Annotated in this window: 41 protein-coding genes, 2 tRNA genes and 2 pseudogenes; 21 read left to right on the top strand and 24 right to left on the bottom strand. The window is 56.1% G+C overall.

All coding sequences use genetic code 11. The annotated features are described in order from the left end of the window. Positions 1-263 precede the first annotated feature (263 nt). The 5 genes from AC2FJB_RS21220 to AC2FJB_RS21200 form a co-directional block, all read right to left on the bottom strand. Entirely contained in the window at positions 264-713 is a 450-nt protein-coding gene (locus tag AC2FJB_RS21220; RefSeq protein ID WP_496720681.1) for a MarR family winged helix-turn-helix transcriptional regulator, read from the bottom strand. Beyond that, positions 703-1,803 (bottom strand): Acg family FMN-binding oxidoreductase, encoded by a 1,101-nt coding sequence (locus tag AC2FJB_RS21215; RefSeq protein WP_496720679.1) that lies wholly within the window; start codon positions 1,801-1,803, stop codon positions 703-705. Before AC2FJB_RS21215 ends, AC2FJB_RS21220 begins: the two co-directional genes overlap by 11 nt. A gap of 213 nt (positions 1,804-2,016) precedes the next feature. Beyond that, a complete protein-coding gene (locus AC2FJB_RS21210; RefSeq protein WP_170756439.1) occupies positions 2,017-2,694 on the bottom strand; it encodes a GntR family transcriptional regulator in 678 nt (225 codons plus the stop codon). Continuing rightward, positions 2,691-3,722: a Gfo/Idh/MocA family protein gene (locus AC2FJB_RS21205; RefSeq protein WP_496720677.1), complete on the bottom strand. Its 1,032-nt coding sequence runs from the start codon at positions 3,720-3,722 to the stop codon at positions 2,691-2,693. The genes AC2FJB_RS21210 and AC2FJB_RS21205 overlap by 4 nt, the downstream gene beginning before the upstream one ends. Continuing rightward, the gene (locus AC2FJB_RS21200; protein ID WP_496720675.1) at positions 3,719-4,807 is read right to left on the bottom strand and encodes an isocitrate/isopropylmalate dehydrogenase family protein; all 1,089 of its coding nucleotides are present in this window, start codon (positions 4,805-4,807) and stop codon (positions 3,719-3,721) included. Before AC2FJB_RS21200 ends, AC2FJB_RS21205 begins: the two co-directional genes overlap by 4 nt. Before the next feature lie 135 nt (positions 4,808-4,942). On the opposite strand from AC2FJB_RS21200, the gene AC2FJB_RS21195 reads away from it, so the two are divergent. The 9 genes from AC2FJB_RS21195 (at position 4,943) to AC2FJB_RS21155 (ending at position 12,640) form a co-directional block, all read left to right on the top strand. Further along, on the top strand, positions 4,943-5,950 hold the full coding sequence (locus AC2FJB_RS21195) for a Bug family tripartite tricarboxylate transporter substrate binding protein (RefSeq protein ID WP_496720673.1): 1,008 nt from the start codon (positions 4,943-4,945) through the stop codon (positions 5,948-5,950). A 57-nt stretch (positions 5,951-6,007) separates the two neighbouring features. Beyond that, positions 6,008-6,757 (top strand): hypothetical protein, encoded by a 750-nt coding sequence (locus AC2FJB_RS21190; protein WP_496720671.1) that lies wholly within the window; start codon positions 6,008-6,010, stop codon positions 6,755-6,757. A 4-nt stretch (positions 6,758-6,761) separates the two neighbouring features. Continuing rightward, positions 6,762-8,273 (top strand): tripartite tricarboxylate transporter permease, encoded by a 1,512-nt coding sequence (locus AC2FJB_RS21185; protein WP_496677114.1) that lies wholly within the window; start codon positions 6,762-6,764, stop codon positions 8,271-8,273. Beyond that, positions 8,273-8,560 carry a putative quinol monooxygenase gene (locus AC2FJB_RS21180; RefSeq protein WP_496677111.1) on the top strand — a complete coding sequence of 96 codons (288 nt, stop codon included), beginning with the start codon at positions 8,273-8,275 and terminating at the stop codon, positions 8,558-8,560. Before AC2FJB_RS21185 ends, AC2FJB_RS21180 begins: the two co-directional genes overlap by 1 nt. Next, positions 8,557-9,354 (top strand): N-acyl homoserine lactonase family protein, encoded by a 798-nt coding sequence (locus tag AC2FJB_RS21175; RefSeq protein ID WP_496720669.1) that lies wholly within the window; start codon positions 8,557-8,559, stop codon positions 9,352-9,354. The genes AC2FJB_RS21180 and AC2FJB_RS21175 overlap by 4 nt, the downstream gene beginning before the upstream one ends. Continuing rightward, complete coding sequence (otnK, locus tag AC2FJB_RS21170) at positions 9,351-10,628, top strand: 3-oxo-tetronate kinase (RefSeq protein WP_496720667.1); 1,278 nt, start codon at positions 9,351-9,353, stop codon at positions 10,626-10,628. Before AC2FJB_RS21175 ends, otnK begins: the two co-directional genes overlap by 4 nt. Beyond that, positions 10,625-11,266, top strand: a complete 642-nt coding sequence (otnC, locus tag AC2FJB_RS21165) for a 3-oxo-tetronate 4-phosphate decarboxylase (protein ID WP_496720665.1) — start codon at positions 10,625-10,627, stop codon at positions 11,264-11,266. The genes otnK and otnC overlap by 4 nt, the downstream gene beginning before the upstream one ends. A gap of 237 nt (positions 11,267-11,503) precedes the next feature. After that, the gene (locus AC2FJB_RS21160) at positions 11,504-11,854 is read left to right on the top strand and encodes a hypothetical protein (RefSeq protein WP_496720663.1); all 351 of its coding nucleotides are present in this window, start codon (positions 11,504-11,506) and stop codon (positions 11,852-11,854) included. Positions 11,855-12,019: 165 nt separating this feature from the next. Continuing rightward, positions 12,020-12,640: a class I SAM-dependent methyltransferase gene (locus AC2FJB_RS21155; RefSeq protein WP_496720661.1), complete on the top strand. Its 621-nt coding sequence runs from the start codon at positions 12,020-12,022 to the stop codon at positions 12,638-12,640. A 101-nt stretch (positions 12,641-12,741) separates the two neighbouring features. Here the strand turns inward: AC2FJB_RS21155 and AC2FJB_RS21150 are convergent. The 4 genes and pseudogenes from AC2FJB_RS21150 to AC2FJB_RS21135 form a co-directional block, all read right to left on the bottom strand. Then, positions 12,742-13,362, bottom strand: a pseudogene (locus AC2FJB_RS21150) (cysteine hydrolase family protein). A gap of 94 nt (positions 13,363-13,456) precedes the next feature. Continuing rightward, positions 13,457-14,214, bottom strand: a pseudogene (locus AC2FJB_RS21145) (IS5 family transposase). A 28-nt stretch (positions 14,215-14,242) separates the two neighbouring features. Next, positions 14,243-15,169 (bottom strand): DUF6538 domain-containing protein, encoded by a 927-nt coding sequence (locus AC2FJB_RS21140; RefSeq protein ID WP_496720659.1) that lies wholly within the window; start codon positions 15,167-15,169, stop codon positions 14,243-14,245. Between the two features lie 61 nt (positions 15,170-15,230). Next, a tRNA-Thr gene (locus AC2FJB_RS21135) sits at positions 15,231-15,306 on the bottom strand. A gap of 175 nt (positions 15,307-15,481) precedes the next feature. Here AC2FJB_RS21135 and AC2FJB_RS21130 point away from each other — a divergent pair. Further along, a complete protein-coding gene (locus tag AC2FJB_RS21130) occupies positions 15,482-16,357 on the top strand; it encodes a hypothetical protein (RefSeq protein WP_496720657.1) in 876 nt (291 codons plus the stop codon). Positions 16,358-16,624: 267 nt separating this feature from the next. Here the strand turns inward: AC2FJB_RS21130 and AC2FJB_RS21125 are convergent, their stop codons facing one another. The 4 genes from AC2FJB_RS21125 to AC2FJB_RS21110 all read right to left on the bottom strand — a co-directional run bounded on the left by AC2FJB_RS21125 (position 16,625) and on the right by AC2FJB_RS21110 (position 20,967). Beyond that, positions 16,625-17,344, bottom strand: coding sequence for an alpha/beta fold hydrolase (locus AC2FJB_RS21125; RefSeq protein WP_117870741.1), 720 nt, complete (start codon positions 17,342-17,344; stop codon positions 16,625-16,627). After that, entirely contained in the window at positions 17,341-18,882 is a 1,542-nt protein-coding gene (locus tag AC2FJB_RS21120; RefSeq protein ID WP_299902034.1) for an ABC transporter permease, read from the bottom strand. The genes AC2FJB_RS21125 and AC2FJB_RS21120 overlap by 4 nt, the downstream gene beginning before the upstream one ends. Beyond that, the gene (locus AC2FJB_RS21115) at positions 18,879-19,934 is read right to left on the bottom strand and encodes a quaternary amine ABC transporter ATP-binding protein (RefSeq protein WP_299902031.1); all 1,056 of its coding nucleotides are present in this window, start codon (positions 19,932-19,934) and stop codon (positions 18,879-18,881) included. The genes AC2FJB_RS21120 and AC2FJB_RS21115 overlap by 4 nt, the downstream gene beginning before the upstream one ends. A gap of 67 nt (positions 19,935-20,001) precedes the next feature. After that, positions 20,002-20,967 (bottom strand): ABC transporter substrate-binding protein, encoded by a 966-nt coding sequence (locus AC2FJB_RS21110; protein ID WP_496720655.1) that lies wholly within the window; start codon positions 20,965-20,967, stop codon positions 20,002-20,004. Positions 20,968-21,235: 268 nt separating this feature from the next. On the opposite strand from AC2FJB_RS21110, the gene AC2FJB_RS21105 reads away from it, so the two are divergent. Beyond that, positions 21,236-22,120 carry a LysR family transcriptional regulator gene (locus AC2FJB_RS21105; RefSeq protein ID WP_496720653.1) on the top strand — a complete coding sequence of 295 codons (885 nt, stop codon included), beginning with the start codon at positions 21,236-21,238 and terminating at the stop codon, positions 22,118-22,120. Positions 22,121-22,171: 51 nt separating this feature from the next. Here AC2FJB_RS21105 and cuyB read toward each other — a convergent pair whose 3' ends face one another. Continuing rightward, positions 22,172-22,879, bottom strand: a complete 708-nt coding sequence (gene cuyB / locus AC2FJB_RS21100; RefSeq protein WP_496720651.1) for a cysteate racemase — start codon at positions 22,877-22,879, stop codon at positions 22,172-22,174. A gap of 3 nt (positions 22,880-22,882) precedes the next feature. Further along, entirely contained in the window at positions 22,883-23,896 is a 1,014-nt protein-coding gene (gene cuyA, locus AC2FJB_RS21095) for a D-cysteate sulfo-lyase (RefSeq protein WP_299902020.1), read from the bottom strand. Positions 23,897-24,018: 122 nt separating this feature from the next. On the opposite strand from cuyA, the gene AC2FJB_RS21090 reads away from it, so the two are divergent. The 3 genes from AC2FJB_RS21090 to AC2FJB_RS21080 all read left to right on the top strand — a co-directional run bounded on the left by AC2FJB_RS21090 (position 24,019) and on the right by AC2FJB_RS21080 (position 29,381). Further along, positions 24,019-24,912, top strand: coding sequence for a LysR family transcriptional regulator (locus AC2FJB_RS21090; protein ID WP_299902018.1), 894 nt, complete (start codon positions 24,019-24,021; stop codon positions 24,910-24,912). Between the two features lie 157 nt (positions 24,913-25,069). After that, a complete protein-coding gene (locus AC2FJB_RS21085) occupies positions 25,070-26,407 on the top strand; it encodes a serine hydrolase domain-containing protein (protein WP_496685987.1) in 1,338 nt (445 codons plus the stop codon). Between the two features lie 181 nt (positions 26,408-26,588). Then, a complete protein-coding gene (locus AC2FJB_RS21080) occupies positions 26,589-29,381 on the top strand; it encodes a bifunctional aconitate hydratase 2/2-methylisocitrate dehydratase (RefSeq protein ID WP_496720649.1) in 2,793 nt (930 codons plus the stop codon). 207 nt (positions 29,382-29,588) lie between these two features. Here the strand turns inward: AC2FJB_RS21080 and AC2FJB_RS21075 are convergent, their stop codons facing one another. From AC2FJB_RS21075 to AC2FJB_RS21065, 3 genes are all read right to left on the bottom strand, one after another. Beyond that, on the bottom strand, positions 29,589-30,110 hold the full coding sequence (locus tag AC2FJB_RS21075) for a GNAT family N-acetyltransferase (RefSeq protein ID WP_496720647.1): 522 nt from the start codon (positions 30,108-30,110) through the stop codon (positions 29,589-29,591). Then, entirely contained in the window at positions 30,107-30,661 is a 555-nt protein-coding gene (locus AC2FJB_RS21070; RefSeq protein WP_496720645.1) for a helix-turn-helix domain-containing protein, read from the bottom strand. The genes AC2FJB_RS21075 and AC2FJB_RS21070 overlap by 4 nt, the downstream gene beginning before the upstream one ends. 118 nt (positions 30,662-30,779) lie before the next feature. After that, on the bottom strand, positions 30,780-31,796 hold the full coding sequence (locus tag AC2FJB_RS21065; RefSeq protein ID WP_496720644.1) for a Fe(3+) ABC transporter substrate-binding protein: 1,017 nt from the start codon (positions 31,794-31,796) through the stop codon (positions 30,780-30,782). Positions 31,797-32,038: 242 nt separating this feature from the next. On the opposite strand from AC2FJB_RS21065, the gene AC2FJB_RS21060 reads away from it, so the two are divergent. Further along, positions 32,039-32,491, top strand: coding sequence for a hypothetical protein (locus AC2FJB_RS21060; RefSeq protein ID WP_496720642.1), 453 nt, complete (start codon positions 32,039-32,041; stop codon positions 32,489-32,491). 18 nt (positions 32,492-32,509) lie between these two features. Here AC2FJB_RS21060 and ykgO read toward each other — a convergent pair whose 3' ends face one another. Both ykgO and AC2FJB_RS21050 read right to left on the bottom strand, forming a co-directional pair. After that, positions 32,510-32,635 carry a type B 50S ribosomal protein L36 gene (gene ykgO / locus AC2FJB_RS21055; RefSeq protein ID WP_008755722.1) on the bottom strand — a complete coding sequence of 42 codons (126 nt, stop codon included), beginning with the start codon at positions 32,633-32,635 and terminating at the stop codon, positions 32,510-32,512. 90 nt (positions 32,636-32,725) lie between these two features. Next, positions 32,726-32,800, bottom strand: a tRNA-Val gene (locus AC2FJB_RS21050). Between the two features lie 148 nt (positions 32,801-32,948). Between AC2FJB_RS21050 and AC2FJB_RS21045 the strand changes: the two genes are divergently transcribed. Continuing rightward, positions 32,949-33,809 (top strand): N-formylglutamate amidohydrolase, encoded by an 861-nt coding sequence (locus AC2FJB_RS21045; protein WP_496720641.1) that lies wholly within the window; start codon positions 32,949-32,951, stop codon positions 33,807-33,809. A 2-nt stretch (positions 33,810-33,811) separates the two neighbouring features. Here the strand turns inward: AC2FJB_RS21045 and AC2FJB_RS21040 are convergent, their stop codons facing one another. Continuing rightward, complete coding sequence (locus AC2FJB_RS21040; RefSeq protein WP_496720639.1) at positions 33,812-35,065, bottom strand: DNA polymerase IV; 1,254 nt, start codon at positions 35,063-35,065, stop codon at positions 33,812-33,814. A 341-nt stretch (positions 35,066-35,406) separates the two neighbouring features. Beyond that, positions 35,407-36,117, bottom strand: coding sequence for an orotidine-5'-phosphate decarboxylase (gene pyrF / locus AC2FJB_RS21035; RefSeq protein ID WP_117870706.1), 711 nt, complete (start codon positions 36,115-36,117; stop codon positions 35,407-35,409). A 122-nt stretch (positions 36,118-36,239) separates the two neighbouring features. Here pyrF and AC2FJB_RS21030 point away from each other — a divergent pair, with 122 nt between their 5' ends. The 3 genes from AC2FJB_RS21030 (at position 36,240) to clpB (ending at position 40,461) form a co-directional block, all read left to right on the top strand. Further along, entirely contained in the window at positions 36,240-37,304 is a 1,065-nt protein-coding gene (locus tag AC2FJB_RS21030) for a tetratricopeptide repeat protein (RefSeq protein ID WP_496720637.1), read from the top strand. A gap of 93 nt (positions 37,305-37,397) precedes the next feature. Continuing rightward, positions 37,398-37,715, top strand: coding sequence for a hypothetical protein (locus AC2FJB_RS21025; RefSeq protein WP_117870702.1), 318 nt, complete (start codon positions 37,398-37,400; stop codon positions 37,713-37,715). Positions 37,716-37,842: 127 nt separating this feature from the next. Further along, positions 37,843-40,461, top strand: coding sequence for an ATP-dependent chaperone ClpB (gene clpB, locus AC2FJB_RS21020; protein ID WP_496720635.1), 2,619 nt, complete (start codon positions 37,843-37,845; stop codon positions 40,459-40,461). A gap of 47 nt (positions 40,462-40,508) precedes the next feature. Here clpB and AC2FJB_RS21015 read toward each other — a convergent pair whose 3' ends face one another. Beyond that, complete coding sequence (locus AC2FJB_RS21015; protein WP_496720633.1) at positions 40,509-41,045, bottom strand: hypothetical protein; 537 nt, start codon at positions 41,043-41,045, stop codon at positions 40,509-40,511. A 120-nt stretch (positions 41,046-41,165) separates the two neighbouring features. Then, complete coding sequence (locus AC2FJB_RS21010) at positions 41,166-41,981, bottom strand: cyclase family protein (RefSeq protein WP_496720631.1); 816 nt, start codon at positions 41,979-41,981, stop codon at positions 41,166-41,168. 330 nt (positions 41,982-42,311) lie between these two features. Here AC2FJB_RS21010 and msrP point away from each other — a divergent pair, with 330 nt between their 5' ends. Both msrP and msrQ read left to right on the top strand, forming a co-directional pair. Next, positions 42,312-43,214: a protein-methionine-sulfoxide reductase catalytic subunit MsrP gene (msrP, locus tag AC2FJB_RS21005; protein ID WP_299641373.1), complete on the top strand. Its 903-nt coding sequence runs from the start codon at positions 42,312-42,314 to the stop codon at positions 43,212-43,214. A 4-nt stretch (positions 43,215-43,218) separates the two neighbouring features. Then, the gene (gene msrQ, locus AC2FJB_RS21000) at positions 43,219-43,833 is read left to right on the top strand and encodes a protein-methionine-sulfoxide reductase heme-binding subunit MsrQ (RefSeq protein WP_496720629.1); all 615 of its coding nucleotides are present in this window, start codon (positions 43,219-43,221) and stop codon (positions 43,831-43,833) included. Positions 43,834-44,111: the final 278 nt, after the last annotated feature.

Raw genomic sequence — 44,111 nt, 5'->3', positions numbered from 1 at the left:
AAAATCAGTTTACCCCTGTCAGACTTTAAGGCTTCAGGTGCCATGTTGCGCGCTATTCCCGTCGCCGACGAAATCACCACAGTTGGGGTCGTAGCGTAGGCCGGGATCTAACCAACTGTTCGTGGCGTTCGACGGCGGCGCGAAGATTGTGACATTTAACTACACGCCCACTTTGCCTGAAGGATCACCGCCGCTTCCCCCGGGCGGAGATTGCATGATGTTTAAGAATTTGGCTTCGTATTCTAGCTAACACCGGTTTTTGCCTAGTCCCGTTCGCTGTCCAAAGCTTCGCGTATGAGCGTCAGATTCGGCAGCGAATTGTGAAACGGATCGAACCCGAGTTCGAACAAAACTGGAACCAGGGCTTCCGAAATCCGCTCCATACAAGCTTCCAAAAACTCCGCGCCTTGCGGCGTGGACCGGGCAATTTTCGAACGCTTGTCATTGGGGTTGGCTTCAAGGGTAATCAGAGCATGATTTTCAAGACTGGAGAGCATGTGCGTCATCGACGTCTTGGGCACTTGAAAAGCGTTCGATAGCTGTAGTGGAGTTTCTCCCTCGGGACGCCGGACCAGGTGGCCCAATATGCCAAATTGGGTTGCGGTCATTCTACCAGGTAAGAACGCTTCAAGCTTGGCCGAGATCAGCTGATTGATGATCCCGACCTCGGTGAAGAACCGGTAAACTTCGTTGGTCTCATCTTCAGGCTTCATTCAGAATTCGTGTCTCCAGCGGCCAGCGGGGGGTGGCAATTGGCTCGGGTCCATACCCCAAACGCAGCAACATTTGCACCGTGTGGCCCGGTGACGCAAGAAGCTCATGCGCCAGAGCGTATTCATCGGCCATCTCGGGATACTCCTGAAGTGCCTGACTGACGGGGTGAACGCCCAAGCCCATTTCGGTTGTCTTTAGGTAGAAACGCATCAACTGACGTCCGGCATCGAGTTGATCGCTTCGCGTATTTGTGGCCGTCGTGAGGACTGCGTATTGTGGCGTCGCGTCTAGCATGGCGAAGTAGCCTCGCATGTGTGACTGAGTGCCTGGGTGGTCAACATTCATAAGGGTTTCATTGTCCAATAGGCCGGTAAGTCGCAGCGTTTCCAGCATGGGATCGCGTAATTCTATCCCGTCTGGGTTGGCGTTGATTTCAGCTTTCCCGATCCGCATCAGGTCGACGGATTCTTTCAGGGTCTGCGGCGTTCGCATTTCGATTTCAAAAGCGCGTTTCGTAAGGTCTCGAACACGGGCCACCAGATTCTCGTCGGAAATCAGAGTGGCATAGTTTTCAAGGACCGACGATTCCGTCTCGGACAGCCGCTGTTCAGTGTACGGTTCTTTGTTTGAATGTCGGTTAAGGATTTGATCTGAGAGTGGATCGGATGACCCGCCAGGAACAAACAGTGCTTCTGCGATAGATCCTTCATTCCCATCTGGCAGTAACTTGACCTCGGTATCAAATCCCTGTGCACCTGCCGCCAGGACCATGGTCTCAACAAATGCGCCGAGGCCAATAAAGAGTTGGCGGTGGTAAGGATCGGTTTCTGGGAGCTCGCGATCAGTATCACGGTGGATGCGCACTTTGTCTTGTCCAACCAACTCGACCAGCCAAGGTTGCAAGTTGTGTGGATTGGGGGCGAGAATTGCGTAGGACAAAGCGGTTTTGCGCGGGTCGTCATACGGTTTTGGCGTCCACGGAGCCAGCGCGTCATGCGGCGTGCGTGTAGCGAGGAACCCAACCGCACCAGTTGCCGCCAAAATCGTGCCTCCGCCTAGAACTTTTAGAAAATGTCTTCTGTTTGGCATTTTGACTCTCCAATAGTACGATATCGAACCAAATAATACGAAATCGTACCACTTCAACCCCAGTCGATGCAGTGATTGGATGAGTGATTTGAAAAAAGTAAATCAGAACAGCCGGAGGCAACCGTGGACTACCGTGGGAGACAAGTATTCGGAGCGCCCTTAATGCCGGAAATAGGCAGTTATTTTAGTTGATTAACGACCGGCACGAGAAGATCAGAGGCTGTTGAGCCGATGTTTTTCGAGTATCCCGCAAAGCATAGCCTGTGCTTGCAGCCTGTGTTCTCGATGACGTTCACGGGCAGCATCCGGTCGGCCTTCACTAATTGCTTGGAAAACAACCCGGTGATCTTCATTGGATTTGACGGGCAGTGGCCTGATGAACAACGTCGTCGCGCGCGCGCGACGTACCTGGTCGCTCATCATGGCGACAATCGCTTCGACCCGTTTGTTGCCGCCCAACCGAACGAGCTCCTGGTGAAACAATTCGTCGGCCTCGGCCCAGGCTTCAAGGTCTTCGGCTTCGATGGCTTGGTCCATCTTTGCAATTGATCCAGCAAGTACCGCCAGTTCATCTTCTGAATAGCCCGCTTCGGCAGCGCGCTGTGCTGCGAGACTCTCGAGTTCCGTCAGTATGTCATAAATTTCACGCATATCGTCTGATGAAACAGGCAGTATCCGCACGCCTTTGCGGGGCCGCATTTCCAGCAACCCCTTGCTTTCCAACATAAGCGCAGCTTCCCGTATCGGGGTGCGGGACATGCCAAGGGTCTCGGCGAGTTCCGATTCCAGATGGTCAGTTCCGGCTGCAAGTTCGCCGGACAGGATCATCCGCCGCAAATCTCTTACAGCGCGTTGCGTATTGGAAAGAGTTTTTGCGTCCTGATCCTTCACGGAGTCTCCAGGTTGATCTTTCGTCCCTCCGCAGCCGAGAGATAGATGTTCTCTTCGATGCGGATCACGTCCAAATAGTCTCGAGCCGTGTTTTCCAGCGGCGTGCCCTTTACAAGGCCTGAAATGACGTGACTTTGCAAGGCGTGTACGCAGTCTCCTCCAAACCCATCACGATCGCTCGGAGGTAAAATCTGCTGTCGCTCCTGTTTTCCGAAAGCGCGGAGGTCAACTGAACCGTCGCCGCTAAGAACCAGTGATCCTTCCGTTCCTTCGATGAGAGCTTCGCCCATGGTCTGACGCAGGTTTTCGGCGCTGTGGTCAAGGCACCTGTTCCCATCGAACAGAGCTTTCAAACCTTTGGGGTGGTCAAACAAGATGTAGCCTGCGTCCTCGCCCGCGATTACGGAGTTAACTTGGCGCAAGTCCGCGTAAACAGCACTGGGCGCATCGAACAGAAACCGGAACGTGTCTACCCAGTGAACCGCTGTTTCATGAACAAGGAAACGAGGCATGTCCTGAAAGTACGGCTGCCGGTCAAGGTAGGCGTGTAGACCCTGTCCGTCACCGGGTCGAAGTCGGAAAGTCGCTTGTAGAGGAGTTCCAATTCGACCCTTGGCCATCGCCTCTTTGATTGCTCGATACCAAGGCTGGAAGCGAAAGTTTTCGTGTATAACAATAGTTGCCCCAACCGCTTCAGCCTCTGAAACAATCATCTCAGCTTCATCCAAAGACATGCAGAAAGGTTTTTGGCAGATCACCCACTTTATCCCAGAGCGCAGTGCCGTCCGGATGGTGTCGGCCTGCGCCACAGGTGGAAGGATGATGTCCACGAGATCTGGCTTTTCCGCCTCCAGCATTTTTGACAGATCATCGTAAGCCGCCAGTCCTGTTTCTTTCGCCTTGTTGATATCACGGTTGCAGGATGCAATCGGAACCGCTCCGGGCATTCGGGACCAGCTTTCGTAGTGGAACCTACTGAAATACCCCGCACCCACACACGCGACCCTGATGGCTTGTTGAGTATTCATGCCCGCAATTCTTCCAATACCGATGAGGCTGCGTCCTGCGTTCCGGCGGTGCCACCTAGGTCACGCGTCAGGTTCTGTCCGTTCGCAGTCACCTTTTCCACGGCTTCACGCAATCGTTCGCCGTCGTTGGACAGGCCTGGGTGATCATGGGTCAAACCTAACCATTCAAGCATCATTGCTGCGGACAGGATCATCGCAAAAGGGTTAGCAATACCCCGTCCCGCAATGTCCGGAGCGGAACCATGGCAGGGTTGGAAAACAGCGTGGTTCAACCCGATATCCGCTGATGGCGCCAGTCCAAGACCGCCCATGAGACCCGCACCAAGGTCGGAGAGGATATCTCCGAACATGTTCTCAGTCACCAAAACATCGAATTCCCAAGGCTTTTGGACCATCCATAGAGCGGTGGCATCAACATAGGCATGGTCAGCTTTCAAATCGGGATGGCGTGCAGCCTCCACGTCAAAGATAGATCTGAAGTATGCAAAGGCCCTGAAAACATTGGCTTTGTCGATACATGTAACCCGTCCTTGGCCGCGACCGGATGCCTTGCGGTTCTTGGCGAGTTCAAACGCGAAACGGAACAGTTTTTCGGATACCTCACGAGTGATCAGCAGAGTTTCACGTGCTTCGTGTTCGGAAACTTCGCCAGCGCCTTGGGTGAAGAACAGTCCTTCTGTGCTTTCGCGTATCAAGACAAAGTCGATCTCTTTTCCGGGAGGCAGCGCCAAAGGGGTCATTTGTCCGCTGCTTACTTTTACAGGACGCACACCAGCAAAAAGTCCCAGTTGCTTTCGCAGATCAATTTGCGGTGAAATCTCGGTTCCGTCAGGATATCGAACATCTGGCAAGCCCATTGCAGACAGCAGAATTGCGTCCGCATTGCGTGCAGTTTCGAGTGATCCAGCCGGAAATGATTCTCCAGTTTTGGCGTAGTGGCCTGCGCCAGCTGGTGCGTCTGTAAACGCCAGCTCGTAGGTTGGATTGCTTAGCGAGAGTTGGTGCAGAATTTCAAGCGTAGGGGCCATAATTTCCGGGCCGATCCCGTCCCCGTGGAACACCGCAACATCGTAAATCATTTTCATTCTGGCCCGCTTCCTTCCCGTTTCGCATTCATAGCGCGATAGCAGCTTCCACTACAGTCCGTTGACAATGCATTCTGTAATGTATACGCAATTAAATGCAACAATAAACGCAAAGTTGTTTGGGAGGACTTGGAAATGAAACTAAAGCTAGGGCGGTTGGCCGCCGCAGCCGTGATGGCGACCGGGATTGCAGGGGCAGCTGCTGCGCAGGATTACCCTTATCGTGACATCACCACAGCTGTGGTCTGGGGGGCCGGTGGCGGCACGGACACGATCAACCGAATGATCATGGCCGAGATGGAAAAACACCTTCCGGTCTCGATCAATGTGATCAATCAAACTGGTGGCGTCGCAGGTTCCAATGGCATGGTCTACGTCATGAACCAACCAGACGATGGCTATACATTGGTTGGTTTGTCAGAGTCTAACGTTACCGCCGCTGTGCAGGGTGGTTGGGATAAGAAATTTGATTTTTGGTATCCGTTCATTGTTGGTGGATCACCTGATCTGATCTCGGTCCCGGCGGACAGCCCTTACAACACGCTGGAAGAACTGGTCGACGCTGCGAAAGCAGCTCCTGGCACTATTCCGGCAGCGGCTTCCGGCGCAGGGTCTATCCACCACTTGAACCTTCTCGCCATCGAAAAAGGGTCCGGGGCGGAATTCAAGTTTGTTCCATACAAAGGCTCGGCGCCAGGGCAAGAAGCAGCGATAGCGGGCGAGGTCGCATTGGTCGTAACCTCTCTGGCTGAGCAGGCGCCTTTGATCGAGGGCGGTCAGTTGAAACCGCTCGCGATGCTGACGCCCGAGGACGCGCAAATCGCAGGAGCTACGGTGCCATCTGCCTTCGGCATCTATGACGGTCTCGATCAGTATCTTCCACTCAAACAGGCCATTGGTTTTGCAGTTCACAGCTCAGCTGGTGACGACGTAAAGGCCGCGCTTGGCGATGCCTTTGAGCAGGCGATTGCGTCTGACACCGTCGCCGAATGGGCTGCGGCAAACAATTACGACGTCGGTGGTCAGCACGGTGAAGCGGCTCAAGAACTGTTTGCGAACCTCGAGGCTACTTTTGCCTTTACCTTGCAGGACCTTGGCGCTGCCACCGTCGATCCGGCCTCGCTGGGTATCGAGAAGCCCTAATCCGATCAATTTTGAAAGGGCGCGCTTGATTGCGCCCTTTCCCTCAGGAGGCAGGCAATGGACAAACCTGACGAAACACTGGTCATGCGGTCGCGCGACTTTTGGGCAGCAATTGTTCTTATAACAGTGTCCGTCTTTTTTCTTTGGAAGACGTCGGACATTCCACTTTGGGGTGAAAACCGCGCAGGAGTAAGTGGGTCGGATTGGTACAACTCGGCTGCAATTGTACCGTTGTTCATCTTCGGTGGATTGCTTGGCTTGTCCTTCGTTTTGCTGGCAATTTCGATCCGCTCTGGTGGGGCCCAAAACGCGCTCACGGCTTTGGGGATCGGATGGGATAAGTCGGAAGCCTATCGAGCTTCAACAATAGGCCTGATCCTTCTTGCATATGTCGTCGGACTGGTTCCCAGAGTGGACTTCATTTTGTGCTCGGGGTTACTGATTACAGCTTTGACTTACGGGTACTACGGCGGCCATGCGCGGCGTTCTTTGGTGGCCTGTATCGCAGTTGCCTCTGCCGGACTTTTTGCGTTCGCCATATTTCCCGCGCAGGCGGAGTGGAATGCACACGGAGATGATTGGTTTACACTGGTCCTATGGGTCTCGCTAACACTTGTGGTGTTGACCAAAGCGGCTTCAGAACGGCTTTTGCGGTTCGTACCACTGGTCGCGATACTGGCCCCTTTGATTCTCGTTTGCGCGATGGCCTTTATCTTCCGACAGAACGTGCCCGCGCGCGGTGGGCTGATCTTCAAGCAAATCGAATACCACTACTACGTGACGCTTCGTCCGCTATGGAAAGATTGACCGGATGGATTTTATCCTTTCGCAACTGGCTGGATTTGGGACCGCATTCGTGGGCCTGGCAGTAGACCCGCTGACCTATCTGTATTTGATCGCTTCCGTGTTCCTAGGCATCACGTTTGGCGCATTGCCCGGCTTGACGGCAACCCTGGCAGTGACGATCCTGACGGGGTTCTTCGGCAACAAAATCCCGCTGGACTATTCGCTCATCGCTTTGCTCGGGGCCTACGTCGGCGCGATTTACGGCGGCTCCTACCCATCTATTCTGCTGAACATACCTGGCACAGCAGCCAGCGCCGCGACGGCCATGGATGGCTACCCTCTGGCCAAAGCAGGTCGAGGCGGCGAAGCCCTAGGGCTGACCACAACGGCCAGTTTCATTGGCACAGTTATCGGGACCATCACGCTTTTGATATTTGTCTGGGCACTGCTTTTGGTTTCAAAAAACATCGCAAGCCCGGAGAAAGCACTGCTGGCCCTCTTCGGCATTCTGCTTTCTGGCACTTTGATGAGCGAAGATTTGGTGATTAAGGGATGGATCGCCGGTTTGATCGGGCTCGCGATGTCCATGGTGGGTCTCGACCCTCTGTTGTCCGAGCCGCGCTATACCTTCGGCTGGTCTTACCTGATGAGCGGATTTCAGGTCGTGCCAGTTTTAATGGGGGCCTTTGCCATTCCCCAAATCATCGACGGTTTAAGGCACGTTGAGGCTGGGAAAGTTCTGGCCCTTAAAGGCCGTATTCTTCCAAACCTTCGCTCTATTCGACGTTACTTGCCGACCATTGGCCGTTCAGGAGTGATCGGGACCGGGGTAGGAGCGCTTCCCGGCGTGGGCGAAGATGTCGCCGGTTGGGTCAGTTACGGTGTCGGCAAGACCGTATCTGCCGAGGGCGACAAGTTTGGAAAAGGCTCTTTGGAAGGTCTGCTGTGTTCTGAAACAGCAAACAACGCCTGTATTGGTGGCGCGCTGATCCCACTTTTAGTGTTAGGCATTCCCGGTTCACCACCCGCCGCGGCTTTGATGGGGGCCTTCAAGATCAACAACGTGATCCCGGGCCCCACGATAGACCCCGAGATCATTCTGCGCGTGGTTGCAATCCTGGTGCTGGCATCCCTGACAATGTTCTTGATGGGCCTGTTCACTGCTCGGGTTTTTATCAAGATACTCGCCATACCGCAGACCATCTTCTTGCCAGTCGTGATGGTTCTGACAACAATCGGGTCTTTCAGCGTCGGTGGTGGCATCAATGATCTCTACCTGATGCTTGGTGTCGGCGCCGTCGCCTATTTTATGAACCTGATGAAGTACCCAATCGCGCCGTTGGTTATTGGAGTTATTTTAGGCAGCTTGTTTGATGAAACCTTCCGCCGGTCGCTGTTCTTGTCGGATGGGGATCTTTCGGTCTTCTTTTCGCGGCCCGGTGCGGCCATTCTGATGGTGCTCAACATTGGTTTGATCCTCAGCCAATTGCCTGTCGCAAAGCGCGCTTTCTCGCGTCTGAAAGGACTTTCCGTCTGATGTTTGTGGTTACTGTCACCTTCACTCTCATGCCCGGTACGATAGACACCTTTTTGCCGCTGATGGTCGAAAACGCTTCAACCTCTTTACGTGAAGAATTCGGATGCCAGCAGTTTGACGTTTGCCTCGGCGACGATCCCGAGACGGTGTTCCTCTATGAGGTATACGATGACGCTGCCGCGTTTGGCGCTCACCTCGAAAGCGCGCATTTCAAGACTTTCGATGCGGCGGTTGCTGATGTGATAAAAGCCAAAGCTATTCACCAGTATACCGAGGTCATCCGATGAACATTTGGGAGATTCACGCCGTCAAGTATGCGGATCGCAATGCCCGCACTCGACGCGACAGCTTCATCTTGGATGACAATCACGACGCACCTCACGCGATGGACTATTTCGTTTGGGTATTGAAGCGCGGCAACGAAGTCATTCTGGTCGATACTGGTTACGATTCCGAAGAGGCAGCCGCCCGTGGTCGTCCAATTGCGATGGACCCACGTGAGGCTCTGCGCCCCTTGGACATTGCGCCGGAAGCGGTGACAGACATCATCGTGACCCATCTTCACTATGACCACGCAGGGGGGCTGCATATGTTCCCGAACGCCAAGTTGCATATTCAATCGGTGGAAATGGCCTTCGCCACGGGTCCCTGCATGTGCCATGACCACCTGCGTGCGCCTTTCACGGCCGGCCATATCTGCGAGGTCGTAAAGCGTCTCTATTCAGGGAAGGTCGTGTTCTACGATGGAGAAGCCGAGATAGCAGATGGGGTGACCGTGCACTGTATCGGCGGGCATTCGCGTGGGTTGCAATGTGTTCGTGTAAGAACAGCAGCCGGGTGGATGGTTCTGGCATCGGATGCCTCGCATTACTACGAGAATTTCATGGAGCGCAAAGCCTTTCCCATCGTCGTCGACCTGCAGGACATGATGGATGGTTTCGAGACACTCGAGAGGTTGGCCTCGCATCCTCGACTTATCGTGCCCGGCCATGATCCACTTGTGCGTGAGGTTTTTCCCGTCGGTGCGGCGCCGCATATCCATAGGTTGGATCCTGGGCCAAACAGGGACATCGAACTATGAAAATCGGTGTCATAGCCGATGACTTTACCGGTGCGAGTGATATCGCGAACACCTTAGCGAAAGGCGTAGAGCCGGAAGGTGGGTTACGAACGGCTCAATTTCCAGGTATTCCGACGACCCCGGCTGAGAAGGAGATCGAAGCGGGTGTAATCTCGCTCAAAAGCCGCACAGCACCTATCGAGGAAGCTGTAGCGGACAGCCTGCGGGCCCTGCGGTGGCTCGCGGACCAAGGATGCCGCCAGTTCATCTTCAAATATTGCTCGACCTTCGATTCCACGGCAGAAGGGAATATCGGCCCCGTTGCAGAAGCACTGGCCCAAGAACTGGGTGCGCAAAAGGTGGTTTTCTGCCCGGCCTTTCCGGCAACGGGGCGTACTATCTATTACGGTCATCTCTTTGTGCTTTGTAAGCTGTTGCACGAATCCGGGATGGAAAATCACCCTCTTACACCGATGACGGATGCCAACATCCGGCGATGGTTGCAGTATCAGACTGAAGAAGCGGTTGGGTTGGTGCCAATTGACACTGTGAAGCAAGGTTCAGAGGCAATTGCTGCTGCTTTGCGGAACGTCGACGAACGCTTTGTGATCGGTGATGCGATTTCGGACGAGGATTTGTTGGCTTGGGGCGAAGCTCTAAAGGATGCCAAGCTCATTTCAGGGGGATCCGGGATAGCGCTGGGGCTACCCAGAAACTTCTTAAGAGAGGCTTCATCAAAAAGTACTGGCAGTTTGTTCACCGGTGCTGCAGGGTCTGCCGCGATCCTTGCTGGGTCGTGTTCCGGTGCGACCCGTGGGCAGATACATGTACATGCCGAATCCCATCCGAGCTTCGCCATTGATGTTCCGGGTGTCATGTCCGGGGATGTGACCACGCAAACGCTTTTGGATTTCTTTAAAGCGCATCCGGGTCAGGCGCCGCTCGCGTATTCATCGGGAAGCCCGGATGATGTGCGAGCGATCCAAAATCAATTTGGTCAGGAAGCTGTAGCAAACAGGCTGGATAATCTCTTTGCAGAAACTGCACGGGAACTTGTCCAAACGGGTTATAAGCGCCTTGTCGTGGCCGGAGGGGAGACATCGGGAGCTGTTGCCAAGGCCGTCTCTGAGGCACTGGGGTCACCGGCTATGTCAATCGGGCCAGAGATTGACCCGGGCGTGCCAGTCCTGAGCGTTGGGAAAACAGAACCCATTGCAATGGCTCTAAAGTCTGGGAACTTTGGCGCTCAGGATTTCTTCGCTAAAGCGCTCAGAATGATGGAGGCAGGCAGATGAGTTCTGAAGAATTGGCGCTGCGGCAGCAGATGTCGGAGCTGTGCGCCTCGCTGTTTACGCGTGGCTTTTCCGTTGGCACTGCGGGCAATGTCTCTGCGCGTTTACCGGACGGGATTCTCATGACGCCAACGAATTCGACTTTGGGCAATGTTGACCCCGAGCGAATTGCCAAGATTGATTTGGATGGCAACCACGTCTCCGGAGACAAGCCAACCAAGGAGGTCTTTCTGCACCAAGCCTTCTATGAGACGCGGCCGGAAGCCGGTGCAGTGGTGCATCTGCATTCGACCTGGGCCACCGCACTGTCGTGTCTGGAAGACACCGATCCCAATGACTGTATTCCGCCGCTTACACCATACGTGGTCATGCGCGTAGGCACGGTTAAACTGGTTCCATACGTTAAGCCGGGTGATCCAAAATCCGGTGATTTGATCCGCGAACTGGGCGGCAAGTATAGTGCTGTTCTGCTGGCTAATCACGGTCCCGTCGTATCAGGAAAGGATCTCTTTTCAGCGGTCTGTGCAGCGGAAGAGTTGGAAGAAACAGCCAAGCTGCTCGTGGCACTGCGGGGTATGCCAATCCGGATGTTGGATGCAGAACAAGTCGCAGAACTCAAAGAGACTTTCGGAAGGATGTAGTTGGACACCGATAGGGACAGTGTGCAAACTTTTTGGCAAATCCTGCAAATTTGTGCACAAATACCACGCAAAGCTATGGGCAAGTTCACCTGAATTTAATGAATGAAATCAATAGCAGGAATGCAGCGCTATGAGCGCGCCTACATCAGGTGTAGGCGTCGCCTCCGACGATGCCTTCAGTGGCATTGTCGAGATAGACGAAACTCATCAACGGGAGAGCCGCAAAGGTTCACGGGAATGGCTCTGCACCTGAGGAACCCGCTCCAGTATCCGCGTCCGCCCCGTCACCAGTGGTATGTCTTCAAGAGCGGAAGGGTGAAGATGCAGAGAGGGTTGTCGCGGTGGCAACTTCCGCTTCTCACAATCACCAGCCGCTCCGGCAAACAATATCTGGAGCGGATCAAAAACCGCAGTATTCCCGTCATCGACGCGGCGCTTTCGCCTGTGGTTGCGACAGATGCGATTCTTTGCACCGACGGTGCGGCGACCTATGCCCGCTTCACCAAGAAAACACCTTGGACCATCATGTTCTCAGCAACAAGCCAGGCAAACGGATCACGCAGAAAGCCTTTCACATCCAGAATGTGAACGCATTACACTCCCGCTACAAAGACTTCATGGGGCCCTTCAAAGGCCCGGCGTCGAAGTATCTGGGGCGTTACCTGCGTTGGTTTCTACTCCGGTCGAAGATGGACGGCGGAGCAGTCTTTCGAAGGGTGCTTTCGCTACAATAAGTTGGGAGGGTGTAGAGACATGACGGTCGACAGAAAGGCACACTGGGACACCGTCTATGGCGAGAAGTCCGAGGCCCAGTTGAGTTGGCATCAGGATGATCCACGGGTCTCGCTCGAACTAATCGAGATGGCTGGCGCAACTGCGAATTCATCAGTCATCGACATTGGCGGGGGAACCTCCCGTCTTGCGGGCGCTCTGCTCGCGATGGGACTTCACGATATCACAGTCCTCGACCTATCGCAGGTCGCCCTGGTTGTTGCCCGGGACCGGCTGGGACAAGCCGGTGAAACAGTGAAATGGATTTCGGCAGACATCACCACTTGGGCTCCTGATCGTCATTACGACCTGTGGCACGATAGGGCAGTGTTCCATTTCCTCGTCGATGCGGCGGAGCGGGCGGCCTATCTGGAAAGCCTCGCGCGCGGGGTGAGCATCGGCGGCAATGCGATCATTGCCACCTTTGCGCCAGACGGGCCGGAGAAGTGCAGTGGTTTCCCGGTCGCCCGATATAGTCCAAGCGACCTCGCCGAGCTACTTGGAGAAAGCTTCGAACTCGTGGCGCATCGCCACCACCTGCATCAAACTCCCTCAGGCAAAAGTCAGTCCTTCCAGTTCAGTCTTTTCCGCCGCTTCCGCTGAAGCCGCAGATGAAACTTGTCGTGAACCGGCTTGCCCAACACGCTTTCGTGACATGGCTAAAAATTATGCACTCCAACTGGTACTAACAGTCCGATTGCAATTTAGAGCGACGAGATGGCATTGATCACTGCTTCTCGGCTCTGAACAGCGCCGGTTTGTAGATATTCCATAGCATTGAGAGCTGCTTCATGGGCTGGGACAGATGACCCACCAACGCAATCTTCTACAACGCGGCAGAAGTAGTCTGATTGGTGCCCATCGACGAATGTGTAGTGCACACAAACATCTGTCAGCCCGCCGCACAATAAAAGTGTGTCTACTTTTAAACCGCGCAGTAAGATTTCGAAAACGGTTCCAAAAAACGCAGAATACCGTCGCTTCGGGACGATGTAGTCACCTTTGCGATAACCCATCTCATCTTTTGCAACTTCCGTCCGTGGATCACCTTCGAGACAGTGTGTGTCTTCGTCATCATCCAGTTTCCTGCCGAAGTCGAACTGATCGGGACGTTAGACTTCCTGAACGAAGATGACGGGCACATTGTTCCCATGCGCGGCGTCAACCAAATCGCGCGCAGCGATCATGCGCTCTTTGTAGTCCGGCATGTTGTCAATGGAGCGCACTTCGCTGTCATCAATAAATGTGCTCTTTTGAATGTCGATTACGATCAGGGCAGGTCTACCCTCGATCAGTTTCCTGGCTTGTTTGGTTTTAGTTGTCATGTTCGACCTCTAATCTGCCAGGTCGTCCTGAAGAAACGCCCGTGCTTGGCCGGGTCGTCCCAGCGGGCAGATCAATTTTGCCTAGGGTCAGGCTTCATAACCAATAGATGACGATAGCCGCGAGCGCGATGGCAGATAGGAACACCTTGGGACAGCGGTCATAGCGGGTTGCGACGCGTCTCCAGTCTTTGAGCCTGCCGAACATGATCTCGATCCGGTTGCGGCGTTTGTACCTGCGCTTATCGTATTTGACCGGGGTCTTTCATTGCTTGCGGCCTGGGATGCAGGCGCTTATCCCTTTGTCTTTTAACGCTTCTCGGAACCAGTCGGCGTCATAGCCGCGATCCCCGAGCAGCCAGTCGACTTTTAGGAGGCTGCTGAGCAACGCCCGCGCGCCGATGTAGTCGCTGACCTGACCTGCGGTGACGAACAGGTCGAGCGGGCACCCCTGGCTGTCACAGATGGCGTGCAGTTTGGTGTTCATGCCGCCTTTGGTTCGGCCGATCAGACGCCCGCGCCCCCTTTTTTGGCGGCCATGCTGGTCGCCGTTCGATGTGCCTTCAGGTAGGTCGCGTCGATCATCACAGTCTTCTGTTCGCCGTGCTCAGCGGCCAGACCAGCCATCATCCGTGCGAAGTTGCCTTTCTCGCTCCAGTGTTTCCAGCAGCTGTAGAGTGTTTTGTGCGGACCATAGACTGCAGGGGTATCGCGCCACCTTAACCCATTGCGGTTGATGAAGATAATCCCGCTTAGCACCCGCTTGTCATCAACCCGAGGCTTGCCATGCGACTTCGGGAAAAAGGGTTTGAGACGCGCAATCTGCGCGTCAGTCAACCAGAAAAGATCGCTCATGTGACCGCTCCATTTTCGGAGCCGTGAATCACGTGGCGCGGCGGAAATCAATGCATCCTGACCCTAGGATGCGTTCAGCAGCCCATCGTGCTTGACCTTCGAGAGGAACATCGCGTTCGCTTCCTTTGGTCTTCAGGCGACGCCACGGATGGGGACGAACCCGAGCCGTCAGCACTCCGTCCTCTCCACGAACAAAGTCCGCTCTTGTCATCCCTGCGGCTTCGGCCAAGCGCATTCCTGTATCTGACACCAACGCCACGAGCCAGCGAAGATCGTCATCCAGCTCTCTGCACTTCTCTTGAACTACAACCAAGACGTCAGCAGGAACAGAAGTGCGATCGGAGACGCCAGCCGATCTGTCGTAGTAGACGCCTGCAAAGGGGTTGTTCAGGTTGAGGCCCTGTTCGCTTGCAGCGAAGTTCGTTACGGCCCTGACGGTACCGAAGACCCGCGTCATGCTGCTGCCAGCAAGACCACGAGCAATCAGAGCATCTCGGAATGCGTTGGCGTCTGCTTTGGTGTAGGCATCGAGGTGCTTGTCTCCACAGGCGTCAATGACGTAGCCAAAGGCCCTCTCAGCAGCTCGACGAAAGGTCACGGGGCGACCATTCCCCTTCAGCTGAAGATAAATCCCCACCGCCTCCGACAAAAGAACAGATGACGAGGAGAAAGAAAGCGGCTGGTCAACGACTGATGCGTCAGTTGTGCGTTGTAGCCTCAGCATGTGCTTGCCGGGTAGGTTTGCGTCACGACAACGCAGGTGATACCAGTACTCGTCCAGCTGATCAGCTGCTCTTCTGGCTCTGGCTTCAGCGATCTTGGGCGACTTTGTCCGCAGCGAATACGCGATCCGAGGCGACGTGTAGTGGTTTCTCAATTCTTTCGGGATGCGGCGGCTGAAGTAGAAAACACCGTCTTTTACGAAGGTGAAAGGGCGCGAAACGGTCTCCGACATGGTTTACGGCTCCTGGCAGTGGCTAAAAGCTGGAGCGATACCAATAAGTTAGAAGATGCTATGGTGCCCCCACACGGACTCGAACCGCGGACCTACTGATTACAAATCAGTTGCTCTACCAGCTGAGCTATAGGGGCACTGGCTGTCGATTACTTCCTCTGGCGGTGGACTGCAAGTCTGAATTTTACCCCTAACTTTGACATTGCCCGATTTCCTGAGAACGTGCAAAAACGCCGGGCTCATTCGCAGCAGAGATCTCGCGAGAGGTGGCGAACGCGGCTATACAGAAAAGCCAGGGTTAAGGGAAACAAGATGCAGGTTGCTATCCACGCTGGTGTTGCCTTTTCGGATGAAGGGCTGGTGATGTCCTCGCTTGGCGCGAACAGGCGGATATTGGCGGATTACCGAACGGCTGTTCTGGGGCCGCGTCGGTCCCGGCAATTCGTCAAAGTTGTGTCTGACTCGATCTTGCAAGGTCAACCTGATGCAGAAACACCAAACAGCTTGGCGGAGCTTGTAACCGGCAATCCCAACCTGGACCGCGTGATTTTGTCGAGCGACAAATTCTTTGGCCCCAGACGCACCGCGCTGCAACACGGGCAGATCTATCCGTTTGCGGGGAAAAGAACGGCTTACACAGAATCTCTGCTGGACAGCGCGCAGGTTGAAGTATTTGCAGGGCTGGTAAATCCCGTGGTTTTTATTCCAAAGATCCTTGCGTCGATCCATGAAGATCATCGTCAGGACATACTGGCCAGCACCGATTTAAGCTGCCTCAGTTGGCTTGGTATGGTCGAAGACCTGCTGGATCTTGCCCCGCAGGTTCAACTCACCTTGTGGGAACACGAGAATTCCCCGCTTATTTGGGGAGATATCATCCGCACTATATCCGGATTGCCTGATGAGGCTCCAATTCATGAAGAATATGCATTCCTGTCTTCACTTTTGACGGAGGCCGGTCAACGACATGTATTGGACATCGTGAGAAAAGGGGACGCCCTTGACCGGACCAGCCGACGTGAAGAGATGGCAAATATTTTGGACGAATACGCCCGTCTGGAGCAGATCGAAGAAGAGCTCGATATGCCGGGTTGGAATGCCGATATAGTTGAAGCGTTTACAGATCTTTACGAGCAGGATCTGGCCACGATCCGGTCCATGCAGGACGTTCGTGTATTGCAAATCTGATCGCCTGCGCAATGCTGTCGGCTTTGTTGCACAAATGGCGCGAAGGAAACTCTTTCCACCAACCCTGCGTGACGGCAGGAACGCATGCGTATTTGGGCCTTGCTGAATACAGGGTCGCGAACTGGTGGTCTTGCTGCGACGCGCTGATACGGAAAAGCCTGCCGATCAATGGATTGATCTGGCAGACCATGGCGTTCGACCATATAAATCAATCGGTTATCCGCAGGATGGCGTCAACTGTCCGGTTCATTTGATTGGCGCAATTCATCAGGCATCAAGGAAATCCCGCAATACCCCGTTAAACAGTTCGACTTTCTCCAGATGCGTCGCATGTGCAGAGTTCGGAATCACCGCGAGATTTGCATTCGGGATAGATTGCCACAACTGTTCTGTCTGACTCCATGGGTAGGTACGATCCCGATCCCCCCACATAACCAGTGTCGGGGTCTTGATTGCTGACAGGTTTTCAGCGCCGCTCCAGGAATTCATCGCGTCCAAACCAGTGAGCATGGCTTTCAGATTGCTTTTCTGCGCTATCGTGGCGCAAAGTTCATATTCCATCGCCTTTTCGCGCTCTAGAAACCAGGTTGCCGCAATTCGCCGCGCCGTCACTTTCGGTCCGTCTGCACAGGCACGGGTTTTCGAGGTATCAATGGTCTCAAACCGCCCGGGCAGCACTCCTACGGACCCGGTGCCATAAAGAACCAAACGGTCAACACGCTTGGGCGCACGGGCAACCATTTCCTGCGCGACCATTCCACCCATCGAGTGACCAACCAGATGGAATTTCTCGATGTTGCGCAACTTCAATTCATTCAACGCCCAGTCCGCGAAGCCCGAGATACTGCAGAATGCATCGCGGTGAGTATTTTCACCAAAACCCGGCAAATCCAGCGTGATCACATCGTAACCTTCCAGGGCCTCGACCTGCCGCTGCCATTGCCGACTGCCGCCCAGAAACCCATGGACAAATACTATGGGTGTCATTTCCGGCCGCCCTGCACAATCCGATCCAGAATCATCGCACAGAACAGAATTGAGAACCCTGCAAGGATACCCTGGCCAACATTCGCGTACTGCAACGCCTCCAGAACGTCTTCGCCCAGCCCTTTGGCACCGATCAGCGACGCGACCACAACCATTGCCAATGACAGCATGATTGTCTGGTTGATCCCCGCCCGGATCGACGGGCTTGCCAGCGGCAAGTCGACCTTGGTGAGCAGATACCATTTGTTGGCGCCAAAACTGATCGCTGCTTCACGCACACTTTCGGGTACTCCGCGCAAGCCCAGAACGGTCAGGCGCACCACTGGTGTGCCGCCGAAAATCATCGTGACCACGACCGCCGCTGGTTTGCCAACACCAAAAAACGCGATCACGGGGACCATGAAAACAAAGGCGGGCATGGTTTGCATGAAGTCCATGATCGGCTGGATGAAAGCGTAAAACCGTGGCCGACGCGCCGCGAACATGCCCAATGGAATTCCGATGACAATCGACAGGCACGCCGCTGTCCCCAACAAGGCCAGTGTGGTCATTGCGCCCTCCCAGAAGCCCAACAGCCCCATATAGGCCAGAAATGCGCCCGAGTAGATTGCCGTGCTGACGCCCGCAGTCAGCCATGTCAGCAGAATGATGAGACTGGCGATCACGATCCACGGAGTCTGTACCAATATGACCTCAAGCGCGTCCAGCAGGGTACGGATACCGAATGTCAGCCCGTCAAAGAACGCTTCGCTGTTGCGCACGCACCAGGCGATGAAGTCTTCCACCCAAGTGATGCTGGTCAGGCGGATGTTGGGGTCCGTCGGGAAATGGCTGAGCAACGAGAAACGCCCCGGAAAGCTGTAATGCATCATCGCCGCAGCAACGATCAGCGCCATGAATACCGCGCTGAACACGATCTGCGATACCGGCATTGCTGATCGGATTGAGCGATCTGACAACCATTCCGAGAAACGCGCCTCGAGCGCCCAGTTTGCCACCTGTGACTGAACAAGCTTGACGATGATTAGAATGATCAGGCCGGTCAAAACAATGTACGGGCCCTCGGCGGCCATCGCCTCGGCTTCAGCGCGGATGCCGCCTATGTTTTCCTCAAGCGAATCCACCGTTCGCTGATAGACATCGATCTTGTCCGAATTGTTTTCAATGGCAGCGGCCAACTGCTGACGGCGCAGTTCAAGCGTCCCTTCAATAGAAGCGATGCGTTCCATAGCCTCGGCCGCCAGATCGCCGAACATCCCTCGCGCGATCTGCACATAGGCTATTGTTTCGAGGATCAGAAATGGAAGCGCCCATGACCACAAGCCCCGGGCACCGAACCAGACCGGACCAAATAATCCGGCCATCAGATTGAAGGTTGGTGTAAAGCGGGACGACGCGCCGATCTTGTCGAAGTTGCGGATGTAGTAGTCGGGGCTGGTGCGTACAAATGCCCGAATGTTCTTGCGCCGCTCTTCGGCATACGCCAAAGCAGCTTCGCTTTCGGTATCTTCCAGCGGGTTCACATCAGATGTGCTCATGACACTTCGGTCCCTTCGATCACGGTGCGCAACAGATCGGCACGGGTTATGACGCCAACATCCACGCCGCCGTCCTCCACTAGGATTGCGCTGTCGTTGTCGATTGCCAGATTGATCAGCGTGCTCAGGTTCTCACTCTCATTTACACGTGGTGCATCTGCCGATAGCGGCCCATGGGTCGCAACATGCTCTGGTATGGGCCGCATGACCGCATGGGCGCGCACCACTTTGAGCCGCGATATGCCCGCAACGAAATCGGCCACATAGTCGTCGGCGGGGTTCATGACGATGTCTTCGGCCGTCCCGATCTGCACCACCTTGCCGTCGCGCATGATCGCGATCCGGTTCCCGATGCGAACTGCTTCATCCAGGTCGTGGGTGATGAAGATCGTCGTCTTTTTCAGGATTTTGCTCAGTCGGATGAACTCATCCTGCAACTGCCGCCGGATCAACGGGTCCAGCGCCGAGAACGGTTCGTCCATTAACAACACATCCGGGTTCGCCGCCAGTGCCCGGGCAAGGCCCACACGTTGCTGCATACCACCGGACAGCTCGTGTGCGAATTTCGATCCCCAGGCTCCGAGTTCGACGATATCCAGAATAGCGGCGGCCTGACGCATGCGTTCATTCTTGCTGACCTGCCGGATTTCCAGCGGCATCGCGACATTGTCCAGCACAGATCGATGCGGCATCAGCGCAAAGTTCTGAAAAACCATACCGATCTTGTTGTTGCGAAACTGCTGGAGCTCTTTCGGACCCAGAGCCATCACGTCAGTGCCCTCGATCTCGATCTTGCCGGCGGTAGGCTCCAACAACCGGTTGAAGTGGCGGACCAGAGTGGATTTTCCGCTGCCTGACAGGCCCATGATGCAGAATATCTCGCCCCGATTGACCGACAGACTGACATCCGCCACGCCGACAACGCAGTTGTATTCAGCCAGCACTTGGGCCTTGTCCAACCCGCGGTCGCGGATCGCCTGCAGCGCCACCTCGGGCTTGCTCCCGAATATCTTCCAGACATTCGAGATTTCAATAACGGTATCGTCGCTCATAGGTCCCCCAGAGGTGCGCATTTGGGCAGCGCCGCCAATCGCCGCCACCCTGTTTCTGGACGTGAGATCAGAGACCCAGCCAGGCGTCGACACGATCCGGGTTCGCTTCGACCCATTCACGGGCAACCTCTGCCGGATCCCGGCCCTTGCCGCTGATCTCATAGGCGAACCCGCTCACATCATCTGCTGTCAGCGCGAAATTCGCGAAGAAATCAGCAATCGCCGGAGAGCGCTCTGGCAGCGTGTTGGACCAAGCAATCTGCACGTTCTTGAGCGCGTCCTTGGTCGCAACACTGGATTTGTTGTACCAGTCCGGATCATCAGACGGCTGGACCATCACGTATTTTGCCGGGTCAAATGTCGGCTCGGTCAACATCTGAACGTCGAACATGTACCAGACCGCATGCGGCTTGTAGCAATAGAAGGCGTACCCTTCACCCTTGGCTATGCTGTCCTTGATCCGCGCGGTCTTCACGCTTTCCTCGGCACGTACCGGCTCGATGAAATCAAGCAGACCATAGTCGCGGGTTTTGACTTCGTTCACATTGGCCGAAGCCCAACCCGGCGCGCCAATCCACATTTCACCTTTGCCATTGCCGTCACTGTCCATCAATGCGGCTACATCCGGGCGACCCAGATCAGCGATGTCGGTGATGTTGTTGGCTTCACCAAAGTCTTTGCTGACGCAAAAGCCCTGATTGCCCTCGTAGGGGTTCGACGACAAGGTAACGGTGCCGGCTTCGTCCACATACTTCTTGGTGAAGCTTTCCTGGTTGGGGAGCCAAACGTCGGGATGCACATCGATATCGCCCTTGCCCTGATCCATCGCCTGAAAGATCGTGGCGTTGTTGCCGGGCACATATTCCACTTCGCCACCGATGCGCATTTCCACGACCGCGCCCAGCAGATGGGCAATGGCCTGTGCGCCGGTCCAGGATGGCACGCCGATCTTCACTTCTTCGGCTGCGAATGCAGGCACGGCGCAGATGCTGACCGCAGCAGCCATCCCCAGCGTTTTTAGATTGGTTCTCATGGTCTTCTCCTCTGTTGAAATGCGCCGTGGTTCGGCGTCGTTTTTTCCGTCGATCGACTTTCCTATTGCGCAATAGGGTCGTGCCAACATGCATTTGGCCGCAACTTCGGACGGAAGGCTGAAAAAAGGACCAACCGCCAGACCCTACCCAGAAGTCTAGAACAGGAACTTTTCAGAGAGCCAATTCGAACATTTCATCAAACTATTCTGTTTCTGCATAGTTCCTGTATGCTTGTTGAAAACGTTCGTTAACAAGCGGGGATACTCATTGGATCTGAATTGGCTACGCGACTTTGAATGCCTCGCCCGGACCTTGAACTTCACCCGTGCATCCGATGAGCGTAACATCACGCAATCCGCATTCAGTCGCAGAATCAAGGCGTTGGAGAGCTGGGTCGGGCTGCCCTTGGTCAATCGGGCAACGTATCCGGTGCAACTGACCGAAGCCGGCAAACAATTCCTGCCTGTTGCTCAGGCGGCGATTTCACAGCTGTCAGAATCCCGCCAATCCCTGCGGGACGCCGACCGGGGCGACAGTCGGTTCATCCGTTTTTCGGTTCTACACACCATCGCGGTAAATTTTTTGGCGGCCCGCATAGAGGAATTGCAGAAACAAATCCCGGATCTGCGAACACGCGTTCTGTCTGATTCTCTGAGCACCTGCTGTGATCTCTTGGTCGAGGGCGCGGTGGATATCCTGCTGTGCTACTATCACCACTCTGTCTCGCCCATGATCGACGAAACCGCGTTTGAGCGTAAGGATCTGCTGAAGGATCGTCTGATACCCGTAGCTGCCGTTGAGCCGGTACGGACAATGGGATGGGATTTATCCAGACAGGATGGCCCGCCGATCCCCTATCTGGCCTATGACCGATCGTCGTTTTTGGGCATGGTCGTCGAAAACACCGTTGACCGGAAACCCCAGAATACCGAAACGATATATGTCGATAGTCTGGTCGAAACGATCAAACGACGATTGATGACAGGCAGCGGATTTGCCTGGATGCCCGAAACGGCGATTGCCGAGGAACTTGATCAGGGGGTATTGGTGCCGGTCGGCGATGATACATGGTGCGCGACGTTGACGATTTCAGCCTTTTCCAAACCAGTCAGCTTGGATCAGATTGCGTACCAGCTTTGGCAGCGTTTGTGACCAAACAAAACCGTTTTGGACCCACCGACTGCCGTTGAAAAAAGCCCTACGCTAACTCGCAGAGCAGCCCGTCTGAGAAAAACCGACGATCGCGCGGACCAGTAGATCGACCGTGTCCACTGCTTTGGCGTCGTCCGCGACGCTGTCAGCAATGAGAGAAAACTCGGAGCAAGCGATAAGTTGCAAGTCCGCCCCCGCCTTGACCAGTGCCTTTGAAGACGCTTGCAGTGTTTCGCGCGCTTTGTCACTTGGGCCGTTGACCTTAATCTCGCGGATTGCCGCCAGCATCATGTCATCATCCGCTGGCCAAACAGGTGATAGCCCGCGCGCCTGCAGTGCTGTATCGAAAAGACAAGTACGGCCCACTGCAGGAGAAGCGAGCATACCAACGCAACCGCCTGCCCCCAGTTCACGGAGGGCATGATCCGCTGCCAGATCAACCATATTCAATAGCGGAACAGTCACGGCTTCGGTGATCGCCTTGGCATAGTGATGCGCTGTGTTGCAGGGCATCGCCAGTGCCACGGCGCCAGCATCCTGAAGGCGTCGCGCCATTGCTGCCAGTGTCGGCCCCGGATCTTCGCCCGACCCTTCGATCAGATGAGTGATCCGCGATGGCACCTGTGTGTTCATGTCGATCAGAAGCGGAATGTGGTCCCGATCATCGCGCACCGGTACAGCCTCCACCAGCTTACGCTGGAGGAGGATCGTTGCCTCGGGGCCCATGCCGCCAAGAATGCCGATGGGGTGCAGCATCATTGCTCAGATATTCACCCAGCGGTTTTTGTGATCGAACGCAAAGTCATACCCCGCCAAAGCCGCGGCGCCGCCCGTGTGAAGGAAAACGACCCGCTGATCTTTGAACTCGCCTTTACGCGCCAGATCGATCAGACCCGCAGCGCCCTTGGCCGAGTAACAGGGATCCAGAAGAATACCTTCCAATTCAGCAAACATCTGAATCGCTTCGATACCGCTTTCAGTGGGCAGTCCATAGCCTTCACCGACATAGTCGGTATTGGCCATGACATCTTCGCGCTTTACCACGCCTGCGCACCCCAGTTTTTCGGCTGTCTTGCAGGCGAGGTCGTAAACCATCTGTTCCTGCTTTGGCTGAGGTGCCCTTGTTCCGATGCCAAGCACCGGCACCTGCGCATTCATGGCGCACATTCCTGTCACCAAACCTGCCTGCGTACCGGATGACCCGGTTGCATGTACCAGACGGTCAATCTGCAATCCGCTGTCATTGGCCTGCCCCAACAGTTCAAAGGCCGCGTTTACGTAGCCAAGCGCCCCGGTCGGGCTCGAGCCGCCGCCGGGAATGACATAGACGTTGCGGCCTTCTGCCCGTTTCTTCTCGGCAGCCTTTTCCATTTCGCCCGGCATATCGTGACCTCCGGGAAACTTCTCGGTCGTCGCGCCGTGCAAGTGGTCCAGCAGGACATTGCCGTTTGTATTGTAGTTGCCATCTTGATAGCCGGTGCGGTCTTCCAGAAGAATATGGCATTCAAGGCCCAGTTTGGCGGCAAATGCTGCGGTTTGTCGACCGTGGTTGGTTTGAGTGGCACCTTGCGTCATCACCATGTCCGCGCCCTGCGCTTCCGCTTCGGCCATCAGGAATTCCAGCTTGCGGGTCTTGTTGCCGCCGGTTGACATGCCGGTGCAATCGTCGCGCTTGATCCATATTTCCACACCCAGCTCTTTGGAAAGCCGCTTCATCGGTTCAAGTGGTGTCGGAAGATGAGCGAGGTGAAGGCGGGGGAAGCGGGCGAGATGCATATCACAATTCCTAATATTGATTTTCGTCAATTTACACTTTGAATTACCGCGCTGCTAATTCGAAATTCAGCAAATATGTTGCAACAATTGCATGTTAATCGGGGCTGCGGTATCTGGTACACATGCGCCTGGAATGGATCGATGACATATTGGCCGTGTTGGACAGCGGATCGCTGACACGCGCCGCGGAAAAACGGCTGCTGACCCAATCTGCCTTTACCCGTCGGGTGCGGCTCATCGAAGGCAGTATCGGTGCGACCCTGTTTGATCGTCGCCGCAAGCCCGTATCCCTGATGCCGGGTGTGCAGGCGTTGGAACCGGAATTGCGCGAGCTGAGTGCGCGTCTGCACAAACTTCGACATACTCTGAAAACCGAGAGTGATCAGGCCAGCCAGTCTCTGTCTTTTGTGTGCCAACATGCTCTTACGACAACCGTTTCACCGAAAGTGGTCCGCACTTTGACCGCAGATGACGACATCTCGGTTCGAGTGCGATCAGGGAATCAGGACGAGTGTCTGTTGCAACTGATCTCAAAAGAAGTCGATTTCGCGATCATGTACGCGATCTCGGACGGCAGGATGCAAAACCTCGAAAATGCATTTGAGGCAAAGACGCTTGGCGCTGATACTTTGATCCCGGTATGCGCACCTGCAATGCGCAGGGAATTGGATGGTGAGACTGTTCCCGCGATTATCTATCCGCCTGATGTATTTCTTGGGCAGGTGTTTTCCCGACTGATTGCACCGCGTTTGCCCGACAAAACCAGAATCATGGCCAAAGCCGAGACGGCCCTGACGTTGGCGATGCTGCAATATGCCGTAAATGAAATCGGCGTTGCATGGCTACCCCACTCTTTGGTCGCCACGCCGCTTGCTCAGGGGCAGCTTGTAAGCGTTGAAGAAGCTCTGCCTGCACAGGCGCTGACAATAAGAATGGTCCGTTTGGCTGGACCGCAGTCGGAGTACAGTGAACAGATTTGGCAACGTCTTGCCGGGCAATTGCAAAGATTTTGGTAGTCGCAAGATCAAAGCAACGCGGCGACCGGCGCAGTTCGAAGATAAAGACGCCGGGTCTGCCGATCGACATCGGAAGAATACGCAACGGAATGGTAGCAAAACCGAGTTGGTTGTATCTAACCTGAGCTGAAAAGACAGCAACAGGGCAGGTCTGCGGATGTTCACGAAGGTATTGAAAACGGGTCTAGGTGTCGTGGTTCTGGGCATCGTGGGTTTGCTTGGTTATCTGCTGATCGCCCCCCCGGACTTGCTGAAAGTGGGCACGAATTACTCGGCCAAGATTGTCTGTTCGAACGTTTTCATTGCCGGACGTGATCCGGACGAGGTCCTTACGGTGGATGTGCAGGCCCCGGGACATCCGCTGCTCAAACACGTTTCGATTGAAGTCGATCGAGAGGCGCAGACTGTTCGCGCGCGACTCTTTCGGTTCTTCGCGCCCGCCACGTCGCAGTTCCGACAGGGGCTTGGTTGCACCAACGTCCATGGTACATCCCTGAGTGAGCAGCGGCTTGAGGCCGCCAAGTCCGCGCCGACAGGTCTCTGGCCAAGTGGAACCGACGTTGCGCTGTCTGATGATCCGAAAGTTCGGGCTGTATTGTCGGATGACAAGCTGCTTGGCGAAGGATACCGCGCCGTAGTGGTGGTTCAAGGCGGGCGCATCGTGGCCGAACGCTATGCCGAAGGGTTTGACGCCGACACACCGTTGCTGGGCTGGTCCATGACCAAGACGGTCACTGCGGGGCTGATCGGAACGTTGATTGACGCGGGCCGGATGAACGTATCGGACACCCTCGTGGACAGCTTTCCCGAATGGGCAGAAGATGCAAGGCGAGACATCACTGTTGCCGACATGCTGGCCATGACAAGCGGTCTGCAATGGAATGAAGAATACGGAGACGTGTCGGACGTGACCAGGATGCTGTATCTCAGCGATGACATGGCCAGTTTCGCTGCTGACCGTGCACTGGAAGCCGGCATTGGAACCGACTTCAACTATTCCTCTGGTACATCCACCGCATTGTCCCGGGTGTGGCAGGACAAGCTGCCCGATGGCGGTTTGAGCTATCCTCGGGGTGCGCTTTTTGAACCGCTCGGCATGACTTCGGCGATCATCGAGACAGATGTCGCCGATACATTCATCGGGTCCAGCTATATGTACGCCACGGCCCGTGACTGGGCGAGGTATGGCCAGTTTCTGCTGCAAAAGGGGGTGTGGGACGGCACGCGGATCTTGCCCGCAGGTTTTGTGGACTGGATGTTCGAACCCGTTGCGGTTTCTGACGGGAAATATGCCAAAGGTCATCTTTGGCTGAAGTCGCCGGGCGACCTGCCATCCTTTGAGGACGCGGTTTGGTTACAAGGGCATGATGGTCAGTCCATCGGAATCTTCCCGTCGCATGACATGGTTGTCGTACGGATGGGGCTTACACCTTCACGGTTGGGCTATTCTTCTTTGCCGCTGGCGAAGAAGCTTGTTTCGGCTTTCGGGGGGTAAGGGATCGAGCCCTGTGATCGACGCTGCTCCGACCATTTCGGCGGACGTTGCATGTGGGCAGGACACCGGGTCGCAGATCGATATCTTGCATCTCGGCAAGTTTTGGTATACCGCCGCATACAAACATAAGGTGCCGGTCCTTTTGTCGGCTCGGTGCATCAGCTAAATGGTCGGAACCCTCATGAGCCTTTACACAGAATACCTGAACGAAATCGAAACGCGCAAAGAACAGGGTCTGCACCCCAAACCCATCGAGGACGGCGCCCTTTTGCAGGAAATCATCGGGCAGATCAAAGATGCGGATAACGCGCATCGCGCCGATTCACTGAACCATCTCATCTACAACACGCTGCCGGGCACAACCAGTGCCGCAGGTGAAAAGGCACGCTTTCTGAAAGAGATCATCCTGGGTGACGCGATGGTCGAAGAAATCTCGCAGGATTTCGCGTTTGAATTGCTGTCGCATATGAAGGGCGGCCCATCAGTGGAGGTTCTGCTTGATCTGGCGCTGGGCGACGACGCGGACATTGCGCAGAAGGCGGCGGCAGTTCTGAAAACACAGGTATTCCTGTACGACGCAGACACGGACCGTTTGAAAGCGGCGTTTGAGGCCGGGAACGCCGTCGCCAAGGACATTCTGGAAAGCTATGCCAAGGCCGAGTTCCTTATCCGGCTTCCCGACATCGAAGAAGAAATCAAGGTTGTGACCTATGTGGCGGCTGAAGGGGACATCTCGACCGACCTTCTGTCGCCCGGCAATCAGGCGCATTCGCGGTCGGACCGTGAATTGCACGGCAAGTGCATGATCTCACCTGAAGCACAGGCCGAGATTCAGAACTTGCAAAAGCAGCACCCGGATAAACGCGTCATGCTGGTGGCTGAAAAAGGGACGATGGGCGTTGGATCGTCGCGCATGTCCGGAGTCAACAACGTCGCATTGTGGACCGGAAAGCCAGCCAGCCCCTATGTGCCTTTCGTGAACATCGCTCCGGTTGTTGCCGGTACAAACGGGATTTCACCGATCTTTCTGACCACCGTCGGCGTGACCGGTGGGATCGGTATCGATCTCAAGAACTGGGTCAAAAAAGTGGATGCCGACGGCAATCCGATCCTGAACAATGACGGTAATCCAATCCTTGAGCAGAAATATTCCGTCGAGACCGGAACGGTGCTGACCATCAACACCAAGGACAAAAAGCTGTACAATGACAAAGGCGACAAAGAGCTTGTCGACCTGTCATCGTCCTTCACGCCGCAAAAGATCGAATTCATAAAGGCCGGAGGATCCTATGCCATTGTCTTTGGCAAAAAGCTCCAAACATTCGCAGCCGAGACGCTCGGTACCGAGCTGAAATCCGCTTTCGCACCGTCCAAGGAGATCTCGCATGAAGGGCAGGGCCTGACGGCGGTTGAAAAGATATTCAACAAGAACGCGGTTGGCGTGGCCGACAGCAAAGTTCTGCATGCGGGCTCGGACGTTCGGGTGAAGGTCAACATCGTCGGTTCGCAGGACACCACCGGTCTGATGACGTCGCAGGAACTGGAAGCGATGGCGGCGACAGTGATATCGCCCACCGTTGACGGTGCCTATCAGTCTGGCTGTCATACTGCTTCGGTTTGGGATTCCAAAGCGCAGGCAAATATCCCAAAATTGATGAAATTCATGAACAACTTCGGCCTGATCACCGCGCGTGACCCCAAAGGTGTTTATCACTCGATGACAGACGTGATTCATAAGGTCTTGAACGACATCACTGTGGATGACTGGGCAATCATCATCGGTGGGGACTCGCATACACGTATGTCCAAAGGCGTCGCATTTGGTGCGGATTCGGGTACTGTTGCACTGGCGCTGGCCACTGGCGAAGCCACCATGCCGATCCCGGAATCGGTCAAGGTGACCTTCAAGGGCCAGATGGCGGATCACATGGATTTCCGCGATGTGGTTCACGCCACCCAGGCGCAGATGCTCAAGAAATTCGGTGACAACGTGTTCCAGGGCCGGATCATCGAAGTTCATATCGGAACGTTGCTGGCGGATCAGGCATTTACCTTCACCGACTGGACAGCCGAAATGAAGGCCAAGGCATCGATCTGCATCTCTGCGGATGACACGTTGATCGAATCTCTGGAAATTGCGAAAAACCGTATCCAGATCATGATCGACAAAGGAATGGATAACGAAGCCCGGACACTGCAAGGTCTGATCGACAAGGCCAACGCGCGGATCGCGGAAATCAAGTCGGGTGAAAAGCCGGCCCTGAAACCGGATGAGAACGCCAAGTACTTTGTCGAGCTGGTGGTTGATCTGGATGAGATTAGCGAACCCATGATTGCCGACCCGGATGTCAACAACGCGGATGTATCCAAGCGTTATACCCATGACACGATCCGGCCGGTTTCCCACTACAAGGGGGAAAAGAAGGTCGATCTGGGATTTGTTGGATCGTGCATGGTGCACAAGGGCGATCTGGTCATCGTCTCGCAGATGCTGAAAAACATCGAGCAGGAGACGGGCACAGTAGAGTTCAAGGCCCCGCTGGTCGTCGCAGCGCCGACCTACAATATCATTGATGAGCTGAAAGAAGAAGGCGAGTGGAGCATTCTTCAGAAGTATTCAGGCTTTGAATTCGACGATCTGTTCCCAAAGAGCAAAGCGCGGACGGAATACGAGAACATCCTGTATCTGGAGCGTCCGGGATGTAACCTTTGCATGGGCAACCAGGAGAAAGCCGCAAAGGGCGACACTGTCCTGGCCACGTCCACACGTCTGTTCCAGGGGCGTGTTGTTGAGGACGCGTCGGAGAAGAAAGGCGAATCCCTTCTGGCATCGACCCCGGTGGTGGTGCTGTCGGCTGTTTTGGGCCGGATGCCGACCGCCGAGGAATACAAGTCGGCCGTGAAAGGTATCGACCTGACCAAATTTGCGCCTCCGATGGAAAAGCCAGCAGGCACGAAGTCAGCGCATTTCTAAACGCAAGGCACTTCATTGATTGCCCGGCCACCCCTTCAGGTGGCCGGGTGATTGAATCTCGGTGCGTTCAGGCTTGGTTGCAGCGTGTGCCGCGATGACTCTAATCCAAAAGCGCGGCATGAGAATGCCCCCGGACCATTCGCACGACTTCGCGTGGACCACTCGGAAAAAATCCATGACCCACGGTCAAACGGTCGCTGTTCGGCGTCAGGCTGACAGCTCTTTATACATGTAAGTTGTGGGTTCCAATTTGGTTTCGAACGGGTTCCGGCAGTAGTTCGGAATTTCCCCTGCGATCTGAAACCCAAGGTCCAGATAGAGCATTCGAGAAGGATCGGTACTGCGCGTATCAAGAACCAGCATCGTACGCTCCAACTCTTTTGTTCGTTGTAAGAGGGCTTCCATCAGGGCGCGGCCCAAACCACGCCGTCTGGCGTTCGGGTGTACCAGAAGCTTTGCGACATCAGCGCGGTGTGGCTGATTTGGCATGATCGCGGGGATCAGTTGCACCGTGCCCTGAATGCTCCGGTTGTCATGGGTGACAAACACCTCCAATGCACCGGATTTCAGTCCAGGCTGAACGTTTTGCAACCAGTACCTCCGTGCATCGTCCAAGGTAAACGGAAGGACAAAGCCGATGCTGGCCCCGTCATGTACACAGGCGTGGAGGATTTCCGCCAGATCATCAACTGCCGCGCTGAAATCGAGATCGGTCAGACGTGAGATCATGTCAGCACCAAGAGATAACGCGCACCGCGAGATGCGCCGGTTTCGAACCGGGTTGGGCCTGACAGGTGATAGCGCAGGCAATCTCCGGCGCCAAGCGTATGGGGCGTTCCGTCAACAGTCAGTGTCAGCGCGCCATCGATCAGGATCAGATGGTGTTCCTGTCCTGATTTTGGTGGCGTCTCGTAAGTGATGACCGTGTCACGCGGCAGGTGGCATTCCACGACCTCGGCGTTCAGACCGTTTGCTGGGGGTGAAACTGAACGGCGGGTAAAGCCCGTCGCGGGATCGCGCCATTCGGTCTGGCGTTCAAATGGCACTTTGGGGTCAAAGCTGTCTTCGACCATCATCAAAAGCCGTGACATTGGCAGGTCAAAAGCGGCGCAGAGTCGGCCAAGATTCTCTGCGGTGGGGCTGACGTCTCCTTTCTCCATGCGGGACAGTGTGGCCCGACTGATTCCGCTGTGAGCGGCCAGTTGATCCAGCGACCATCCGCGCCCGTGGCGGAGTTCGTTCAGACGTGCGGCGAGGCGGTTCGAAAGGTTATCAAGCATGGCTCAAAAGTGAGAGGAAGTTTCATTTGCGAGAAAAATATCAAAAAAATATGAATTTGTAAACGAGAAAGGACGCGGAAACTCCGCGCCCTTGGTAAATCGCTGACGATGTTGCGGATTATTTCCAGCCAACTTCGTTGAAGATTTTCTGTGCTTCCGGGATGTTCTTGGCGACGTCTGACAGGTTCACGTCGTCAGCTTTGAAGTCACCCAGTGCTTTTACCGAATCTGCCAGCTCAACGCTCTGTACTGCCGGGAATTCGTCATTTCCTGCCGAAAAGTACTCCTGCGCCTGATCGCTTGCCAGATACTCAAGGAACAGGATTGCGTTTTCCTTATTCGGTGCGTGCGCCGCGACGCCACCGCCCGACAGGTTCATATGCGCACCATAGCTGTCCTGATTGGGGAAGACCCAACCGATCATGTCGAGGTCAGAGGAAAGACCTTTGACGTCTTTGCGGATGGCCCGTGCATAGTAGTAAGTGTTCGACACAGCGATATCGCATTCACCCGAAACGATGCCACGCAGCTGGTCGGTGTCACCCCCTTGCGGGTCTCGCGCCATGTTGGCGACAACGCCTTCCGCCCAGGACTTTGCAGCTTCTGCGCCTTCATGTGTGATGATCGAGGCGAGCAGGGTCTGGTTGTAGGTGTTGGTCGAGGACCGGATGCAGATCAGGTCCTTGTACTCCGGCTTGGCCAGGTCTGCGTAAGTGGCTGGCGGGTTGGTGACGTTTTCTTTGTTGTAAAAGATGATCCGACCGCGCTGTGAGAAGCCGAACCACTGGTTGTCTTCGTCCTGAAGGTTGGCGGGGATGCGCTCTTCCATGGTTTCGCTGTCGATAGCTTGCAGAATGCCCGCATCTTTGGCGCGCGCCAGACGAGAAGTGTCGACGGTCAGCATAACGTCGGCAGGAGAGTTCGCGCCTTCTGCTTCCATGCGCGCGATCAACTCGTCTGCCTTGCCTTCGATCCGGTTGATCTTGATACCAGTCGCATCTTCGAAGTCCGTGTACAGACGTTCGTCGGTGTCATAGTGGCGCGACGAATAAAGGTTCAGCTCGCCTTCAGCCGCGGCGGACGTTGCGATCAATGCCGACAGAGCGGCGGCCAGGCAGGTTGTGGATTTCAGCATAGTTTGCCCCAACAATTGAATTTCGCGTCGGTCGATAACCCGACTGATTTGCTCAATTATACGATTCTCGGCGGGATGCAAGAAAAACTGACAAATTTACTTGGTCATATAATGTCGCAGCGCTTACTGGAGCTTTTTCATTTGTTAACCATGTCGGGATCAGTTGGTAGGGCCGCCGTCGGATACCGGCGAGTGCTCAGGTGTCAGGTGGGCTCGGTGCAAATGGCGGGAGGGCTGTCGAAATGGTCGAGGTGTTGCTGGATGCCGTGGCGCTGCTGTTGCTTCTCGGGCTGGTCGCGGGACCGGTCTGGCTTTGCGTCAGGCGGCCCGATTTTCCGTCCGGGTTCACCTGGAGCTTCGTGGTCGTCGTCGGTCTGACCATCCTGTTTTCGTGTTGGCGCGACTACGCGCTTGGTCTGGAGTTGTTTGCAATGGGGGTCGATCTTGACGGTTTTACGACCGATGAGCGGATGCGCGGTGTCGCGCCACATTTGCGAGACCAGGCGGAGCGCGTGGTCTTTTCCCCCGAACGGTTGGGTGTCGGCTGGCCGATAAAGACAGGATTCGCCCTGTTCGATTCAGTTCCCGCCGCGATGGCGGTCTGTTCCATTCCATGGATGGTGCGGATGGTTCTCAGACGGCGCCGCGGGGTCGAGATAACACAAAAAACCGCGCCCGAAGGCGCGGCTCTTTAAAGCGGTGTTTCGCCGTTCTCAGCCCTGACGAGCTTTGAACTTGCGCTGCGTCTTGTTGATAACGTAGACGCGGCCTTTGCGACGCACAATACGGCAGTCACGGTGCCGGTTCTTGAGCGAGCGGAGCGAGTTCTTGACCTTCATGGTCTGTCTCCAATCTGCGGCGCCTTCATCAAGGACGTGGCCAGCGCCTGGGTTACTCGGGTGTCCCGGATATCCGGGACAGTGAAATCATGGTGGGCGGTACAAGGATCGAACTTGTGACCCCTTCGATGTCAACGAAGTGCTCTACCGCTGAGCTAACCGCCCACTTTCCCTTTGCGTGCCCTGCCCCATAACGAAATGGGGCGCGGAACCCCGCGCCGGTAGCGGGGTCTATAAAAGGAGTCGCAAAGGGGTTCAAGGGGTTTGGAAGAACTATTTTCCGGTCTATGTTGATTGCGAAGAGGGAGGGATCATGCAGAACGCAGCCTTTGTATTGGATATGCCGGAAAACCGCAGTTCATGTGTGGTTTTTTCATCCCCACATAGCGGGCGGGACTATCCCGAAGCGTTTCTGAAGCGGTCCGTTCTGAACCAAAGCGTGATTCGGTCCTCGGAAGACGCATTTGTCGATCAATTGTTTGCGGCAGCAGCCGAGAGTGGCGCGCCTTTGATCAAAGCAACCATGCCGCGAGCTTATCTGGACCTGAATCGCAGTCTGGACGAATTGGACCCGGCGTTGATCAGCGGCGCCCGCAGGCACGGGCATAACCCAAGGGTCGCATCGGGGTTAGGCGTGATTCCCCGCGTCGTGGCCAATGGACGAGCAATTTACAGCGGCAAGCTGACCATGGACGAAGCACGGCTGCGCTTAGATACCTATTGGCGTCCTTATCATGCACGATTGAAGTCCTTGTTGGCCGAATCGCATGAGAAGTTCGGGCAGGCCATTCTGGTGGATTGCCACTCGATGCCGCATGAGGCGGTGTCCATGGCTGGTACGACCCGAAACAAACGGCCCGAAATCGTGCTGGGTGATCGGTTCGGTGCTTCGGCCTCGTCCGAGATTGTGGACTTCATCGAATCGGCGTTTTCTGCGGCAGGACTGAATGTGGCGCGCAATGCCCCGTTTGCCGGGGCCTATGTAACGCAGACATATGGCCGCCCCACCCGCCAGCAACACGCGATTCAGATCGAAATTGACCGCGCCCTGTATATGAACGAAGAGAAGATTGCGCCGAACGCCAATTTCATGACGTTTTCGAAACTCCTCCGGCAAGTGGTTCGCGAGATATGCAGCATCGGTTCCAAGCCGGTCCGTCTGGCTGCGGAATGAGCCTAGCGCAAAGCGCGGCCCTTCACGATTGCGTCTGCGCCGAATCTCTGACGGATTTCGTCGGTGGCTCGCTCGGCCCGCGATCTGCGGACGGCGCCGGGATCAAGCAGGTCGCCGGAAATGTCGGCCAGATCCGCAGGGCACAGGTCAGACAGACCACACCCCAACAGGCGGTACGGCCCCTGATCCCCCACCTGATCGAAAAGCCCCCTTGCCGTGCGATAAATCCGGTCTGCGATCTGCGTTGCGTCCCGCAATGACACGCGCCGTGTCAGAACCTTGTGATCGGCTTTCTTCAGCTTCAGCGTAACGACCCGGCCAGCTAGATCCTTGGCCTTGGCCCGGTCCGAGACCTTCAGGGCCATGCGCCACAAATGCCCGTCCAGAACGTCAATATTGGCGGTGTCCTCGAAAAATGTGGTCTCATTGCTGATCGATTTCATCGGCTCATGAGTTGAAACGCGTCGTTTGTCTTGACCCCGTGCCAAATGCCAAAGGCGATACCCCATCGAGCCGAAACGCGCAGTCAAAGCCTCCTGATCCCAACGCAGCAGGTCGTTGAAGGTTCGAATCCCTGCACGGTCCAGTGATTCCTGCGCGGCGGGGCCAATGCCCCAGATCAACCGTACGGGTTTGTCATTCAGAAACTCTGCCGTCTCGGCCTTGCCAATCACCGAAAACCCGCGGGGCTTATCGAGGTCCGAGGCAACCTTGGCCAGGAACTTGTTGTGACTCAGCCCGATAGATCCGGTCACACCCAGTTCATCTTTCATGCGTTTGACGAGGCGCGCCAACATGGCGGCAGGAGGTGCCCCGTGCAGGCGTTGGGTGCCGGACAAGTCCATGAAGGCTTCGTCCAGGGACAGAGGTTCGACCACTGGCGTCAGTTCATCCATCATGGCTCGGATGTCGCGTGACACCTGGGCATACACAGACATGCGTGGTTTGATCACGACGGCATCAGGGCACAGTTGCAGCGCTTTGAACATGGGCATGGCGGATCGTACACCCCGAATTCGGGCCACGTAGCATGCCGTGGAAACAACGCCGCGTTTGCCGCCGCCGATGATGACAGGTTTGTCTGCCAGTTCCGGATTGTCCCGCTTTTCCACCGAAGCATAAAAGGCATCGCAATCCATATGAGCGATGGTCAAGTCAAGGAGTTCGGGGTGCGACTTTACCCTGGGGCTACCGCAGCCCGTGCAGCGCCGTTCGTTTGTCAAAAGGGTCAGGCAATCTCGGCAAAGACCGGGCATCTGCGTCCTCGTGTGTTCCGCAGTTGGCTTGGGAGTTCTTTATATCATGCAGTGATATCGATCAAAGATCATTCAGATAAAAGAAAACCCCCCGCAGCATCGCGGGGGGAAGTAACGAACCTCAGGAAGAAAAGGTTCGTTGGGGAGTTAATCCCCTTAAGAATCGCCAAGATTTCCCTACGGAGATAGAGTGAAGGCTGCTTTGGAAAAACTCACTTTCTGAATGTGTGTTTTCTGGCACAGGGACGATTTGGCGCGGATTCGTCAAAAATTGACGTAAGGTCAACCTGTTGCGGCGGTTTTTTCAGTACGAATACCGGCTGAAACGATGATTCCGGTCATCACGTTTTCAGAGAACTTAGCTCGGTCAAAACGGCTGCGGCTGCGGATTTCGGGTCTTCCGCCTGATAAATGGGACGGCCAACAACGATATGATCCGCTCCGTCCTGGATGGCGCTGGCTGGTGTGGCCACACGTTTTTGATCTCCAAGTGCCGCGCCAGCCGGACGCACGCCGGGGGTTACGATCAGTCGGCCCCTTGCCTGGGGCAAGGCGCGGATCAGGGCGGCCTCCTGCGGGCTTGCGATCACGCCATCGGCCCCGGCCTCAAAGGCGCGGGCGGCGCGTTCCACCACCATGTCCTGCATGGCTCCGGTCTTCATCAAGCCCGCATCCAGATCGTCGCGGTTCAGCGAGGTCAGGATGGTCACCGCCAGGATCTTCAGATCCTTGCCCGCCGCCCCTTCCTTGGCGGCGCGCACCACATGCGGGTCACCATGTACGGTCAGGAAATCCAGATCGAACTGCGCCAGCCCCCGCACTGCGTTTTCCACCGTGTTGCCGATGTCGAACAGCTTCATGTCCAGAAAGATTCGCTTGCCGTGTTCCTGCTTCAACTCATTGGCCAAGGCCAGCCCGCCGCCGGTCAGCATGCCCAGGCCGATCTTGTAGAACGAAACGACGTCGCCCAGCGTCTCGGCCAGCTTCAGCCCCTCCAATGCGTTGGGGACATCGAGGGCTACGATCAGGCGGTCATCGGCGGTTTGGGGCATTGTTTCGACCTTTCAGGCTTGGCGGGATGGGCGCTTCTCTAGAGCGTGTGGCGCATTGAGACAAGAAAAGACGCAGGAAAATACGGGATGATACGGTTGGGTGTGGTGGCCTCAGCGGCATTTTGGCCGGGGAGGGCGCGGTCTGGGCCGGTGAGACGGATTGCGGCGAGGCCCGACTGGTCTGGGCAGACGTCAAGGACAGCGCGTCAGCGACGGCCATCGAGAATTTTGCACAGATCTACGCCGACTGCCCGATCTATGCCCAACTGGCGCGCAATCTGCTGGCGGGGCTGATGGGTGACGCTCCCGCGCCGGCAAAGGATGACGCCCCCAAGGGACCGCAACGGCGCCTGCGGGTCTCCGACCTTCGCCCTCGGCCGGAAACCGCCTCCGACGATCCACCGCAGGACCCCGACTATTCGGACGGAGAGTACGACTGCCTGATGGCTGCCGCCGCTCCGGGCCAGTCGCCCTATTTCGACGGGGTAAAATGGGCCGACATGGACGCCGAGAACGCGATGGCGATCTGCGCTGATTTCCTGCTGAAAGACCAGGATGTCGACGCCGAGGTCGTGGCGGCCGCCGAATCCGGCCTGTCGATGGGGATGCATAACGTTGCGTATGGCTACGAGAACGAGGACGGTGTGGCGCGCGACATCGACAAGGCGCTGTACTATTTTCAAAAGGCCGCTTTCCTCGGGAATGAGCCGTCTCTGCTGCGCCTCGGCACATTCTATCGCGACGGAACGCATGTCACGCGCGACATGCAGCGTGCGGTCATGCAGCGTGCGGTCGACTATCCGAAGATGGCGGCCCGTAACGGCAGCGCCGATGCTGCGGCGCATCTGGACTTCATCTACGAGACCGGCGAGAACGGATACGTAAAAGGCATCGAACAGGCGCTGGACTATTATTTCCAGGCCGCCGAGCAGGACGATGTCGTCGCACTGCACAACCTTGGTTCTCTGACCTATCACGGGCGGGAGGGTGTGCCTCAGGACACCCAAGCAGCCTCTGTTTTCTGGGGCAGGGCTGCGAAAATCGGCGATATGAAGTCGCAGCGCAAGTTCGGCCGGTTGCTGTACGAATCCGGCGATGTCGCGGGGGCGTTGAAGTTTTATCGCCTCGCGGCCGGGCAGGGGGACGACGTGGCGCAACAACTGATCCGGCAGATCGAAGGCGATTGAGACCTGAGTCCGGGGGACGTGGTTTCCCCGCACTGTCTCAACTGTGCTAAGGTGCGGCCGTTCAGAAACGGAATTGCACCAAAGGGACAGACCATGAAGCACCTCATTCCGCTGGCTGCGGCAGCGGCCATAGCGGCCTGCACCGACACGCCGCCGAGCGCACCCGAAACCGGTGCCGCCCCGGCCCCCACCAATGACGACCTTTACCTCGTCCGCGGTTATCGGTCCGAGGATGACTGGTGCCAGTTGACCGGCGAAACCGCCTTTACAGGCAATTTCCTTGACCACACCGCTGATCTTGTATCCTGCCCCACAGGCAGCGCCGCCGCGCAGTCTCTGGTCGAGATGCACGATGCCCAGCAGGTGGCCGAAACCGGAGGCTACACAGTCTATACAATTTCGCGCGGCTGACGGCTTTTTTTCACTCTCCAGCCTCTTGAAGCGGTGGGGATATTTCCCAGATTGAGGACAAGGCCCGGACCACTGCGTGCTGCCTAGCGGGCGCAAATCCACCGGGCGCTTGGAAAAGGAGAATACCATGGACTTGAACAAGTTCACCGAACGGGCACGGGGGTTCGTGCAGGCGGCGCAGACCATTGCGCTGCGCGAGGGGCACCAGAGGCTGGAGCCCACACATATACTCAAGGCATTGATGGATGACGATCAGGGGCTGGCGAGCAATCTGATCACGCGCGCGGGCGGCGCGCCGGACCGCGTGGTTGAGGCGCTCGACGCTGCAATGGGCAAGATCCCGAAAGTCAGCGGCGATGCGGGCCAGATTTACATGGACGGCCAGACTGCCAAGGTTCTGGACGAGGCCGAGAAGATCGCCACCAAAGCGGGCGACAGCTTTGTGCCTGTCGAACGCGTGTTGATGGCGCTGTGCATGGTCAAATCCAAAGCCAAAGAGGCGCTGGAAGCCGGTGCCGTATCTGCGCAAAAACTCAATGAAGCCATCAACGACATCCGCAAAGGTCGCACTGCTGACACCGCATCGGCGGAAGAGGGCTATGATGCACTCAAGAAATATGCCCGCGACCTGACCGAGGCCGCGCGCGAGGGCAAGATCGACCCGATCATCGGGCGGGATGAGGAAATCCGCCGCGCGATGCAGGTCCTGTCGCGCCGCACCAAAAACAACCCGGTTCTGATCGGTGAACCCGGCGTCGGTAAAACCGCGATTGCCGAGGGCATGGCCCTGCGCATCGTCAACGGAGACGTGCCGGAATCGCTTAAGGACAAGAAACTGCTTGCGCTCGACATGGGCGCGCTGATCGCAGGTGCGAAGTACCGTGGGGAATTCGAAGAACGCCTCAAGGCCGTTCTGACCGAGGTCACCGAGGCGGCAGGTGAGATCATTTTGTTCATCGACGAAATGCACACGCTGGTTGGTGCGGGTAAATCCGACGGTGCGATGGATGCCGCCAACCTGATCAAGCCTGCGCTTGCTCGGGGTGAGCTGCATTGTATCGGCGCGACCACGTTGGACGAGTACCGTAAATACGTCGAAAAAGATGCGGCCCTCGCGCGGCGGTTCCAGCCCGTGATAGTGCAGGAGCCGACGGTCGAGGATACGATCAGCATCCTGCGCGGTATCAAGGAAAAGTACGAGCTGCACCACGGAGTCCGTATTTCGGATTCGGCGTTGGTATCGGCCGCGACCCTGTCGCATCGGTACATCACCGACCGCTTCCTGCCGGACAAGGCTATCGACCTCGTCGACGAGGCCGCCGCGCGTCTGCGTATGGAAGTGGACAGCAAGCCTGAAGAACTGGACCAGTTGGATCGCCAGATCCTGCAGTTGCAGATCGAGGAAGAAGCGTTAAAACTTGAAGATGACGCGGCCTCCAAGGATCGGCTTGAAACGTTGCAAAAGGAATTGGCCGACCTCAAGGAGAAATCCGCCGAGATGACCGCTCAGTGGCAGGCCGAACGCGACAAGCTGGCGGGCGCGCGGGAGTTGAAGGAACAGCTCGACAAGGCGCGGGCTGATCTGGAAATCGCCAAGCGCGAAGGCAACCTCGCCAAGGCCGGTGAGCTGTCTTATGGCATCATCCCCGAGCTTGAGAAAAAGCTGTCCGAGGCCGAGAATGCCGAAAGCAACGCCATGATGGCCGAGGAAACGGTGCGTCCGGAACAGATCGCCAGCGTTGTCGAACGCTGGACGGGCATCCCGACCGCAAAAATGCTCGAAGGCGAACGCGACAAGCTGCTGCGCATGGAAGAAGCGCTGCACGCCCGCGTGGTCGGCCAGGACGAGGCCGTTACAGCTGTGGCCAACGCCGTGCGCCGGGCCCGCGCCGGTCTGAATGATGAAGGGCGGCCGCTGGGTTCGTTCCTGTTCCTTGGGCCAACCGGTGTCGGTAAGACCGAGCTGACCAAAGCCGTCGCCGAATATCTGTTCGACGATGAAAACGCGATGGTGCGGATCGACATGTCGGAATTCATGGAGAAACACGCGGTTGCCCGTCTGATCGGTGCCCCTCCGGGTTATGTCGGCTATGACGAAGGCGGTGTGCTGACCGAAGCCGTGCGGCGCAGGCCCTATCAGGTTGTCCTGTTCGACGAGGTCGAAAAGGCTCATCCGGACGTGTTCAACGTGCTGTTGCAGGTGCTTGATGACGGTGTCCTGACCGACGGTCAGGGTCGTACGGTTGATTTCAAGCAGACGCTGATCATTCTGACCTCGAACCTTGGTAGCCAGGCACTCAGCCAATTGCCTGAGGGTGCCGATAGTGCGCAGGCCAAGCATGACGTGATGGATGCCGTAAGAGCCCATTTCCGGCCCGAATTCCTGAACCGTCTGGACGAAACCATCATCTTCGACCGGCTGAAACGGTCGGATATGGCTGCGATTGTTGACATCCAGCTGGGTCGTCTTCTCAAACGCCTGGCCGCGCGCAAGATCGACTTGGTACTGGACGATGCCGCCAAGGAGTGGTTGGCAAACGAAGGCTATGACCCGGTCTTCGGTGCCCGCCCGCTGAAACGCGTCATCCAGCGCGCCTTGCAGAACCCGTTGGCAGAAGCTCTGCTGGCCGGTGAGATCAAGGACGGCGAGACTGTTCCTGTGACCGTTGGGACCGATGGTCTGATCATCGGTGACCGGTTGGGAACTTCAAAACGACCCCGCCCGGATGATGCTGTGGTGCATTGATCTGACACCGGAAACTGGAAAGGCCCGCCTTAAAGGCGGGCCTTTTTTCATGTCGGCTTTCCATAGCCTTTGTTCAGATACTCGTTGAGCGCTTTCATCCAGACCTGCGCTTCCTCCAATGGAAACTGGGCGGTAAACCTAAGCTTCATAATACAATTGTCCACGACGCCAACCGCCAGAAACTCGGACAGGCCATCTGATGCTTTGGCCTCGGCCCGAAATGGCAACACCTGCGACGGATCACGCAACTGATAGGCGTTGATTTCGCCGAGTTCAGCGCCGCGCCGCGCAGCTATTGCAGCGATATCGCGTGCGGCTTGTTTAAAGCTTTCAAGGGCCATTTCGGATGAGACGACCCTTTGTTGGTGGTCATAGAAGAAAACTGTGATCTTGGAGGATGGGTCTGCAAATGTGGCGGAATTGCCAAGGCCCGGGTGGCTGTCTTCATAAACTTCAGACCCGATCTGGTTCAGATCGCTCAGGACCTGCGACGCGCGCTCAAACAGCTTTTTGCAGGATTGCACATCAGCCAATGCCGATCCGCACAGTAAAGACAGAGAAATAACCAGTGGTCTGAGCAACATGGAGGCAGGGTGTCCCGAACAGTTCAAGAATGCACAAAGTCTTGGTTTGCAACTGTGGTGGAAATTTGGCCCTGCCGGAAAGATGGCCGGGCGGGCGTTGGTCAGCCGCCCGGGAATTTGTCAGATCAACGCAAAGATCCGGGCCGGCCCGCCGGTGCCGCCTTGGTGCTTGGGCGCGCCGATCACAAGCGTTGCACCAGACGCAGGCACGCGATCCAACCCAGCCAGGCATTCGATCCCGAACCGGCCTGACGGCAACCACGCGTAATGCGTCGCGAAATCTGCGGACATGCCGTGATCCAGGGACAGGGTATCAACGGCAATTGATCGTGCTCCGGTCTCCTCCATCAGCATCTGCGCTGCTTCAACGTGGAAGCCCGGGTAATGCTGCGCTTCGCCGTCGAAATTGCGGAACTCATCCGTGGCGGTTTTGCCTGCCCATCCGGAATGCATCGCCACGCAGGCACCATCAGGGATATCACCATTGGCCGCAATCCAGGCTTTCAGATCATCCGGGGTGACGCGCGTGTCAGCATCCTCGGCAGCACGGGCAGCGATGTCCACGATGCACAAGGAGGCGACCAGATCCGTGACAGGGATTTCGTCAACTGATGTCCCATCCGCCGAGAAGTGAAGCGGTGCATCGATATGCGTACCCGTATGTTCGTTGATTGACAGGTTGAACAGATTGAAGCCGTGATCAGTAAAGTTGAAAGCTTGCTCGGCCGAGATGCCGGGCTCGCCGCCCCATGTCGGGAAATCCGGGCTTAGCGTGTGGGTCATATCCTCGACACCGCCATGCCCAGCCGCCAATGCTGCCGGCGCGACGGCCCCGGTTGCGGCTGCTGCAACACCCGAAGCGGCAGCAGCTTTGAAGAATCCGCGACGAGACAGCATCTTGTCTTTGACGGCATTCATTACACAAATATCACACATTTTCTTCCTCCCATTGCGGCCAAAAGGCTGCAACCGCAGCCTTGCCTCGCGTTCGGCTTGGCGTGGCGCCCGTATGACAGAGTGCAGCTTTGCGTCAGCAGTTGTAAAGTTTTGTGCCCGTGTTTTGATTGTAATCCAAGAAAAACCCGGTTTTCTGCCGGGCGCTAAAGGTTTTCGCGTCTATGGTTTTCGTTGCTGACACCGTTCCCCGAAGGTCCTGCCACACCGGAACGTTACAATCACTTCGCTCAATCGTTACGCCTGTTTCTGTGGCTCTGTGCTATCAGCACACTACGTCAACACTGACTGTTGCACATGACGGAGACCCATATGGCGCATCGCTGGACCAACACTTTGACACATGCCGACGTCACCCCCCGGGCGGCGTTTCTCAACCGGAGGCAGGTTATGGCCGGGCTGGCAGGTGTCGGCCTGACTGCGATGGCCAAACCGGCGGCAGCACAGGATGGGTTGGAGCCCAACACCTGGGAAGAGATCACCACGTACAACAACTACTATGAGTTCGGGACCGGAAAAGATGACCCGGCAAAATATGCTCACACGCTGGTGACCGAACCCTGGAGCGTGCAGATCGACGGTCTGGTTGACCGCCCGGGCGACTATGATTTCCACAGTATCCTGTCCGAGATGACGATCGAGGAACGGATCTATCGCTTCCGCTGTGTAGAAGCGTGGTCGATGGTCGTTCCATGGAACGGCTTCGAGCTGGCTGACCTTCTGAACCTGGCAGGTGTGCAAGAGGGCGCAAAATATGCGGCATTCGAAACGGCCTATCGCCCAGACGAGATGCCGGGAACGCGGTTTCCCATTCTTGAATGGCCGTACCGGGAGGGCTTGCGCCTGGACGAGGCGATGCACCCGCTGACAATCATGGCAACCGGAATCTACGACCGACCGCTTCCCAACCAGAACGGCGCGCCTTTGCGTTTGGTCGTTCCGTGGAAATATGGCTTCAAATCGATCAAGTCGATCGTTCGGATCACTCTGACCGAGGAGGAACCGCCCACCAGCTGGAACATGTCTAATCCGCGCGAATACGGGTTCTATAGTAATGTGAACCCGAATGTGGACCATCCACGTTGGTCTCAGGCTTCCGAACGCGAGATCGGGGGCGGGCTTTTCGCGTCACGTAAGCCGACCCTGATGTTCAACGGGTATGAAGAAGAGGTCGCCAGCCTTTACGAGGGCATGGATTTGGCCAAGAACTATTAGAATCATGCAGTCGATTAACCAGACACTCCGCCGTATTCCGGTATGGGCGATATATCTGCTGGGGGCGTTGCCTGCGCCCTGGCTGTTTTATCTTGGCCTTACCGGTGGTCTGGGGGTCGAACCGATTGAGGCGTTGGAGCATAGATATGGTGAGCTGGCCCTGCAGTTGCTGATTGCCGGTCTGGCCGTCACGCCTCTGCGCTGGCATGTCGGTTTGAACCTGATGAAGTATCGCCGAGCGATCGGAGTGCTCACTTTTGTATACGTCGCGTTGCATCTTCTTGTGTGGCTGGTTCTGGATGTGCAGCTTCCCAGCCAGATCTGGGCGGATATCCTCAAGCGCCCGTACATAACGGTCGGAATGGGGGCGTTCCTTCTCCTGCTTCCGTTGGCGTTGACATCCAATAATTGGTCGGTGCGCCGACTGGGATCACGCTGGCGCAAGCTGCACTGCCTTGTGTACGCGGCTGCGCTGTTGGGGGGCGTGCATTACGTCATGCTGGCAAAAGGATTTCAGATCGAGCCGCTTGCTTATCTGGCAACCATCATCGCCCTGCTTGCCCTGCGTCTTCCGATTCCAATCCTGTCTTTGTGGTCCAACAGGGCAGATTCCGCCTGACTCGGAGGTGAATCTGTGGGTAATCATGTACATAACGCGTTGAGCCGCGAATTCTGACCTGCATTTTCTTGGATTTCGGCGGCGAAGCGCCTGATGAAATGCTATTAAATATCTGTAACTAATTGATAAATTATCTTTATGAGAATTTCTTCTGTTTTTGTGAATTTTCCACTTGCGGCTTTGTCGGGTTATACTTAGAACCCCCTTCACCGGCGCTGCTGAGGCGGTGCTGACGGGCTGGAGAGACGGTCGGACGCATCGGAGAGACGGTGGAGACG

Source organism: Ruegeria sp. CDSC085 (genome assembly GCF_059610465.1).
This window is presented reverse-complemented; position numbering and strand designations above follow the sequence as displayed.

What these genes read in the sequence shown, in the direction of transcription:
- AC2FJB_RS21085 (WP_496685987.1), top strand. Translation starts at nt 25,070, where the DNA reads ATGTTCACGAAGGTATTGAAAACGGGTCTAGGTGTCGTGGTTCTGGGC.
- AC2FJB_RS21185 (WP_496677114.1), top strand. Translation starts at nt 6,762, where the DNA reads ATGGATTTTATCCTTTCGCAACTGGCTGGATTTGGGACCGCATTCGTG.
- AC2FJB_RS21065 (WP_496720644.1), bottom strand. Translation starts at nt 31,796, where the DNA reads ATGCTGAAATCCACAACCTGCCTGGCCGCCGCTCTGTCGGCATTGATC.
- otnC (WP_496720665.1), top strand. Translation starts at nt 10,625, where the DNA reads ATGAGTTCTGAAGAATTGGCGCTGCGGCAGCAGATGTCGGAGCTGTGC.
- msrQ (WP_496720629.1), top strand. Translation starts at nt 43,219, where the DNA reads ATGCAGTCGATTAACCAGACACTCCGCCGTATTCCGGTATGGGCGATA.
- AC2FJB_RS21155 (WP_496720661.1), top strand. Translation starts at nt 12,020, where the DNA reads ATGACGGTCGACAGAAAGGCACACTGGGACACCGTCTATGGCGAGAAG.
- AC2FJB_RS21120 (WP_299902034.1), bottom strand. Translation starts at nt 18,882, where the DNA reads ATGAGCACATCTGATGTGAACCCGCTGGAAGATACCGAAAGCGAAGCT.
- AC2FJB_RS21140 (WP_496720659.1), bottom strand. Translation starts at nt 15,169, where the DNA reads ATGTCGGAGACCGTTTCGCGCCCTTTCACCTTCGTAAAAGACGGTGTT.
- AC2FJB_RS21115 (WP_299902031.1), bottom strand. Translation starts at nt 19,934, where the DNA reads ATGAGCGACGATACCGTTATTGAAATCTCGAATGTCTGGAAGATATTC.
- AC2FJB_RS21090 (WP_299902018.1), top strand. Translation starts at nt 24,019, where the DNA reads ATGCGCCTGGAATGGATCGATGACATATTGGCCGTGTTGGACAGCGGA.
- msrP (WP_299641373.1), top strand. Translation starts at nt 42,312, where the DNA reads ATGGCGCATCGCTGGACCAACACTTTGACACATGCCGACGTCACCCCC.
- AC2FJB_RS21130 (WP_496720657.1), top strand. Translation starts at nt 15,482, where the DNA reads ATGCAGGTTGCTATCCACGCTGGTGTTGCCTTTTCGGATGAAGGGCTG.
- AC2FJB_RS21205 (WP_496720677.1), bottom strand. Translation starts at nt 3,722, where the DNA reads ATGAATACTCAACAAGCCATCAGGGTCGCGTGTGTGGGTGCGGGGTAT.
- clpB (WP_496720635.1), top strand. Translation starts at nt 37,843, where the DNA reads ATGGACTTGAACAAGTTCACCGAACGGGCACGGGGGTTCGTGCAGGCG.
- AC2FJB_RS21190 (WP_496720671.1), top strand. Translation starts at nt 6,008, where the DNA reads ATGGACAAACCTGACGAAACACTGGTCATGCGGTCGCGCGACTTTTGG.
- AC2FJB_RS21010 (WP_496720631.1), bottom strand. Translation starts at nt 41,981, where the DNA reads ATGTGTGATATTTGTGTAATGAATGCCGTCAAAGACAAGATGCTGTCT.
- cuyB (WP_496720651.1), bottom strand. Translation starts at nt 22,879, where the DNA reads ATGATGCTGCACCCCATCGGCATTCTTGGCGGCATGGGCCCCGAGGCA.
- AC2FJB_RS21215 (WP_496720679.1), bottom strand. Translation starts at nt 1,803, where the DNA reads ATGCCAAACAGAAGACATTTTCTAAAAGTTCTAGGCGGAGGCACGATT.
- ykgO (WP_008755722.1), bottom strand. Translation starts at nt 32,635, where the DNA reads ATGAAGGTCAAGAACTCGCTCCGCTCGCTCAAGAACCGGCACCGTGAC.
- AC2FJB_RS21070 (WP_496720645.1), bottom strand. Translation starts at nt 30,661, where the DNA reads ATGCTTGATAACCTTTCGAACCGCCTCGCCGCACGTCTGAACGAACTC.
- AC2FJB_RS21200 (WP_496720675.1), bottom strand. Translation starts at nt 4,807, where the DNA reads ATGAAAATGATTTACGATGTTGCGGTGTTCCACGGGGACGGGATCGGC.
- AC2FJB_RS21125 (WP_117870741.1), bottom strand. Translation starts at nt 17,344, where the DNA reads ATGACACCCATAGTATTTGTCCATGGGTTTCTGGGCGGCAGTCGGCAA.
- AC2FJB_RS21175 (WP_496720669.1), top strand. Translation starts at nt 8,557, where the DNA reads ATGAACATTTGGGAGATTCACGCCGTCAAGTATGCGGATCGCAATGCC.
- AC2FJB_RS21060 (WP_496720642.1), top strand. Translation starts at nt 32,039, where the DNA reads ATGGTCGAGGTGTTGCTGGATGCCGTGGCGCTGCTGTTGCTTCTCGGG.
- AC2FJB_RS21075 (WP_496720647.1), bottom strand. Translation starts at nt 30,110, where the DNA reads ATGATCTCACGTCTGACCGATCTCGATTTCAGCGCGGCAGTTGATGAT.
- AC2FJB_RS21045 (WP_496720641.1), top strand. Translation starts at nt 32,949, where the DNA reads ATGCAGAACGCAGCCTTTGTATTGGATATGCCGGAAAACCGCAGTTCA.
- AC2FJB_RS21110 (WP_496720655.1), bottom strand. Translation starts at nt 20,967, where the DNA reads ATGAGAACCAATCTAAAAACGCTGGGGATGGCTGCTGCGGTCAGCATC.
- pyrF (WP_117870706.1), bottom strand. Translation starts at nt 36,117, where the DNA reads ATGCCCCAAACCGCCGATGACCGCCTGATCGTAGCCCTCGATGTCCCC.
- AC2FJB_RS21195 (WP_496720673.1), top strand. Translation starts at nt 4,943, where the DNA reads ATGAAACTAAAGCTAGGGCGGTTGGCCGCCGCAGCCGTGATGGCGACC.
- AC2FJB_RS21015 (WP_496720633.1), bottom strand. Translation starts at nt 41,045, where the DNA reads ATGTTGCTCAGACCACTGGTTATTTCTCTGTCTTTACTGTGCGGATCG.
- AC2FJB_RS21025 (WP_117870702.1), top strand. Translation starts at nt 37,398, where the DNA reads ATGAAGCACCTCATTCCGCTGGCTGCGGCAGCGGCCATAGCGGCCTGC.
- AC2FJB_RS21180 (WP_496677111.1), top strand. Translation starts at nt 8,273, where the DNA reads ATGTTTGTGGTTACTGTCACCTTCACTCTCATGCCCGGTACGATAGAC.
- AC2FJB_RS21040 (WP_496720639.1), bottom strand. Translation starts at nt 35,065, where the DNA reads ATGCCCGGTCTTTGCCGAGATTGCCTGACCCTTTTGACAAACGAACGG.
- otnK (WP_496720667.1), top strand. Translation starts at nt 9,351, where the DNA reads ATGAAAATCGGTGTCATAGCCGATGACTTTACCGGTGCGAGTGATATC.
- cuyA (WP_299902020.1), bottom strand. Translation starts at nt 23,896, where the DNA reads ATGCATCTCGCCCGCTTCCCCCGCCTTCACCTCGCTCATCTTCCGACA.
- AC2FJB_RS21080 (WP_496720649.1), top strand. Translation starts at nt 26,589, where the DNA reads ATGAGCCTTTACACAGAATACCTGAACGAAATCGAAACGCGCAAAGAA.
- AC2FJB_RS21160 (WP_496720663.1), top strand. Translation starts at nt 11,504, where the DNA reads ATGGCTCTGCACCTGAGGAACCCGCTCCAGTATCCGCGTCCGCCCCGT.
- AC2FJB_RS21220 (WP_496720681.1), bottom strand. Translation starts at nt 713, where the DNA reads ATGAAGCCTGAAGATGAGACCAACGAAGTTTACCGGTTCTTCACCGAG.